Genomic DNA, 54,374 nt, shown 5'->3' on the forward strand with positions numbered 1-54,374 from the left:
CGGCGGTGACCGCCAGCGTAACCCACGGCCGCGCGGCTTGCGCTACGCCGAAGGCTCCGCGCGCGGCCTCCTACACCACGTGCTGGGACACTATCCGGAATCCTGCCCGGCGCGCCTGGTGGAACAGCCCTGCATAGGGACTGGACAGCAAGGCGCGATAGCGGGACTGGTCGCCGATCCACAGCCCGCTTGCCAGGGTGGCATGGGACAGCCAGCTTTGGCCGCCCCGCGTGGGCGCCGCGACGATGCCGGACCGCATGGCAAGCCCCGCCGCGGACAGCCGGGCCTGGGCACGCCGCAAGGTCGCCCGGTGGGTTTCGGCGTAAAAGGGCGTGTCGAGGCTGGTGCGGCCATAGCTTTCGACAAACACCACCAGAACATCGCGGTCGATCCTGTCCAGCAGGCCTTGCGCCCCTGCAAAGGGATCGCGGGCGATGGCTGCCGTCAGATCGCGGCGGTCGGCCAGCGTTTGCCTGGCCTGATCGATCCGCTGGAGGGCATAGGCAAGATTGCCCGGACCCGAGGTTCCGGTCGCGACGGGCAGGGCCGCAACGGCGCTCAGCGCAAGGGCGGGGATGATGGCGCGGCGCCGGGGCCGCAGACCGGACCATGCTCCGCAGGCCCGCCACAGGGCCGCCGCCACGCCGAAGGCCAGGGCCAGGATTCCCAGCGCCGCTCCCGTTGCCGTCAGGGGGCCTGCAACGCCCGCCACCATGTCCCACGCCGCACCGGCCAGCGGCAGATCCGCCATGACGCCGAAGGATCGGCCCAGAATCCGGTCCGTGACCAGATCGGCCGATTTCTGGACGGCCAGCAGCCACAGGGCAGGGGCCGCGACCACCTGCGCGGCCCGGCCCAGACCGACAAGAAACAGGACGATGACCGGCAATCCGACCGGAACCGCCAGCGCCGATGTCCAGGACCAGTCCGATGTCGCGGGCATCGCCAGAACCGCTTGGATCGCCAGGGCCGCCAGCACCAGGCGTGGCCAGGCCGACCGGCCTGTCCGCGTCCGAGGGACGCCGGCGGAATCCTGATCCGGGTCGCGGTTGCGCATCGGCAAAGCCTAGGCCAAGCCGGGCCTGCGTCAACAGAAAGCCCGGTCCCCCGGATCGCCGCGGCGGCAATCGGCGATCATAAATCCTTGACCAGCCGCAGCGCGTCATAGATCGCGGCATGGGTGTTGCGCGCGGCGACGGCATCGCCGATGCGGAACAGGCGGAAGGCGCCGTTCGGATGGGTGCGCACGGTCTGCATCCCGCCGGTGGCGAGGGCCTCGTAATCGACCTCTCCGTTGTTCGACGACAGGGGCTTGAGGTCGAAATACAGGCCGTCCAGCGGACGGGTGCCGTGGTTGACGACCACCTGATCGACGATGCGGTCGCGGGTCATGTCGCCATAGTCGCTGCACAGGGTCGCGCGCAGCCGGTTGCCGTCGCGCGCCACCGACAGCAGCCGCCACGTGACGGTAAAGGTCGTGTCGCGGCGTTGCAGGCTGCGCATGTAGGGGACCAGGTTCATCGCCATCACCTCGGGGGCAAAGGCGCGGTCGGGGGTGACGATTTCCACCCGTGCGCCGGTCGCGGCGATCAGGTCGGCGGCTTGCAGGGCCGCGTGATCGCCCGCGTCGTCATAAACCAGCACGTTCTGGCCGGGCTTCACGTCGCCCGACAGGATGTCCCAGGCCGAGCAGACCAGATCGTCGCCCGATACCAGAACCTCGGTATGGGGCAAGCCACCGGTGGCGATGACAACCTCGTCCGGGTCGGTGGCCAGCACGTCGCCCGCGTCGGCAAAGGTGTTGAAGCGGAAGGTGACGCCCTGCTTGTCGCACATCGCCTGACGCCAGGCGATGATCGCCATCATCTCGCGCCGCCGTTCCTGCAACGCGGTCAGGCGGATCTGGCCGCCTGGCCGGTCCGCGGCCTCGAACACCGTCACGGCATGGCCGCGTTCGGACGCGACGCGCGCGGCCTCCATCCCCGCGGGGCCGGCGCCGACGATGGTGATGCGCTTTTTCGCCGGGGCAGGGGGGATGACGTGGGGCATCGTCTCCTCTCGGCCCGTCGCCGCGTTGTGCAGGCAGAAGGCCATCCCGCCCTGATAGATCCGGTCCAGGCAATAGTTGGCGCCGACGCAGGGGCGGATCTCGTCCTCGCGCCCTTCAATCACCTTGCGGACCAGATGCGGGTCGGCCATATGCGCGCGCGTCATGCCCACCATGTCCAGCAGCCCGGCCGCAATGGCGTGGCGCGCGGTCGGCACGTCGGGGATCTTGGCGGCGTGAAAGGTGGGAAAGTTCGTGGCCCGCCGGATCGCGCCCGCAAAGTCCAGATGCGGCGCGTTGCGCATCCCCTGCACGGGGATCACGTCGGTCAGGCCCGCGTCGGTGTCGATGTGCCCCTTGACCACGTTCAGGAAATCGACCAGCCCGCTGTCCTTGAGCTTGCGCGAGATCGCCAGCCCATCGTCCGCCGTGATGCCGCCCGGCAGCCCCTCGTCCCCCGTAGAGCGCAGGCCGACGATGAAATCGTCGCCGCAGCGGTCGCGGATGCCGCGCAGGATGTCGAAGGTGAAGCGCAGCCGGTTGTCCAGGTCGCCGCCATAGGGACCGTCCAGGCCGTTGGTCAGGGGCGACCAGAACTGGTCCATCAGATGGCCATAGGCCTGCAATTCGATCCCGTCCAGGCCCGCGGCCTTCATCCGTTCGGCGGCATCGACGTAATCGCCGATGATCCGGGCGATGTCCCAGTCCTCCATCTTTTTGGGAAAGGACCGATGCGCGGCCTCGCGCTCGTGGCCGGGGGACACCACGGGCAGCCAGTCGGCCTTGTCCCAGCGGGTGCGGCGGCCCAGGTGGGTCAACTGGATCATCACCGCGCAGCCGTGGTCGTGGCATTCGTCGGTCAAGCGGCGCATCCAGCCCACCACCTCCTCCTTCCAGGCCAGGATGTTGTTGAAGACCGGCGGGCTGTCGCGCGACACGGACGCCGACCCGGCGGTCATGGTCAGCGCCACGCCCGCCTTGGCCCGTTCCACATGATAGGCGCGATAGCGGTCCTTGGGCATCCCGTCCTCGGGATAGGCGGGTTCGTGGCTGGTAATCATGATCCGGTTGCGCAGCGTCAGATGCTTCAACTGGAAAGGCTGAAGAAGGGGATCGTTCGACATGGCCTGCCTGCTGGGATTCGGTTCTGGAGCCGACATTCGCCAAAATGTTCACTTGCGTCAATTTTTAAATCACCAATGACCATTTCAAGATCATGCATGAACATTTTACTTGAGGCGGGCGCCGCATCGTCGTATCCACGGGCCATGGATCAGGCGGACGCATCGGAAACCGGGTGGCGCGGGTCGCGCGAGGGCTGGCTGGAGGCCGGATACCAAGCGTTGATCGACGGCGGCATCGATGCGGTGAAGATCCAGCCCCTTGCCAAACGCCTGAACCTGTCGCGCACCAGCTTTTACTGGTTTTTCGACGATCGGGACGCCCTGCTGGCCGCGCTGATCGAAGGGTGGGAGGGCCGAACGACCCGGCCCCTGGTAGATTCGGCGATGCGGTATGCCGAATCGCGGTCCGAGGCGATGCTGAACGTGCTGGCCTGCTTTTTGTCCGGCGCCTTCGACGCGCGGCTGGAATTCGCGGTCCGAAGCTGGGCCTTGCAGGACGACCGGGTCGCGGCGCGTGTCCGGGCGGCGGACGAGGCACGGCTTTCGGGCTTGTCGGAAATGCTGTCCCGCTGGGGCTGCGACGCGTCCGAGGCCGACATTCGCGCGCGAACCGTCTATCTGGTGCAGATCGGCTATATCTCGATGCAGGCCGAGGAGGATATCGAAACCCGCCTGAAGCGGATTCCGATGTATGTGACGATCTATGCGGGCCGCGAACCCGAGCCGAGAGAGATCGCCCGTTTCAACGCCGGGATCCGGCGGCAGGCGGGCTGACCTCTCGCGCCGCCGCGGGGATCACCCCGCCAGCAGCGCCGCGTTGCCGCCCGCCGCCGTGGTGTCCACGCACAGGTGCCGTTCGTGGGCGACGTGGGCCAGGTCGGGCATCGCGGTGACAAGCGGGACGATCTCGCCGTCGCGGGCGGCCAGGGCCTGCGCAAAGGCGCGGCCCTGCGCGTCATCGCCCCACCACAGGGCGGCGGCCATGGGGGGCAGGCGGGTCAGCGCCTCGGGCGACAGGGGGCCATCCACACCGACCGCATCGCCCCCAAGCGCCCCGACCGCCGCCATCTGCGCCGCGACCGTCTGCGCGCCGGGGCCAAGGCACAGGACCGGGGGACGGGTATGGGCCGACAGGCGGTTCAGTTCCCCGGTCGGGCCGGGCATCAGGCGTTCGTCGATCTTGCGCGACACAGGCGCAGTAAGCTGGCTGCGGATGCGGCCCTCATCGGCTTGGCCCTGCCAGTCGCCCCCGGCGGCTGCGGGTGCATCGGGGGCGAAGAACCGCGGGACATAGCGCGGCCCGCCCGCCTTGGGTCCGGTGCCGGACAGCCCCTCGCCGCCGAAGGGCTGGGAACCCACAACCGCGCCGATCTGGTTGCGATTGACATAGATGTTGCCGGCCTGGATGGCGTCGCTGATCTCTTGCACGCGCGAATCGATGCGGGTGTGCAGTCCGAAGGTCAGGCCGAAGCCGCGCGCGTTGATGTCGGCCACCACCTGATCCAGGTCGCTGCCACGGAAGGTGGCGACATGCAGGACCGGCCCGAAGATCTCTCGTTCCAGATCGGCGATGCCGGTCACGCGCAGCAGGGCCGGCGGAACGAAGGTGCCGTGCGCGGGCATGTCCAACCGGTGGATCACGCGGCCGGCGTTGGCGGCGACATAGGCAGCGATGTCGCCCTGCGCCCCGGCGTCGATCACCGGGCCGACATCGGTGGCCAGATCCCAGGGGTCGCCCACGACCAGTTCGTCCATGGCGCCCTGGATCATGGGAATGACATGGGCGGCGATGTCTTCCTGCACATACAGGCAGCGCAGGGCCGAACATCGTTGGCCCGCCGACCGGAACGCGCCGTTCACGATGTCGCGCACGGCCTGTTCGGGCAGCGCGGTCGAATCCACGATCATCGCGTTCAGCCCGCCGGTTTCCGCGATCAGTGGCGTGCCGGGGGCCAGGTTCGTGGCCATGCTGCGCGCGATGGTCCGGGCCGTGTCGGTCGATCCGGTGAAGACCACGCCCTTGACGCGGGGATCCGCCGTCAGGGCCGCGCCGACCACGCTGCCGCGACCGGGCAGAAATTGCAGCGCCGATACCGGAACCCCTGCCTGATGCATCAGCCGGACGCCCATGGACGCGATGATCGGCGTGGCTTCGGCGGGCTTGGCGATGACCGCGTTGCCCGCCATCAGCGCCGCCGCGATCTGGCCGGTAAAGATCGCCAGCGGGAAGTTCCAGGGGCTGATCGCGCCGACGATGCCGCGCGGGGCGCCAGGGTCGGTTTCCCCTTCGGCCGCGTAATAGCGCAGGAAATCCACCGCCTCGCGCAGTTCGGCCACGGCGTCGGCCAGGGTCTTGCCCGCCTCGCGCGCAAGGATGCCGAAGATCGGGCCAAAGTGTTCCTCGTAAAGATCGGCGGCGCGGCGCAGGACGGCGGCGCGTTCGGCGGCCGGCGCGTCCCAGATCCGGGCGTCGTCGATGGCCCTGGCGGCGGTCCCGGCATCGGCCATGGTGACGGCGGCCAGCCTGTCCCCGGTGGCGGGGTTTGTCACATCCCGAATGTCGCCGGTCGGCCGTGTCACCGTCAGCGGCACCACGTCGGCCATGTCCCCATCGCGCGCGGCATGGATCCGCGCCAGCGTCTGTTCGTCCGACAGGTCGAACCCGGCCGAATTGCGCCGCGACGCGCCGTACAGATCCGCGGGCGCCAGCAGCGCGGCCGGGGCCTTGGCCGTGGCAAGCGCGGCAAAGGGATCGCGGGCGACCTCCTCGGGGGTGACGTCCTCATCGACGATCTGGTTCACGAAGCTGCTGTTGGCGCCGTTTTCCAGCAGGCGGCGCACCAGATAGGCCAGCAGGTCGCGATGCGCCCCGACCGGGGCATAGATGCGGCACCGGCCATGGGTGTCGCGCAGCACGATGTCGTGCAGGCGTTCGCCCATGCCGTGCAGCCGCTGGAATTCAAAGGCCGTCTCGCCCGCCATCTCCAGGATCGCGGCGACGGTATGGGCGTTGTGGGTGGCGAACTGCGGATAGATGCGGTCGCCATAGCCAATCAGCTTGCGGGCGTTGGCGATATAGCTGACATCCGTTCCGGTCTTGCTGGTGAACAGCGGAAAGCCCGGATGGCCTTCGACCTGCGCGCGCTTGACCTCGCTGTCCCAATAGGCGCCCTTGACCAGGCGGACCATGATGCGCCGGTCCAGCCGCTGCGCTGTGTCGTGCAGCCAGTCGATCGTCTGGCCCGCGCGCTTGCCATAGGCCTGCACCACCACGCCGAAGCCGTTCCACCCGGCCAGCGAGGGGTCCGACAGCACCGCCTCGATCACTTTCAGCGACAGGACCAGCCGGTCCTGCTCCTCGGCGTCGATGTTCATGCCCATGTTTGCGGCGCGGGCTTGCTGCGCCAGCCGCAGCACCACAGGGACCAGATCGCGCATCACGCGGCCCTCCTGCGCGACCTCGTATCGGGGGTGCAGCGCCGACAGCTTGATCGAAATGCCGGGGTTCTGTTCCACCGACCCCTTGTCGCAGGCCCTGGCGATGGCCGCGATGGCGTCGGCATAGGCGCGGGCATAGCGCGCGGCGTCGGCGCCGGTCATCGCCGCCTCGCCCAGCATGTCATAGCTGTAGGTGAAGCCCTGCTTCTCGCGCGTCCTGGCGCGGTCCAGGGCGTCGCCGATGGTCTGGCCCAGCACGAACTGGCGGCCCATTTCCTTCATCGCGCGGCCGACGGCGGTGCGGATCACGGGTTCCCCCAATCGGCGCACCATGCGGCGCAGCGTCCCCGCCTGGTCGTCGTCCAGAACCTTGCCGGTCAGCATCAAGGCCCAGGTCGAGGCGTTGACCAGCGACGACGACGCCTCGCCCAGGTGGCGCCCCCAGTCGGACGGGGCGATCTTGTCATTTATCAGGGCGTCGATGGTGATCTTGTCGGGCACGCGCAGCATCGCCTCGGCCAGGCACATCAGGGCCACGCCCTCGCGTGTGGACAGGCCGTATTCCGACAGGAAATGCTCCATCAGGCTGGGCCGCGCCCTGGCGCGGATGCGGCGGACCAGATCGGCGGCACGGGCGGAAATGGCGGCGCGACGGTCGGCATCCAGACCCGCCTGGACCGCAAGATCATGCAGCAGCCGGCCTTCGTCCGCGAACTTGGCTTGGGTGGAAAAGACGCGGGGATCGACGCTGGCCATGCCGGGACTCCTTGACTGACAGGACGGGAATAACAAAGATCGGCTAGGCGGTGCGCCTGAAGATGACGCCGATTCTGGTCCGATCGCATATTCTGGGGGCTGATTTCAGGATGACCGCCGCGCTGGATGCCCTGGACCGCAAGATCCTGGCCGAACTGACCCGCAACGCGCGGATTCCGGTCGCCGAACTGGCCCGCAAGGTCGGCCTGTCCAAGACCCCCGTGGCCCTGCGCATCCGGCATCTGGAGGAGATCGGCCTGATTACCGGATACCGCGCGATCCTGTCGCCGCTGAAGCTGGGCCTGACCCATGTCACCTATGTCGAGGTGAGCATGAGCGACACGCGCGAAGCCGCCTTGCAGCACTTCAACGCCGCCGTCCGCGCCATCCCGGAAATCGAGGAATGCTACATGATCGCGGGCGGGTTCGATTATCTGGTCAAGGTCCGATCCCGCAACATGGCCGATTTCCGGCGCATCATGGCCGAGAAGATATCCAGCCTTCCGCACATCAGCAACACGTCCAGCTATGTCGCGATGGAGGCGGTGGTCGAACAGACCTTCACCTTTGGCTAAGGCCGCCGATGATCCAGGACGCGATCATCAGGTCCAGCTTGCCCGTGGGCGTCAGCCTCACGGGCGGCAGGCTGGTTCTGGCGATCAGCTGACGGAACGGCGGCGCTTGCGCAGCAACGCGAGAGCGCCGATCCCCGCAGGCAGCAGCAGAGCACCCGCAGGAAGGGGGACCGGGGCCAGGTCAGAAACTAATGAAAGGGTCGCCCGAATGTCCTTGAACGTCTCATAACTTCCGAATTCGCCGCTGTATTCGACGTAACCTAACGTGCCGTCCCAGGAAAATACGGTGTAATCTATTCCACTAAGGCCTGTGTCACCCCAAAAAACGCCGTTCATGAATCCGACAATGTCACCGAAGATAACGATTCCGGCATTCGTCTTCAGTTCGGCGTAATTGGACGCAGGATAATCGAGGTCGAGCTGGACTTCCGAAACACCGCCGACGGGCAGCCCCCAGACAGTCGTGAAATCCGTGTTCTCGAGATTATCGCCGCCGTGATAGGCATAATCGAATTCCAGTCTCAGCGTCGCCGCATCCGCAGCCGACCCTATCCCCATTGCCACGGCTGCTGCCGCACACATTGCCCTGATACCCATGAAACCCCCTGATGAACTGGGTGACGGTCCGATCGCCGTCTTGCAGATCATGAAGTTCTTCGATCGGAAAAGTCGTGAGGAAAAGTCAATCTGGCGATTAAAGTTTGTTAAAGTCCCTGTCCCGCCCTGTCCGGATTTTCTCTCGACAAGCCTGCTGCCGGACAGCCCTGATGAAAAGTTTTCGTCCAGAAACCGGTGCGCCGCAACGCCTGGTGCGTCGCCGCAACACGGGCATACACCGCACCGGACCAGACCCTGTCTCGTCCTCACCTGGCCCCGACCGGGCCGCCGGACCGCGCCCGGACGACCACCCTTGGGCGGGGTCTGCAAAGCATGGCGATTTCAGGTATTTTTGGCTCCGGCGGTAGGGATCGAACCTACGACCAATTGATTAACAGTAAGTCTAGACGCGCCGCGCAACCTACGGTATAGTCCCGGGGCTGTGCCCAAGTGCCTGTAAAGGCTGGGTTACTGCGGACCACACGGGGCGACACAGAGCCCCCGCCAACTTACCCGACCTCTGACTGACCCGTCTTAGCACCGTCTTAGCCCGAACCGCCACAGGAACATATGATGAACGCGCAGCCCACCAAGCTCTCCAAGGACGTGATGGACAAGCTCCCGCCCGCCGCCTCCGGCCAATACATCGTGCGCGACACGGAGGAGCCCGGCTTCTTCGTCGTGGTCGGTGCCCGGACAAAGACCTTCACCGTGCAGGTGGACGTGGTGTCGCCCTTGGGCAAGCGGTCCACCAAGAAGCGGGCGGTGGGGAAGTGGCCGGAGGTCAGCGTGGCCGATGCGCGCAAGGCGGCGCGGGAGGCGAAGGTTGAGATTGCCCGGGAGGGCGGGGGCCGGGAGGGTGGCGCGCTGACCTTCGGCGCGGCATGGGTGGAGCTGCGCGCGGCGATGGAGCAGGAGGTGGCAGCCGGGCGGCGCAGCGCCGCGACTGTGCGGGGCTATGACTACTGCTACCGCCTGTTGTCAGCATGGGAAAAGACCCCGCTGGCAAAGCTGTCCGACCACACGCCCGAGGTCCGCAAGCGGCACCGGGAGTTGAGCACGGAGAGCGGCCCCTCCTCCGCCAACGGGGCGATGGTGTTCCTGCGCCGCGTCTACAACTATGCCCGCAAGCGGCGGCTGGACCCGAAGCTGCCCCACTTCAACCCGGTTGACTCCATCGACTTCAACCCCCAGCAGCGCCGCGACACGGCCATGGGCGCGTCCGATCTGGCGGGGTGGCACAAGAAGCTGCGCGCCCTGCCCAATCCGGTGCGGCAGGAGTTCCACCTGTTCTGCCTGCTGTCGGGCTCCCGCCCGGGGGCGCTGACCGTCGCGCGGTGGGAACACCTGGACATGAAGCGCCGCGTCCTGCACATCCCCAAGCCCAAGGGGGGTGAGCGGCGGGCCTTCGACATCCCCCTGTCCCGGGCGATGATTGCCTGCCTTGCGCGGGTGCGGCGGGCGGGCCGGATGGTCAACGCGGTGAACGCAGCGGAGTGGATATTCCCGGGGGAGGGCGCGCGGTCCCACCGTGCCGACTTCGCCGGGCACATCGTCGCCTATCAGGAGGACCGGGAGGCCCTGCCCAAGTTCGGCGGGGACCTGCGGCAGACCTACAAGACCCTGTCGCCGGAGGCGGGCCTGTCCAAGACTGACTTGATGATCCTTATGAACCACGCTGATGGGGACGTGAGCGACGGCTACATGACCCGCTCCAAGGTGGCGGAAGCCTACCTGCGCGGGCAGCAGGAGACCATGAGCCGCTACATCATGGAGTGCATCCGGCGGGGATAAGTCACTGGCCCGGCTTGTGAATGTCTTGCGTGACAACAAGCCGGGGCTTTACCGGCCCGGGGCGGTGGGCTATGGTGGCCCATCGACTGCACAAACTGCTCGAGGCCCGCCGGGAAGTGCCAACGAGCAGGGAGCGCCCCCAGCCTGGGGCGCAGGGCAACCCGGTGGACATGCAAATGTCCGCGCCCCCGTCGCCTTCCGACCACCCTTGCCGCAGGTGGTCCGAATCGGTGACGACCATGAACCCAGACATTGACGACATCGTGCGCCGCGTCGTGGCGCGCGTGAAGGATGAGCTTGTCACGCCCGAGTGGCTGACCCCCGACCAAGCGGCGGTCTACTGCGGCCTGACCGCCCGGGGCCTTGAGGACCTCCGCTACCGGCGGCAGGGGCCGGTGGCCTCCAAGGTGGGTGGCCGCATCGTGCGCTACCGCTGTGCCGACCTTGACGCATGGCTCCTTGCGGGGCGCGAAGCATGAGCGGGCCGGAAATGGAAAGCGCCCCCCGCCGGGAAACGGGAGGCGCTGAGAAGAACGGTGGTGACCGCGTCCCTTGCCGGAACACCTCCAATATACCGGGGATTGACGGGCCGGGCGAGGGCGAAGGCTTGTTGCCGTCCAAGGACGCGGTGCGCGCGGCGCTCCGGCTGATCCACCCCGAGGGGCCGTGGCACGTCAGCGCCAAGCAGGCGAAGGGCTTCACCGGGAAGGTGTATGCGCCCGATGCCGAGGGCGGCGCGGCGGGATGGGCGGTGGCCCAGAACCGGACCCTGAACGCCTACGTGTCGATTGCGGCGCTCCGGGAGGGCTGGCAGGGCGACAAGGCCACCAAGGAGGACGTGGGCAGCGTCGGGTGGCTCTGGGTTGACCTTGACCCCCGGGCTGGGGAGGAGCTTGAGCTTGAGCGGGCGCGGCTCTTGGGGCTGCTGACCGACAAGCTGCCCAAGGGGGTCCCGCCGCCGTCCGTCATCATCGACAGCGGGCGCGGTTTCTGGGCGCTCTGGCGCTTGGCGCAGCCGGTGGTGATGCCGCCCGCCGATGACCCTGCATGGGACGCGGCGCGGGCGACGGTGGAGGACCGGAACCGGGGCCTTGAGCTCGCCTTCGGGGCTGACCGCTGCCACAACATGGAGCGGGTGATGCGCCTGCCTGGGACGGTGAACCGCAAGCCCGGCGGGCGGCTGGCGCGCGTCTTGCGGGCAGATGACACGGTGTTCGACCTGACCACCTTCCCCGCCGTCCCTGACCCGAGGGCTGGCGGCGCGGTGGCCATGGCCGGGCGTGGCGCTCCGGTGCTTGCAACCGACCTCCCCGCCGTGCCGTTTGACGCGGATGGACGGCCCGACCTGCCCGTTTCCGACCGGACCAAGATGCTGATCGTGCAGGGGCGCGACCCTGACGACCCGGGGCGCTACAAGAGCCGGTCGGAAGCCTTCTGGGCGGTGATGTGCGACCTGGCCCGGGCGAATGTCTCTGACGACCTGATTGCCGCCGTGGTCCTGAACCCTGACTTTGCGATCAGCGGCCACCCGCTGGACCAGCCCAAGTCCCGCCAGTATGTCGCGCGCCAGATCGAGCGGGCGATTGCGGAGGCTGACGACAGCTTTGACTGTGACAAGGAGGGGCGGCCCCTCTCCACGTCGCAGCGCAACATCCGGCTTGCAATGCGCAAGCTGGGGGTGGTGGTCCGCCACGACCTCTTTGCAGGCCGCGACCGGATTGATGGGCTGGAGGGGTTCGGCCCGCCGCTGGACGATGCAGCCGCAAACCGCCTGTGGCTGCTGACCGATGAGCGCTTCAAGTTCCGGCCCTCGCGCGACCTGTTTCTGACCGTGATCGGTGACGCCGCCCGGCAGAACGCCTTCCACCCTGTTGCGGAGTATCTGGCTGGGCTCCGGTGGGATGGCGTCCCCCGGATCGGTCGGTGGCTTGTCACCTATGGCGGCGCGGGGGAAAGCGACTACACGCGGGCGGTGGGGGAGTTGATCCTTGTCGCTGCCGTGCGGCGGGTGCGCCAGCCGGGCGTGAAGTTCGATGAAATGCTGGTGCTGGAAAGCCCACAGGGCACGAACAAGTCCACGGCCCTGAAGGCGCTGGCCGTGCGGGATGACTGGTTCACCGATGACCTGCCCCTGAACGCTGAGGCCAAGCGCGTGATCGAGGCGCTCTCCGGCAAGTGGATTGTCGAGGCAGGCGAGTTGAAGGGGATGCGACAGGGCGGGGCCAACCACCTGAAGGGCCTGCTGTCTCGCACCCATGACAAGGCCCGGATGGCCTATGACCGCCTTGAAAGGGAGGTCCCCCGCCAGTGCGTGATCGTCGGCACGACGAATGACAGCCGCTACCTGCGCGACACGACCGGCAACCGGCGCTTCTGGCCCGTGGCGGTGACGGGCTTTGATCTTGATGCCCTGCGCCGGGACCGCGACCAGCTTTGGGCAGAGGCCGCAGCGCGTGAAGCCGAGGGCGCACCTATCCGGCTGGACCCGGCGCTCTGGGCCGATGCAGCGGCGGAGCAGGACGCCCGGCGGGTGGAGGACCCATTCTATGAATCCCTGCATGCCGCGCTGGGGGAGGAAGCGGAGGGCAAGCTGCGGGCGTCGGATGCGTGGGCCATCGTCGGCAAGCCGCCGGGCATGCGGACGCAGGACGACAACGAGCGGATGGGCGATGCCATGAAGCGGCTGGGGTTTGAGCGAGGTCAGCGGCGCTTTGGGGCCGGGCCGGAGATTGCCTACATCCGGGGCGACGGCGCACGACAGATCGTGTTCAACCTTGGATCGGGGGCCGAGCCCCCGTTCTAGAGGGGGATTACGCCCAGAAAGGGGGGCTTACGGGTAAGCCTTTGGCCCGCTGGGGGAAATGCCCAGCGTAACCCCCGTAGCCCCCCGTAAGTGCCCTTACCTAGACCCCTGCGGCAGGGTGCAGGAAGCCCAGGGCGAGCGCCTTCCCCGCCTCCGGCCTTCCTTCCCCTTTGTCCCTATAGGGGGTTACGGGGGGTTACGGTGGAATAAGGGCCAGCGGCGACTGGACTTAGGCGTAGTCCCCCGGCGGTTACGGGGGCGGTTACGGGGGCGGTTACGGCGCTGCCCTTGGGCACTGGTGCAGGGGTGTGGAAACCATCGTTTTGCGCGTTCTGCGTCATGCAAAAAGGGCGGCCACCAAGACCCGGCCAATCGGCCTGTGGACCCGGCCACCCCGAAAGTCCCCGCCGCGACTGTGCCGCCGCACCCCACCTCTCTGGGCACTTCGGCACCCCCTCCTGACAACCCCCAATCCGGTCGGTTTAGGACTAGACGGCTGGGTCGTGTTCACGCTATGTTCCGTCACTGGATACAACCTGTGGTTGTGTGCAGCCAACCTCAGAAATGGAGCATCAACATGACCGCATCGTCCTTCACCGCCCCGGAAGCGAAGGCCCCCCGCAAGCGCAAGCCGAAGGCCGCGCCCGCTGCCGCCGCTGTGGCGGAGGTGGCCCCCGCACCGGAGCCCCAGCCCGTCGCCCAGCCCGCCCCCGCGCCCCAGCCGAAGGCCCAGCGCCGCAGCCGGGGGATCAACCTGGCCCCGAAGGCGGTGGCGAAGGCCTGCCGCTACGGGACCAAGCAGGCCATCCTCGTTGACCTGCTGTTCCGCTCCGGCGGCGCATCCATGGCCGAGTTGCGGGAGGCGCTGGCCCCGTGGAAGGACATCACCATCAAGTCCGGTCTGGGCTGGGACATGAACCACCAGAAGGGCTACGGCATCCGCACCACCCACGAGAACGGATACCAGCGCTGGCTTGCGACCGACTACGCCGGGATGGGCACCTTCAAGGGCGACAGCCACCCTGACGACCTGTCCGAGGCGGAGAAGGCCAAGCTCTTGGCCGACAACCTCGCCAACGGCTACAACCCGGGGGAGGTGTTCGCGGTCTACCACCTCGTGCTGCCCGCCGGGATGACGGCCCCGGTCCCGCACACCGGCGGTCCCCACCTCACCGTTGCCGACAAGCTGAACCACCTTGTCTTTGGCGACCCGCTCCCCGGCACCAAGGAGGCCACTGAATGACCCGCCGCGCCGCGATCTACGCCCGCGTCAGCACGTCTGACCAGAACACCGAGAACCAGCTTATCCGCCTCCGGGAGGTGGCGGCGCGGGCGGGCTGGACCGTCGCCCACACCTACACCGAGACGGCCAGCGGGGCCAAGCGCTCCCGCCCGGCGCTGGACGCCATGATGGCAGACGCGGCGCGCCGCCGGTTTGACGTGGTGATGGCGTGGGACGTGTCCCGCCTTGGGCGGTCCCTGCGCGACCTCGTGGACCTGTTCGAGAACCTGCGCGCGCTCAGGGTGGACCTCTACCTTGAGCAGCAGGCGCTGGACACGTCCACCCCGGCGGGCCGGGCGCTGTTGCAGATGTCGGGCGTGTTTGCCGAGTTCGAGCGGGCGATGATCGTGGAGAGGACCAAGGCCGGGCTGGCGCACGCCCGGGCGCGGGGTGTCCACTGTGGCCGCCCGCCCGCGTCCGATGGGCTGGTGGAGGCAATCCGCGCCCTCCGCGAGCAGCGGGTGGGCATGGACCGCATCGCCAAGGAGCTTCGGTGCGGCAAGGGGCTGGTCCAGCGCGTCTGCACCACCATGGCACAGGAGGCCGCCAATGTCGGTTGATGACCTCCCGTCCCGCAAGGTGAGCGGCAAGGTTGGCCGCCCCCACTATGTCGTGGGGGCGCGGGGCATCAAGATCATTGAGGAGCTTTCCGCCCGGGGCTGCCACCTGACCACCATCGCCAAGGCCCTGCGCATGTCTGTTGACGCCTTCAAGGCCTGCCGCGCCCGGCAGCCGGAGGTGGAGGAGGCGTATCAGCGGGGCTTGGGCACCGAGCATGACGCCCTCGTGTCGAACCTCCGCCTTGCCGCCAATGCGGGCAACGTGGTCGCCAACATCTTCCTGTTGAAGGCCCGCCACGCCTACCGGGAGGGGGAGCCGCTTGAGGTCAACGTCAGCGTCAACGCCGGGGGCGTCCTTGTCGTGCCCGCCGACATGACGGTTGAGGAGTATCTCGCCCGCAAGGCCGAGGCCGGGGAGATTGACCCCATGCCGCCGATGCGCGACGTGACGCCCGCCCCGCGCAGCCTCATCCCCGAGCCCATCGAACACCTGCCGGAGGCCCCCATGCCGGACCCGGCCCCCCGCCGCACCCCGTCCGGCACCCGCGTCACGAGGGGGGACTGATGGAGACGCGCCTTGAGGTCTATGCCAATGCCGCCGGGCTCCTGTCCCGCATGGGCTTCGCCGCCCGGGTGGAGCCGTCCTTCACGCCCCTTGGGCAGCCGCGCCCCGTGACAGCCCTCGTCACCGATGCGCCGCCGGTCCTGATCGGCCATGCCATCTCTCAGGTCGCCACCGACCCCGAACCGCACCTGCCGATGGCATCGGCCAAGGTCGCGCGGCCCAAGCATTGGGAGCCCGGCGACCCGCAGTTTGCTTGGTGGGTCTGACCCCGCTTCCGAACGGAACCGGGGTGGCCGTTCCGCGCCCCGCGCGCCGCCAGCCCCTTGGGCAAAGTCGGCCCCAGTCCCCGCCAGACTTTCGGGGTGGCCCCCGGCAACAATGAATACCACGGGCGGCATCACTCAACCCAAGGTATAGTTGGGGCATGAGGGCCACCAATGGCGGTGCGCCCACGGCAGAGGAGCCCGCACCTTGGCACAGACAGCCATCCCCGACCTTCCCCCCACGCCCGCTGACCCCGAGCCCGCGCCGATCACGGCGGGCAAGCTACTGCCCAAGGCGGAGCTGATCGACCTTGCCGCCTTCGCCGCAAAGCGGGCGGAGAAGCTGGGCCAGACCATCGCCACCCTGACCGCAGGCGCAGAGGCGCGGGCGGCTGATGTTGCCAAGAGCCTTGCCGCCGCAGGCTTTGACCCCAAGGCGCAGGCCGATGCTGCCGACAAGGCCCGGGCGAAGGCGCGGGCGGAGATTGTGGCCGCTTCATCCGAGGCCCGTTGGGCTGAGATCAAGCAGCTTGTCGCCGCCGCCGAGGGGCTGGCCCTCACCGAGGCCCTGTATGCCAGCCCGCAGGCAGTGCTGGCCCGGGCCGGTCTGGGCGATGCCCGCCGCACCGACCTCATGGCCCAGGTCGCGGGCGCTGGCCCTGCCGAGGTGCGCCAGCTTGCCATGCTGGCCGTCGCCACCAAGGATGTTGTCCTTGGCGCTGCCATCCAGTCGGTCAACGACCGGCTTCCCCGCCGTGACCGCCCCATCTCAAGCGCAGAGCTTGCCGATGCGCTGGTGGGCGAGGAGGCGCGGGCCGTGTCCACCGCCATCGCCGCCATCAAGAACGCCGCACAGCGGGCGCTGAACGCCAACCGCGAGTTTGAGGCTGGCAAGGTGCGGCCCGTGGACCGCGTGAAGCTCGCCCTCAACAACAAGGAAACCTGACCATGCCGCTCTACCTGATCCGCCGCCCCGCCGGTCTTGCAGCCGAACCGCTGCGCAACAGCGCGGGCCTTCACTCCGCCCTGATCAGCGCGGCCAGCCCCGCCGCTGCCATCACCGCCGCCAATGCCCTTGCCGCAGCGCGTGGTGCTGGGGTTGGCGCCTTCTCCGGCACCGGCTGGGTGACGACCGACATTGCCACCACCCCGGGCGGTCTGCACGTTGACTGCGTGTTCGATGGCGACCCCATCAACATCCGGGGCATGGACCGTGGGGGCAACCCGGCATGACCAGTGAGGAGCTTCTGGACGGGTATGACGTGCTGTTCCCCGCGCCGCTGCGGCTGGCGCATGAGGCGGTGCTGACCCTTGCCGCCGAGACGGAACCGGACGGCTGGCCCAGCCCGGCCATGCTGGTCCGGTTCGCCCGGTGCTATGGCGTCCCGCTCGTGGAGCTTGCGGGCCTGTGCGGCATCCTCGTGTCGCGCATCGGGCGGCGCACCGTGTTCAGCGACGCCCGCCGCTCCCCTGAGCTCGTCAACCGCCTGAACGTCTCCCAGTGGAGCCGCCGGGCGCTTGTCGCATACGGCTTCTACAACACCGCCGCCGCCCTGTCGCTGGGCGAGGGCGCGCGGGTCCACTGACGACACGCCGCCCGGCGTCCCGGGCGGCGCAGTGGGTCAGCGGATGACGAGGCGCTTGGTGCGCCGATCAAGCCAGACCTCCCGCAGAGGGTTGACCTGCATGGCAACACCAAGGGCCTGACCCTTGGCGATCAGCACGTCCGGGCCTTCAAACTCCCATTCGCGCCCGCCCCTGCTGTAGTGCGACACCCGGACGGTATCGCCAAGTTCCGCGACCGTTGCGTTGAAGTCATCCACAGCAACCCGAAGGCCGAGGTCGTTCATGCTCATGTGAAGCATCTTCATCTCCGTTGAATTGGGGGGAGCGCCGCCCGCGCACCGCGCCGGGCGGCGCAGGGGGTCACCTTGCGAAGCCGCGCACGGCGACCCAGTGGCCCTTGTGGTCCTCAAAGAGCTTCAGGCCGGGATCGGCTTCCAGCGCCTTGTTGATCGTCCGCACGGCGCGCCAAGTCACCGTGGTCGCGCTGTTGATCTCGCGGCTGCCGTATCCGAAGAAGCAGAAGTCAACCCGCCCCTCCTTCTTGGTGATCAAGCAGAAATCAGGCCGGAAGGCCTGACGCGCGCCGTTCAGCGCGGCCAGAGCATCATCCAGCTTTTCGACGTTCGTGTAGGCCATAGTGCACGCCCCTCCTACGGGACTAGGGCACTGGCGCGTGGGGGGAGCTTCGCCCGACCAACAGACACCAGCACCGGGTTTCGGTGTTGAGTTCCTTGGTCGGCAGGCCCTGCGTCGCTTTGGAGCGGGCCGTTTACGGCATCTGACATGTGAACCAGACGCAGCCGGTCAACCTCTCGATTGACCCTCACTGTATGCCACACCCGGCCCGGGGCGAGTCAATCCCGATTTGACCCTTTGATGCTGCGCCCGCTCTGGGCAGCCCCGCCCACACCTCCACCACCTTGTCAAGCCCCTGCCGCCGTCAAGGCGCGTTGACGCCTGCCGGGGCCACTTCGGCGCGCGTCAAGCCGTTGTTGTGTAATGGAAAAATCCTCTGGCGGGGCCAGGGATAAGTCTAGACCTGCGCTGGGGCGGCCAGCTAGACCGGGGATAAGTTCACACTTTGTTCACACCCCGGAGCGCCCATGAACGTCACCCCCATCTTCCGGTCTGTCCGTGACCCCATAGGCTCCGCCGCCCGCTGGGCCGTGGTTTCGGTCCCCGCCCACCTGTCGGCCCGGGGGCTGGCCGTGCCCGTCTGGGCCGCGCTGCTGCTCCCGGCCATCGCCCTTCTGCCCCTCGCATCCCCTTGGGCGTCCTACATCCTGGCCCCGGTCTTTGTGCTTGCCGCCGGGCTCCGGCTGGCCGCGCTGGTGGGCCTGTTCCTGCCCAAGCCCGAGGCCCCGCCGCCGTGCGACCTGCCCACCGTCACCGTGCTTGTGCCGCTGTTCCGGGAGGCTGCCATCTTCCCCGAGCTTGCGGCTGCACTGGCACGGCTGGACTACCCCGCGCACCTGCTTGAGGTCATCATCCTGTTGGAGGCCTGCGACACCGCGACCATCGCCGCCGCCCGTGTCCATGCCCCGGCGGGCTGGCGGGTGGTCGTGGTGCCGCCGGGCTCTCCCCAGACCAAGCCCCGGGCCTGCAATGTCGGGCTGGCGCTGGCATCCGGTGCGCTTGTCGTGGTGTTCGATGGGGAGGACCGCCCGGACCCGGGGCAGGCCCGCCTTGCCGCCGCCGCGCTGGCCGCAGACCCGCGCCTTGCCGTGGTTCAGGCGCGGCTGGGGTGCGACCATGCAACGCCGGGCTCCCCCACCATCACCCGCCTGTGGGCGTTGGAGTATGCGGCGCTGTTCGGCGCGGTCCTGCCCGTCCTGTCCCGGCTGGGCCTGCCGTTCCTCTTGGGAGGGACAAGCAACTGGTTCCGGGCGGAGGCTCTGCGCGCCGCCGGGGGCTGGGATGCCCACAACGTCACCGAGGACGCAGACCTTGGGGTGCGGCTGGCCCGGCTGGGGTGGCGGTCTGCCGTGATCGACTCAACCACTTGGGAGGAGGCCCCGCTCAGGGCGGGCGTCTGGCTGCGCCAGCGGGCGCGCTGGTTCAAGGGCTTCGCCGTGACCGCCATCGTGCATGGCAGGACACCGCGCCAGACCATGCGGGAGCTTGGCCCGGCGGGCACCGTCGCGCTGCTGGCGCAGCTTCCCGTCGCGCTGCTGTGCACGGCGGCGCACCCGGTGGGCGTCGGGCTGGCGCTGGGCGGGGACCTGTCCGGGCCTCTGGCCGCGCTCCTCCTGCTGGGCTACGCCACCGCCGTCGCCCTCCATGCCGCCGCTGCACTCCGGGCTGGGCTCCCGGTGTGGCTTGCACTCCTGCTGCCGTTCTACTGGGCGCTGCACTGGGCCGCGCTCCTGCTGGCCCTCTCCGACCTCGTGCGCGACCCCGCCCATTGGCGCAAGACGGATCACGGCGCGGCGGTGCGGGCTCAGGCGGCTTAGAGGTGGCTTTTCAGCGGAGGGAGGTCTAGCTTGTCCAGAAACACAAGATCATGTAGCGTTCACGGAATGTTCGCGGGAGGTATGGGATTGGCAGAGACGGCGCTTGCAGTTGCGGACGGCCACCGCCGGGAGGTTTCCCCCGGCCTTGATGAGGACGGCCGCAAGCGCCTTGGTCAGTTCATGACGCCAACCGGCATCGCCCGGATGCTGGCCGGGCACTTCCTCCACATGCCCAGTGAGGTTCGCCTCCTTGACGCCGGGGCCGGAATGGGTGCGCTCACCGCCGCCTTTGTCGAGGCAGCCTGCAACCATCCCGTGCCGCCCCGGTCCATCGACGTGACGTGCTATGAGGTGGACCCCGACATGGTTGCGATCCTCCGGGAGACGCTGGCCCGGTGCGCCACAGACTGCGCCCGGGCGGGCATCGCCTTCCACCCGGAGGTAGTGGCCGATGACTACATCCTCCGGTCTGCCGAGCCCCTGCTTGCGGCGGCGGGGCGCTTCAACTGCGCCATCCTCAACCCGCCCTATGGCAAGATCAACGCGGGCTCCAAGTGGCGCGCGGCCCTGCGGTCGCAGGGCATCGAGACGGTGAACCTCTACACCGCCTTCGTGGCGCTGGCCTTGCAACAGCTAGAGCTTGGCGGGGAGCTGGTTGCGATCACGCCCCGGTCCTTTTGCAATGGCTCCTACTATGAGCCCTTCCGCCGCCTGATGCTCGACCTTTCGGCATTGCTGGCGATCCACGTCTTTGAGTCGCGGCGCTCCGCCTTCCGCGACGATGACGTGTTGCAGGAGAATGTCATCTTCCACCTCCGGCGCGGGGTGCCGCAGAACGGGGTGGCGCTGTCAACCGACCTGACGCCCGCCCGGGAGGTCCATTTCAGTGAGATTGTGCGCCCCGGGGACCGCCACGCATTCATCCGGTTGCCCGTGGGGGGCGCAACGGCGGCAGACCTGATCCAGTCGCTTCCCTGCACTCTGGCGGACCTCGGGCTGACCGTGTCAACGGGCCGGGTGGTGGACTTCCGGGCGAAGGAACACCTGCGGCGCGACCCCGGCTCTGACACTGTGCCGCTGATCTACCCCGGCCACTTTGACGGCGCGACAGTGCGCTGGCCCCGGGAGGGCTTTAAGAAGCACAACGCCATTTACGACTGCCCACAGACGGACAGCCTCATGGTCCCGGGCGGCACCTATGTCCTGACCAAGCGCTTCACCGCCAAGGAGGAGAAGCGGCGCGTGGTGGCGGCGGTATACACAGGGGAGCGGGCCGGGTTTGAAAACCACATCAACTACTTCCATGCGAAGGGCGCGGGGCTCCCGGAGCGGCTTGCCGTTGGGCTTGCCCGGTTCCTGAACAGTGAGGCGGTTGACACCTACTTCCGCACCTTCTCCGGCCACACTCAGGTCAACGCAACCGACCTCCGCAACCTGCACTACCCGTCGCGGGGGCAGCTTGAGGCGCTGGCCGGGGCGGAGGACGTGGAGGGGGCGATTGCAGGCTTTGCCGGTTAGCCCTCAACCCGGAGGTGCTTGGCGGGGTCTGACTGGATCCAGATGTAGGAGCCAACCGCGACGTTGCCGTGGGCTGACTGGCGCGCCGCTGCATCCTTCCATGTCCTGTAGGTGGTGGTGAACCCGACCCCGGACTTGCCGCAGCGCGCGGCCATCCGCTCCATCTGGGCGACCTTGTGGAAGTCCACCTCACCATCGCTTGTCACGGCTTCGATCACCCAGAGGTGGTCCGTCTCCGGGTTCCACAGGAGGGCGTCGGGCATGGCATCCTCAAGGGTCAGTGTCACCCCCGCCGCCGCCATCTTGGCGCGCTCCTCCTCTGACACCCGGTCCCCGTCGCTGTCGTCAATGTAGAGGAGTTGGTAGCCCGGCAGGAACCGGGCCGCGTAGTGGTCAACGCTTGCCCGAATCAGGTCAGCGTGGCCGCTGTCCACCAGCTTGCGGGAAGCCTCCTCCATCTCAGCCTGAAAGGCCCGCCGGGACCGCGCCGCATCGGCGCTTGCCCAAGCGGCCAGCATCGCCCGCCACTCGGGCTCCGGGGCCTTGAGGATGGCAACAAGTTCCTCATCAAGGCGGTAGCAGGAGTTGGGCGACTTCGCCTTGACGTGGCCGGTGATGAATGCGCCGTCCAGAAGGGTGATCGGGACAAAGCCCCCGAGCTCACGCAGGGGCTTGATCCAGTAGTCGCGCCCCTCCCGGTCCAGCTTGCCGTTGCCGCGCTGGAGGATGCCGATGTGGCAGGCGAGGTGGGCCGTGGTTGCACCGTCAGCGACCTTCGCGCCGTCCGGGGCCTTGGAGAACCAGCTTGGCGTCTCATCATCAAGGAGCGCAAACACGCCGTCCACAATGTCAGCATTGCCGCCAAGCGCGACCTGTCCCAGGACCTCCGCCACCTTTGCCCTCGTGACGCCTTGCAGCGCCTCCGGGACCGGGGGAGAGCCCGCCGCTATCCGCGCGTTGCGCAGTGCCAGAACATCATCGTGAAGCGCCAAACCCAATCCCCCACCAAAACCGGAATGGTCAGGAGATACAGCAGGTTGGAGGGGATGTGAACCCGGGGGCCGCTAAGACGGAAAAGGCGGGCAAAGTGCCCGCCTTCCGTCCTAGAACCCGTCTTAACTCACCGTCTTAGGCGGCTGACAGGGCGTAAGCTCTTGATTTCTTGGCTCCGGCGGTAGGGATCGAACCTACGACCAATTGATTAACAGTCAACTGCTCTACCGCTGAGCTACGCCGGAACACGGGGGCCGTATAGCAATGCTCTTTGGGGGCGTCCAGAGGATCTTGTCGTTTTTTTACGCCAGGGCGAAACGGGCCTGGACGTGCAGGGTGTCCAGCGGGGACACGGCGCCCAGGTCGGTCAGGGCCAGCAGGTGGGCAAGGACGTTTCGGGTTGCGGCGGGCAGCAGGTGGGGGGGCACGTCATAGATCCGGCGGGCCAGGGCCGCTGCATCGCACGGCCCGTCGCGCAGGGCGCCGAGGATCTGGGCGGTGCGCTGGCGGCGGTGTGCGGCCAGCTCTGCCAGCCGCTGCGCCGGGTTCCCGATCGCATCGCCATGGGCGGGCAGCAGGCATTCGGGCCGATGGTGCGCCAGCCGGTCCAGCGTGCGCAGATAATCGGCCAGATCCCCGTCGGGGGGCGAGATGATGGTCGATGACCAACCCATCACCACATCGCCACAAAAGATCCGGTCGCCCCACAGAAAGCTCAGATGCCCGCCGGAATGGCCGGGGGTGTGCAGGGCGGTCAGGCGCCAGTCCGTCGCCTCGATCACGTCGCCGTCGCGCAGGGCGACGTCGGGGGCAAAGGACAGATCCAGCCCTTCGCCGCCCCCGGTCGCGCCCTGGTCCGCAAGGCGGCGCATCATCGGGGACCGGCCGGACAGGGCGTCGCCGAAGGCCAGGACCGGCGCGCCGGTCATCCGTGCCAGCCTGGGCGCGCCCAGGCTGTGGTCGCGGTGCGCATGGGTGACGAGGATATGGCTGATCCGGCCCCGCCCGGCCTGGACGATGGCGGCAAGATGGCCGGGATCGTCGGGTCCGGGATCAATGACCGCGACCCGGTCGCGCCCCAGAAGAAACGTGTTTGTTCCCGGCCCGGTCAGAGGCGACGGGTTCGGGGCCAGGATTCGCAGCAGCTCTTTCGTTGGTCCGTCCATGCCGCTAGCCTTAGCATGTCGAACCGGAGACGCCATGACGAACCATGCCGAAGACGGATGGTTGAAGGGATTTCTGCCGCGCGGGCTGTATGGCCGGGCGGCGCTGATCCTGTTTCTGCCGGTGGTTGTGGTGACGCTGGTGGTCAGCGTCATGTTCCTGCAACGCCATTTCGAAGACGTGACCCGGCAGATGACCGCCAGCATGACCCGCGAGCTTGCCTTTGTCGCCGCCCGGATCGAACAGGCGGACGGACAGCGCGACGCCGGGCGACAGATCGCCGTGCCCCTGGGCATCACCATCGGCGCGCCTGACACCGACGATGTGGGCGATCCGCGCGTGTTCTACGATTTCTCGGGCCGCGTCGTGATCCAGGAATTGCGCAGCAGCCTGCCCGCCATTCGGTCGGTCGATCTGGCCCAGGACGACAAGCGGGTGATCGTGACGCTGGACGGGTCTGCCGGGCCTTATTCGCTGGCCTTCGACCGGCGCCGGGTCAGCGCGTCGAACCCGCACCAGCTGCTGGTGCTGATGGTGTTCACCTCGTTCCTGATGACGGGCATCGCCACGGTGTTCCTGCGCAACCAGCTGCGTCCGATCCGGCGCCTGGCCGAGGCGGCCGAGGATTACGGCAAGGGGCGGATGGTGCCCTATCGACCGTCCGGCGCGACCGAGGTGCGCAGCGCGGGCACGGCCTTCCTGGACATGCGCAACCGCCTGGAACGCCAGAACGAACAGCGCAAGATGATGCTGTCGGGGATCAGCCACGACCTGCGCACGCCCCTGACGCGGCTGCGCCTGGGCCTGTCGATGATGTCGCCCGACCTGCCCCCCGATGACGAGGATCTGCGCGCGATGGAGGCCGACATCGCCGAGATGAACCGGATGGTGGATGCCTTTCTGGACTATTCCCGCGACGAGGCGCAGGACAGTGCCCCCGAAACGACGGCGGTGGCCGATTTTGTCGACAGCGTGATTGCGGACGCGCAGCGCGCCGGGCAGCGGGTGATCCTGCGGGGCCTGGACGGCGACCGGGGCGGGCGGGCCACCTTTCGCCGCGACATGCTGCGCCGCGCCCTGGAAAACCTGCTGGGCAACGCCGCCCGCTATGGCACCCGCGCCGAACTGGATGCGACGCTGGGGCCGCGCAGCCTGCGCATCGGGATCGAGGATGACGGCCCCGGCATCCCCGACGACAGCCTTGACGCGGCCATGCGGCCCTTTACCCGTCTGGATGCCGCGCGCGGCCGCAACAGCGGCCAGGGCGCGGGGCTGGGCCTTGCGATCGCCGCCGACGTGGCCCGCGCCCATGGCGGGCAGTTGCGGCTGGGGCGGGGTCAGCGGCTGGGCGGCTTGCGGGCGGAAATCGTCATTCCGCGATAGGGGTCCAGCCCAAGATAGGCGGCATTTTGTGCGTCATATTGAATGCCGCCCCGCTCAGCCCTAGATTGACGCAACGCAGGGGCCGTGTGTCGCCATGACGGGGCCACGGCTTCGGGCAGAAAGGAACGCATAATGAACGAATTCGCTGCTTCGACCTATCCGGTGCTGCCTTTGCGCGACATCGTGGTCTTTCCGCACATGATCGTTCCGCTGTTCGTGGGCCGCGAAAAATCGGTCCGCGCCCTGGAAACGGTCATGGAATCGGACAGCCCGATCCTGCTGGCCGCCCAAAAGGACGCCTCGGTCGACGAACCGACGGAAGACGGCATCTATCGCGCCGGTGTTCTGGCCAATGTGCTGCAACTGCTGAAGCTGCCGGACGGCACCGTCAAGGTGCTGGTCGAGGGGCGCGAGCGCGTGCAGATCACCGGCTTTGTCCCGAACGACGATCATTTCGAGGCCACCGCCATCACCCTGGCCGAAACCGACGGCGACGCGGCGACCGTGACCGCGCTGGTGCGCACCGTGGCCGAGGAGTTCGAGCGTTACGTCAAGGTGCGCAAGAACATCCCCGAGGAGGTCGTGACCGCTGTGGCCGAGGCCAAGCAGCCCGGCAAGCTGGCCGATCTGGTCGCAGGCCACATGGGCATCGCCCTGGACCGCAAGCAGGATCTGCTGGACACGCTGGACGTGGCCGAACGCCTGGAAAAGGTCTATTCCCTGATGCAGGGCGAGATGTCGGTCTTGCAGGTCGAAAAGAAGATCAAGTCCCGCGTCAAGACCCAGATGGAGAAGACGCAGCGCGAATATTACCTGAATGAGCAGATGAAGGCCATTCAGAAGGAACTGGGCGACGGCGAGGACGGCCAGAACGAGATCGCCGAGCTTGAGGAAAAGATCGCCCGGACCAAGTTCAGCAAGGAGGCCCGCGACAAGGCCGAGGCCGAGCTGAAGAAACTGAAATCGATGTCGCCCATGTCGGCCGAGGCCACCGTCAGCCGCAACTATCTGGACTGGCTGCTGTCCCTGCCCTGGGGCGTCAAGTCGCGCACCCGCAAGGATCTGGTGGGCGCCGAACGGATCCTGAACGCCGATCACTACGGCCTGGAAAAGGTCAAGGAACGGATCGTCGAATACCTGGCCGTCCAGACCCGCAGCCAGAAGCTGAAAGGCCCGATCCTGTGCCTCGTCGGCCCTCCGGGCGTCGGCAAGACCTCTCTGGGCCGGTCGGTCGCCAAGGCTACCGGGCGCGAGTTCATCCGCATTTCGCTGGGCGGTGTGCGTGACGAATCCGAAATCCGCGGCCACCGCCGGACCTATATCGGGTCGATGCCGGGCAAGATCATCCAGGCCCTGAAAAAGGCCAAGACCACCAACCCGCTGATCCTGCTGGACGAGATCGACAAGATGGGCCAGGATTTCCGGGGCGATCCGGCGTCCGCGATGCTCGAGGTGCTGGATCCCGAACAGAACGCGACCTTCGTGGACCACTATCTCGAGGTGGAATACGATCTGTCGAACGTGATGTTCGTGACCACGGCCAACAGCTACAACATGCCGGGGCCGCTGCTGGACCGGATGGAGATCATTCCGCTGTCGGGTTACACCGAGGACGAAAAGCGCGAGATCGCCCGCCAGCACCTGCTGCCCAAGCAGATCGCGGCCAACGGATTGCGCAAGACCGAGTTCGAGGTGACGGACGAGGCGCTGACCCATGTGATCCGCTATTACACGCGGGAAGCCGGGGTGCGGTCGCTGGAACGTGAGATCGCCAAACTGGCGCGCAAGGCCGTGACCGAGATCCTCAAGGGCCGGGTCAAGGCCGTCGTGGTGGATTCAGCCAAGGCCGAGGAATACCTGGGCGTGCGCCGCCACCGCTATGGCCTGGCCGAGAAAGAGGATCAGGTCGGCGTGGTGACGGGTCTGGCCTGGACGCAGGTCGGCGGCGATCTTTTGCAGATCGAGGCGCTGCGCCTGCCCGGCAAGGGCCGCATGAAGACGACCGGGAAGCTGGGCGAGGTGATGAAGGAATCGATCGACGCGGCCTCCAGCTTCGTGCGGTCCATCAGCCCGGAAATCGGGGTCAAGCCGCCGGAATTCGACCGCCGCGACATCCACGTCCACGTCCCGGAAGGCGCGACCCCCAAGGACGGCCCGTCGGCGGGCATCGCCATGGTGACGTCGGTGGTGTCGGTGATGACCGGCATCCCGGTCCGCAAGGACGTGGCGATGACCGGAGAGGTGACGCTGCGCGGCAACGTGCTGGCCATCGGGGGCCTGAAGGAAAAGCTGCTGGCGGCCCTGCGCGGGGGCATCAAGACGGTGATGATTCCGGCCGACAACGAAAAGGATCTGGCCGAGATTCCGGACAACGTGAAGACCGGCCTGACCATCATTCCGGTCAGCAATGTCCGCGAGGTGCTGAAGCACGCTCTGGTGCGGATGCCCGAATCCGTGGAATGGGACGAAGCCGCCGAGGAAGCCGCCGAAGCCGCCAGGGTCGCCGCGACGCGCGACGAGCGGTCCGCGGGAAACCCCGTGGCGCATTGACGCGACCCAGCGACCATCGACCAGGGCCGGTGAAAACCGGCCCTTTTTCATGCGCGGCGATTGCCGGTCAGCAGCCGACAGGGCGGCACCGTCAAACGGCCCTCATGCTACGGATGACTGGGCGGACTGGTGGAGCCGAGGGGAATCGAACCCCTGGCCTCGTCATTGCGAACGACGCGCTCTACCAACTGAGCTACGGCCCCACTGGCGCCTTTCTTGTCGGCGCGGCAGGCATTGTCAAGCGGTCGGCCGGTCCCGGCCGCAAATTTGGCGCGAGGGTTCGCGGCGCAAGGTGGATCATGATGCCATCGCGGCCGCGCACGGTCAGGCGGGCGACAGGGACCGGGGCCACGGTGCCGGTGCGCAGGTGGAACGCCCCGACAATGCGCGCCAGCATCGCCACGCCCTCGATCATGGCAAAGCCCGCGCCCGGACAGGCCCGAGGACCGGACGAGAACGGCATGAACGCATCGCGCCCGCCGGGCCTGCCGCCGGAACCAAGCCAGCGGCCGGGATCGAACACGTCGGGCTGGTCCCACAGGCGGCTGTGACGGTGCAGATGCCAGGGCGACAGGATCAGCTGCGCGCCTTTGGGAACGGACCGCCCCCGCATGGTGACGGGCTGGGCCGCCTCGCGCACCATCATCGGCACGGGGGGATACAGGCGCAGCGTCTCTCGGAAGACGGCGCGGGTGATGCGCAGGGCGGCGATCGATTCCATGTCGGGGGTAAGGGCCGCAGCCTCGGTTGCGACGCGATCCTGCCAGTCGGGATGAGCAGCCAGAAGCCACAGCGCCCAGCCGAGGGCCGAGGCGCTTGTCTCGTGCCCGGCCAGAAAGAAGATTGCCACTTGGTCCACCATCTCGGACGCGGTAAAGCGGCGGCTCGTCTGGGGGTCGGGGGTGGTCATGATCCGGGTCGCCAGATCATCGGGCGCGCAGCCGTCGCGGATGGCCTGCATCCGGGTGGCGACCATGGCCGCGATCAGCCCGCGGATGGTCGCGGCCGTTCGGCGGGTGCGGCGCGAATGCGGCCGGGGCAGCCGGCGCGGCCAGGGGATCAGCGCGGCAAGGTTGACCAGAGGCTGCGCATCCTGGTGGGCGCGGAACGCCCGGAACACCTGTGCCGCGATGTCCTGTTCGATGGGCATGGAGAACAGGGCGCGGACGATCACGTCGGCGGCGGCATGGCTGCATTCCGGTTCGATGTCCTGTTCGCCGGGTTTCAGGCGGCCGACGGCGGCATCGGCAGCGGCAAGGATCGCGGGCAGGATGTCGCGCAGGCGGCCCCCCTCGAAGGCGGGGTCGATGATGCGGCGCTGCGCGGCCCATTGATCGCCATTGGTGACAAAGACGGATTCCCCCAGCAAGGGCGCCAGCCCGGCCCGCAAGCGGTTCGATTTCGGAAAATCCTGGGGGCGGTCCTTCAGGATCAGGCGGACCAGGGCCGGGTCGTTGCAGACGAAACTGTGGATCATCGGGCTGCGGAATTCCGCCATCCAGGCGCGGTACAGCCGTTCCGGCAGGGCCGACAGCAGATCGCGCCGGAACGCTCGGGCAAAGCGCAGGACGGTGCCGCGACCCTCGGTCGTTTTCGGACGCGGCGGGATCACGGCAGCCCCGGTCCGATCGGGGCGGCGATGCGGCCGGGCGAATGGGTGCGGCCCGCGAACCGGTCGGCCAGCCGGCGCGGCCCGGCGGTGATCGCGAAATAATCGTAATCGCCCGGTTGCTCGAACGCGCACAGGTATTGCAGATGCAGCCGGAACCACCGCCACCGCAAGGCGCGCCGTTGGCCGGGCGACAGGGTTCGGCTGAACGCTGCCGATAGGACCAGCGGCCAGCGTTGCCCCGGTCCCGCGACCGCCGTGACCGCGACGGGATCGCACAGGGCAAAGCTGCACGGATCGCCCGGCGCGCTGACATCCAGCCAGAACAGATCCGGGTGTTCCGACAAGCAGGCCAGATCGGCGCGCAGCCGTTGCGCGCGCGGCAGGAAGGACGCCATCGGAACCGCCTGACCCAGGGTCAGCAGCGCCAGCGCGGGGCCGTCCGGCGGCAGGCCCCGGCGGATCAGGTCGGCCACCATGGACACGGCCAGATAGGCGCCCGAGGAATGGCCGACGACCAGAACCTCGTCCAGGTCCGACCTCATCGCATCGGCAAGCCGGTCGGCAAAGCGGATCAGCCGGTCATCCAGGTCCGGCGGATAGGCGCCGTGACGGCTGGCGGTGAAGGCATAGTCGTGCATCAGGTAATGGGCGAACAGGCGGTGGTCCTGCCGTTCTGCAAGAACCAGGACGGCCCAGGCGGCGATCAGGCCCAGGATCGCGCCCAGCCAGGGCATGTCCGTGATCCCGGCCGCGGTCCGGAACGCCAGCAGGCCGATCAGGATCGCGCAAGCCAGTTGCAGCACCAGCATCGCGACCGGATACAGCGCCGCCAGCACCGGACCCCGCCGCAGCCGCATCAGCCGGCCCAGCGCGCCGGACGCCCCGAAAATCCAGGCCGTCCGCAGCATCTGGCCATAGGTCGCAAGGATGCCCCGCCGCATCGACGCCAGCACGATGTCGGACCAGACCAGAACCTCGATCTGCGCCTCGGCCTTGCCATCGGGAAAGCGCGACCGGATGCGCCAGCTAAAGCCGGTGTCCATGGCGGACCGTTCCAGCATCAGGCCATAGCCGCAGATCTGCGCCTGCCGGTGGCCTTCGCGTCGATACAATTCGCGATAGCGGCGCGGGGGCATGGGATCAAAGCCGGGCAGGAACAGAACCCGGCGGCGGAAAGGTCGCGTCATCGTCATGCCCCGTCGTGCCGGTGGCAGCATAGGCCACGGCGCGGGTGCCGCAAGGGGCTTCAACCCTGGCGCCAGCGGGCCTCTTGCGACCGGATGGCGGCGATGCGGCGGGCGACCGGCGGATGCGACAGCAGCCACGCGGGGGCGGCGGCACCACGAGCGCCGGTCAGCCGGTCCAGTTTCTGAAACAACGTGATCTGCGGGGCCGTGCCAAGGCCCGCGCGCATCATCAGGGCGCTGGCGAAACGGTCGGCCTCGAATTCGTCGTCGCGCGACAGGCGGGCGGCGACGGCCGTGGCGATCAGCCCGGCGATCCAGGCCCCAAGGCCGGGGATGACGCGGCCCAGCACGCCCGCCAGGGCCATCCGGATGGCGTTCTGGCCCGCAAAATCGATCATCCGCCGCCGGGCATGGCCATGGGCCACATGGCCCAGTTCATGCGCGATGACGCTGGCCAGTTCCTCGGGCGTGACCTCGTTCGCGTCCAGCTTGCGGATGAATCCGCGCGTCAGGAAGATGCGCCCGTCGGGGGCGGCCAGGCCGTTGACCGGATCGACCTCGTAGACATGGGCGCGGACCGGGGGCAGGTCCATCGCCCGGCCCAGCCGTTCCAGCATGGGGGTCAGGCGGGGGTGGTTCAGGGGCGTCGATCGCCGGTTCAGATCCTGCTTCAGGCGCCACAAGGAAAAGAACCACATGGCGGCGACATACAGGATCAGCAGGATGATCGGCGTAAGCTTCAGCATGGTGCCAATATGGGCGCATCGCGCGGTTCGCGCCAGACCGTCAGCCCAGGATCCGCATCGCCTGCGTCAACCCGTCCAGTGTCAGTGGCATCATCCGGTTTTCAAAGATTTGTCCCACCATGGCGATGGACTGGGCATGTCCCCAATGGGATTGCGGAACGGGGTTCAGCCAGACGTGATCGGGCCATGTTTCGCAGGCGCGCCGCAGCCAGACCTCGCCTGCCTCGGGATTCCAGTGTTCGTTGGCGCCGCCCGGCACGGCGAGCTCGTAGGGCGACATGCTGGCATCGCCCACGAGGATGCATTTGTAGTCGCGGCCGAACCGGTGCAGCAGGTCCCAGGTCGGCGTCTGTTCCGCCCAGCGGCGGCGGTTGTCCGTCCACAGGCCTTCGTAAAGGCAGTTGTGGAAATAGAAATGCTCCATGTGCTTGAATTCCGCGCGGGCGGCCGAGAACAGCTCGTCCACGACGCGGACATGATCGTCCATCGACCCGCCCACGTCCAGAAACAGCAGCACCTTGACCGCGTTGCGTCGTTCGGGCCGGGTCTGCACGTCGATATAACCGTGGTCGGCAGTGGCGCGGATCGTGGCGGGCAGGTCCAGTTCGTCCGCCGCGCCGTGGCGCGCCCATTGGCGAAGGCGCTTCAGCGCGACCTTGATGTTGCGGGTGCCCAGTTCCACGTTGTCGTCGAAGTCGCGGAACTCGCGCTTGTCCCAGACCTTGACCGCGCGGCGGTGGCGGGATTCGTCCTGCCCGATCCTGAGGCCTTCCGGGTTGTAGCCATGGGCGCCGAACGGCGAGGTGCCCCCGGTGCCGATCCACTTGCTGCCGCCCTGGTGGCGGTTCTTCTGCTCGGCCAGCCGTTCGCGCAGCATGCGCATCAGTTCGTCAAAGCTGCCGGCGCCTTGGATTTGGGCCTTTTCCGCGTCGGTCAGCAGCTTTTCGGCCAGCTTTTCCAGCCATTCGCGGGGGATCGCCCGTTCGGTCACAAGCGCCTCGACCGGGATCTGTTCCAGCCCGGAAAACGCCTCGGCAAAGGCGCGGTCGAAGCGGTCGATGTGGCGTTCGTCCTTGACCAGCGCCAGCCGGGCCAGATGGTAAAAGCCGTCCACGGTCCAACCCGCGACCCCGGCCTGCATCCCCGCCATCAGATCCAGCCATTCCCGCAGCGAGACCGGAACCCCTTGCCGGCGCAGGCTGTCCAGGAACGGCGCGAACATCAGATGAACCGGTCCAGGATCACCGTGGCGAACAGGCCCAGAACCGCAAAGGCCATCGCAAAGGCCGCGGCGTATTGCACCCGGTCGCGCCGTCTGCCGCCCAGCTGCCCGGCGCGCCGCCAGCCCAGAACGGCTCCGATGATGAAGGCGGCAATGACGATCATGGCGAAATCCCTGGGTTTGGTTCGGGTATCAGATAGCCCGCGTGCCGTCCCGCCGCAACCGGCGGTCATCGGGCCAGCATCGCCCGGAACGCGTGCCAGCTTGCCTTGGGCGTGCGCGCCATCGTGTCGTAATCGACATGCACCAGCCCGAAGCGCGGGCCAAGCCCCCAGGCCCATTCGAAATTGTCCAAGAGCGACCAGTAGAAGAAGCCCTTCAGGTTGACCCCCTGATCCATCGCGGCCCTGGCGGCACGCAGGTGGTCGCCGATGAAGGCCACGCGGCGGGGATCGTCGGTCACGTCGTCGCCCGCCGCCTCGGCCATGCCGTTTTCGGTCACGATGATCGGCAGGCCGCCCACATGGTCGCGGGACAGGCGGATCAGGAATTCCTCCAGTCCCTCGGGGCGGATTTCCCAGTCCATCTGGGTCTTGGGCAGCGGGCCTTCCGCCGCGTGACCCTGGGGCCACAGGCCCGTTCCGCCCGCATACAGGCGCCGGGTATAGTAATTGACGCCCAGCCAGTCGATGGGCTGCGCGATCAGGTCCATATCGTCTTGCCAGCCCTGCGGCAGATGCGGTTCCAGCCCGTCCAGCGCGGCCTGGGGATAGCCCTGGCCGGCGACGGCCCGGATGAACCACTGGTTGTAGATCGCATCCTGCACCTCGGCCGCGCGCACGGCGGCGGGGCCGTCATCGGCGGGCTGGGCCGTTTCGAAATTCAGGACGATGCCCAGGTTTCGGGCGCCGTTCGCGCGCAAGGCCTGCATGGCGGTGCCATGGGCCAGCAGGGCATGGTGCATGGCGCGGGCGGCGGCGCGGATGTCGCGCAGTCCGGGGGCATGGTGGCCCAGGAAATGCGACAGCCAGGCGATGCACCATGGTTCGTTCAGGGTGGCGGTGCTGGCCACGCGGTCGCCAAGGCGGGTGTGGATCAGGGTACAGTAATCGCCAAAGCGGGCAGCAATGTCGCGGTTCTGCCAGCCGCCCGTGTCCGACAGGGCGGCGGGCAGATCCCAATGATAGCAGGTCAGATAAGGCGCCAGCCCGCGTTCCAGCATCCCGTCCACCAGCCGGTCATAGAAATCCATCGCCTGCGGATTCACGGTCGCCCCGTCCGGCATGACCCGCGCCCACGAGGTCGAGAACCGATAGGCCCCGAATCCTCCGTCGCGGATCAGGTCCAGATCCTGCGGCCACAGGTGGTAATGGTCGCAGGCCAGCCCGGCGTTGCTGCCGTCGGCGATGGTGCCGGGGGTCGCGGCCAGGGTGTCCCAATGCGACGGCCCTGCGCCGCCGTGGCGCGATCCCTCGATCTGATAGGCCGAGGTGGCGACGCCGAAGACGAAATCGGGCGGAAAGGCGGAACGGTCGGGCAGCATCGCAGTCTCCTTGCAGGGCGGCGGTTCGCGGTCGCGGCAGTCTGCACCGGAAAGGGGCCGGCGTGAACAGCGGCGTCGCCGCGTCCATCGGGATCGGCGCGGGGCCTTTCGGCGTGGAACGGTCCCGAATGCCGCAGCCGGGCCAGGGCCGCGCGGTCGCGATGGCCCAAACCTGCGAACGCGTTGCAATGGGGTGGGGATTGCGGCATGAAGCCGTTATGACACGGCTGCGCGCGACACAGTTGGAACAGGCCCTGCGGGATGCCGGGGTGCGCGTCACACGGCAGCGCGCGGCCCTTTTGCGGGTGATTGCGGGCAGCGAAGATCACCCCGACGCCACCGAACTGCACCGCCGGGCCGAGGCGGCGGGGGCGGGGGTGTCGCTGGCGACCGTGTATCGCACGCTGACGACGTTGCAGACCCAGGGCGTGATCGACAAGCTGGAATTCCGGGGCGAACCCGCCCGGTGGGAGGCTGCGGACCAGCGGCACCACGACCACATGATCGACGTGGATACCGGCGAGGTGATGGAGTTCACGAACGACCGAATCGAACGGTTGCAGGCCGAGATCGCGGCCGAGATGGGATACGAGATCGTCCATCACCGGCTGGAACTGTATGTACGGCGGCGGGGCGCCCGGTCTGCCGATGCGGACTTTTGACAGGATCATTTCCGACCGCGGGTCGCGCTATGCGGTATCGGGCGGGGCGGCGGCCAGCCGGGCCGAGATCGATGCCGCATTGTCCGATCTGCGGCGCGACAAGCGGTTCGCCAGGGCCACGCACAACAGCTGGGCCGCGATCCTGGCGGACGGGCCGGTCAGGGACGATGACGGGGAAGCCGGCGCGGGGGCGCTGATCCTGCAAATGCTGGACCGCGCCGGGCTGCGGGATCATGTGGTGATCGTGACCCGCTGGTATGGCGGCAAGCACCTGGGCGGCGACCGCTTCCGCCATGTGGCGGATGCGGTGCGGTTGTATCTGCGCGAAACGGGCGGGGGCTAGCGCCAGCCCAGCGCCGGGGCGACGTGGCGCAGGATGCTGTCGATCACATGGACGTTGTAATCCACGCCCAGTATGTTCGGCACGGTCAGCAGCAGGGTATCGGCCTCGGCGATCGCTTCGTCCTCGCGCAACTGGTCGATCAGGCGGTCGGGTTCGTCGGCATAGCCGCGGCCAAAGACCGCGCGATAGGTGTCGATGGTGCCGATCTGGTCGCTGTCCTTGCCGCCGCGTCCAAAGTATCGGCGGTCCATGTCGTTCATCAGGGCAAAGATCGACCGGCTGACCGACACGCGGGGGGTCCGCGCATGGCCCGCCCCCGCCCAGGCGTCGCGATAGGTGCGGATCTGGCGGGCCTGCTGGATGTGGAACGGTTCGCCCGTCTCGTCGACCTTGAGGGTCGAGCTTTGCAGGTTCATGCCCATCCGCGCGGCCCATTCCGCCGTGGCGTCCGACGCCGATCCCCACCAGATGCGGTCGCGCAGGCCCGGCGAATGGGGTTCCAGACGCAGCAGGCCCGGCGGGTTCGGAAACATCGGGCGCGGGTTCGGCCGGGCAAAGCCCTGGCCTTCCAGTTGTTGCAGGAACACCTCGGTATGGCGGCGGGCCATGTCCTGATCGCTCTCGCCCTCGGCCGGTTGATAACCGAAATACCGCCAACCATCGACCACCTGTTCGGGGCTGCCCCGGCTGATCCCCAGTTGCAGCCGCCCGCCGGAAATCAGATCCGCCGCGCCCGCGTCCTCGACCATGTACAGCGGGTTTTCATAGCGCATGTCGATCACGCCGGTGCCGATCTCGATCCGGCGGGTCCGCGCGCCGACAGCCGCCAGCAGCGGAAAGGGCGAGGCAAGCTGTTGCGCGAAATGATGGACGCGGAAATAGGCGCCGTCCGCGCCCAGTTCCTCGGCGGCGATGGCAAGGTCGATCGATTGCAGCAGCACGTCCTGGGCCGTGCGGACCTGGGATCCGTGTTCGGGCGACCAGTGGCCAAAGGACAGAAAGCCGATCTTCTTCATGGTTTTTCCCCTGTTGCGCCAAGCGCGTTGCAGGGGATGTAGGCGCTTGCCGCCCGGTCAGGCAAGGTTTCCAGGCGCGCAGGCCCTGTGCGTTCCTGCCTATTTCCAGCGGCGGTGGACCCAGAACCACTGATCCATGTGGCGGCGCACCAGCATTTCCAGGTCGTCGTTCAGCGCCTGCATCATCGCCGCCGGTTCGCCATGCCGGACAGGCTCGCCCACATGGACGCGAAAGCGCAGGCCATCGGGGCCGCGGATGCCGTGGACCGGGATCAGAAGCGCGTCATAGCGGCGGGCCAGTTCGGCGGGCGTCAGGACGGTGCGGCTGGGCAGGTCGAAGAACCGCAGTTCCGGCGCGTGGCGGTCGTATTGGTCGAACCCGAGCGCCAGCCAGCCGCCGCCCTTGAGAAAGCGCAGCATGGATGCAAGTCCCGACCGCCCGCGTGGAAACAGGGGTTCGGCGATGGCGGTGATCGCGGGGACGTAGTGGCGGTTGAACGCCTCGTTGTTCATGGGGCGGTACAACGCCCCGACCGGCCAGCCCCGCCCGGCAAGGGCGGCGCGCATCGCGTCGTAATTGCCGAAATGGGCGCAGGCGACGATGACCGGGCGATGCGCGTCGAACGCGGCCTCCAGCGCGGGCAGGCCGGGGCCTTCCAGCGGGTCGGCGTCGCGGATGCGGGCCGTGAATTCCTCGCCCGAATAGATCTCGGCCACGGACCGGCCCGCGTTGTTCGGGACGGCGCGGGTCAGCGCCTTGACCTCATCGGCGGACAGGTCGGGGCGGGCCAAGGACAGGTTTTCGCGAATGCGGCGCCGCCATCCCGCCAGCGGGGCCAGAACATGCGCGAACAGCCAGCCCACGGCGGGGATGCGCTTTTCATAAGGAAGCAGCCGGGCAAGCCCGATCACCGACAGGAAGGCCGCGTTGGCGATGCGGTCGGACAGGGGCGGGGCGTCGGGCCGGCTCATGGCGACCTCTGCGCCGCGCGCGCCTCGCGGGACCAGACGTACAGGCCCGCCGCCACGATGATCGTGGCGCCGGTCACGGTCCACAGATCGGGCAACTGCCCGAACAGCAGCCAGCCCCACAGGCCGGCCCAGACCAGTCCGGTATAGCCGAAGGGCGCCAGCACCCCGGCCTCGGCCGCGGCAAAGGCCCGGACCAGCAGATACTGGCTGAGCGTGCCGAAGATGCCCAGCAACGCAAAGGCCCACAGATCCGACAGGGCGATGGGCTGCCAGACGAACGGCACGGCAAGCGAGGTCAGCACGCTGCCCACGACCGCCGACCACATCACGGACGTGGCGACCGAATCCGTGCGCGCCATCCGCGTCAGCAGCGCCCCGGTGGCATAGGTGAATGCGCCCGCCAGCGGCAGCAGCGCGGCGGGCTGGAACACCCCCATGCCGGGGCGGATGATAATCAGCGCGCCCAACAGCGCCGCCCCGATCCCGGCCAGCCGGCGGGGGCCGATCCTCTCGCCCAGGAACAGGGCCGCGCCCAGGGTGATGAGGACCGGGTTCAGGTCCATGATCGCCGTCGCCTCGGCCAGGCCGATCACCTGCAACGACGAAAAGAACAGCCCGACCGAGGCCAACTGCATCAACGCGCGCGAAAATTGCAGGCCGGGGCGGCGGGTGCGCAGCAGCGTCAGGGCGGCCCCGCGAAAGATGACGGCAAAGATCAGAAGGTTGCCGATGAACCGCGCCCAGACGACCTGGGCGGGGTGATAGGCCTGGGTCAGATGCTTGGCCGTCGCATCCATCATCGTGAATCCCAGGATCGCCGCCAGCAGCAGGGCGATGCCCGCGGTCTGCGCGTTCGCGGGACGCCGTGCCGCGGCGCTTTTCCGTCCCATCAGGGCAAAGGCCCGTGCCAGAACCTGCATCGCTAGTCCCGGCCTGCGGCTTGGGCCAAGGGATGGCGGGTAAGCACCAGGTCGCGCATCCGTTCGTCCAGGACATGGGTATAGATCTCGGTCGTGCCCAGATCGGCATGGCCCAGCAGGGTCTGGATGGATCGCAGATCGGCGCCGCCTTCCAGCAGATGCGTGGCAAAGGCGTGGCGGATCACATGGGGCGTGACGCGCGACGGCGACACGCCCGCCTGCACGGCCATGTCGTTCAGAAGCCGCCCGAAGGTCTGGCGCGGCATGTGGCCGGCCGCGCCCGGCGCCGGAAACAGCCACCGCGCGCCCTTGGCCGCGACCAGGCGGCCCAGCGCGCTGTCCCTGGGCGCGTTGTCGCGGATCGCCAGCCAGGCCGACAGCGCCGCGCGGGCGGGCGGGGTCAGCGGCACCATGCGTTCCTTGTCGCCCTTGCCCCGGATCAGCAGCGCGCGCGGATCGCCCCGGCAGGCCGCGACCGGCAGGGACACCAGTTCGCTGACCCGCATCCCGGTGGCGTACAGCAGTTCGATCAGGCACAGATTGCGGACGCGTTCGCTGTCGGTCCGCCCCAGCAGCGGGGCGGCGGCCAGCAGGGCGTCGATCTCGGCGCGCGTCAGCGTCTTGGGCAGGCGCTTGGCGCGGCCGGGACCGCTGATGCGGATGGCGGGGTCGTCGTCGCGCCAGCCTTCCTCCAGCGCAAAGCGCGTGAACTGGCGGATGGACGACAACCGCCGCGCCCGCGTCGCGCGCGACAGGCCCTGGGCGTCGCAATGGGTCAGGTAATCCTCGGCCCGTTCGCGCGTCAGGTCGGCCAGGGCCAGCTTGCGCGCGGCCAGCCAGTCCGACAGGTCGCGCAGATCGCGGCCATAGGCCAGAACGGTGTTGCGCGCCGATCCGGATTCGGCGGCCTTGGCGTCCAGGAACGCCGATATGGCGCGGTGATCGGCAATCATTGGCCGGTCTGCCGCATGACGGGCAGCAACGACAGCTGCGCCGCCGCCAGATCGGCCTCGGCCGTCAGGCCAAGGGCGCGCAGCATGGCAAGGCCGCGGCCCGCGCGGGGCAGGTCGCCGTCCAGGCCCGCGTCGATGTCGGCCATCGCATTCAGCAGCGATTCGCCCTGCCGGGTTTCCGGCGCGACAACCGGATCGGCCTTCAGCGCGGGATCCAGGATCAGGGGAACCGGCGTCGGCAGACCCTGCCACTGGCGCAGCCATGTGGCGATCTCGGCCGACCGCCCCCCGCCCCCCTGCGGAAGGTCGGCGGCGATCATGGCGGCCAGCACATCGGCCATGTCCGCCGCACGGAACTGGTCGAACGCCTGGGGCAGGGCGGGCGATGGGTCGCCCGTCGCCAACGCCGCCTCGAGCGTGCGCATCGCACCGGCCCGTTCCCACACGCCGCCGGACGCGGCGGGCTTTTGTTCGCTGTACAGCGCGCGCAGCGCGCCGGGGGGCATGGCGCCCGCGCGGGCCAGACGCTCGGCCGACTCCAGCCGGGCCTTCCAGCCGTTGTTGGGGCGCAGGTCGGAATGCGCGAAGGCCAGCGGCAGGGACGTTGTGGGCAGCGGCTGGCCGATCGCCTCGTGGATGCGGAAATCCAGGGGCGTCACCCGATCGGGCATGGGCAGCGCCTCGGCGCTGTCCACATAGGCGTCGTCCAGGAAATGGGTCAGCAACTCGGCCTGGCGCGCGTCCAGCAGGCCCAGCGTTTCCGCCCCGTTCAGGCTGATGGCGGCGGCGGCCCAATCGCCCGTCTGCGCAAGGCAGAAGATGCGCGCGGCAAAGCTGGGCGCGATGCCGGGGGTGGTGTTCATGATCCCGCAGGCCCGGCTTTCGTCGCCCTTGAGCAGGGCGATGTCGAACAGCCGGCGAAAGATTTCCGGATTGCTTGGCCCGGCGGCGATCAACAGCGCCTGTGCCCGGTCCAACGCGCCCATGTCCAGCAGACGGTCGGCGCGGGCCAGAAACAGCGCGCCTTGCGCCGCGCCCGGACCTGCGGGCGGGGGAACGAACTGGGTGGCCAGGATGCGATCCAGAAGGGCGTTCATCGCGGGCAAGCGCGCGGGCGTGCGCAGGACCAGGGCCGAAAGGGTTGCGGTGTCGCTGCCCTCCCACAGGCGGGGGGGAAGCCCTGCCTTGCGCGGCGTCACCAGCCCGGCCGCGTCGGGATTGCCGTTGCCCAGGCGCGTCACCTGGATCGATCCCACCGCGCCCGTCCTGGCGACCGGCCTGGGTCCGGGGGCGCCGGGAACGCCGGGGGGCGGCGCGTCGCCGGGCCGCCAGGCCGAGCTTTCGCGATCCGGCCCGCGCACGCTGCCCGACAGCCAGTCGCTGGCCGACAGCGGCTGCTGCGCCTGGGCCGCCCCGGCCAACGCCAGGATGACCGTCATTGCAGGCACGGGGAACGGGCGCCGGATCACTCGCCTTCCGCCCGGACGTCGGTGGCGGCGGGGGCAGGCGCAGCCGGGGAGCCGCCGATGGGGCTGCGCACCTCGGTTCGGAGGGGCTGCATGTCGCCGAAATAGGCGTAACCTGCCAGCCCGACCACCGCCGCCAGAATCAGCACCACCAGAACCTTGAGCAGCCGCATCGAATTTCGCCTCGTTCTTCGTTGTTTTCGTATGTCCGGCCCGGTCTTTCGCCGGTTCGCCCCGAATATATATGGCATTTTCCGAAAGATCACGCCATTCAGTCGGGCCAGGAAACCGGGCCAGAAAGCAGGAAACGGACATGCGCCAGCGCCTGAGGCGCCATATCGTGCTGATCGGGATGATGGGGGCGGGCAAGACCGCGCTGGGGTCGGAACTGGCCCGGCGCCTGCATGTGCCGTTCACCGATTCGGATGTCGAGATCGAGACCGCCGCGGCCATGTCCATATCCGAGATCTTCGCCCGCGACGGAGAGGCGTTCTTTCGCGACCGCGAGGCGCAGGTGATCGCCCGCATCCTCAGGGATTCGCCCCGCGTGATTTCCACGGGCGGGGGTGCCTGGATGCAGGACCGCAACCGCGCGGCCATCAAGGCGGCGGCCTTGTCGGTCTGGCTGTCCTGCGATCTGGACACGCTGTGGCACAGGGTGCGCCAGCGCAGCACGCGGCCCCTGTTGCAGACCGCCGATCCCAAAGGCACGCTGGCCCGCCTGCTGGCCGAACGCGATCCGGTCTATGCCTTGGCCGAACTGACATTTCCGGCCCGTTCCGGCGACAGCGTCGATGCCGCCACGACGCGGCTGATGGACGTCATCCGCACCGCCGATTCCACCCTTCTGACCGAGACGCCATGACCAGCCATCCCGAACACGTCACCGTCCATGTCCCCCTGGGCGACCGCGCCTATGACGTGCGCATCGGCGCGGGTCTGATCGACCGGGCCGGGGCCGAGATCGCGCCCCTGCTGCGGCGCTCTCGGGTCGCCATCGTCACCGACGACACGGTCGGCCCCCTGCATCTGAAGCATCTGAAAGGGGCGCTGGCCGCGGACGGCATCGTGTCCGAGACGCTGGTCCTGCCGTCGGGCGAAGCCACGAAAAGCTGGCCGCACCTGACGGCCTGCGTCGAATGGCTGCTGGAACAGCGCGTCGAACGCCGCGATGTGGTGGTGGCCCTGGGCGGCGGGGTGATCGGCGACCTGGTGGGCTTTGCCGCGGCCATCCTGCGCCGGGGCGTGCGCTTCGTGCAGATTCCCACCTCGCTTCTGGCGCAAGTGGACAGCAGCGTCGGCGGCAAGACCGGCATCAACAGCCAGCATGGCAAGAACCTGATCGGCGCGTTCCACCAGCCGTCGCTGGTGCTGGCCGACATCGCGGTGCTGGACACCCTGTCGCCCCGCGATTTCCTGGCGGGCTATGGCGAGGTCGCGAAATACGGATTGCTGGGCGACGCGGATTTCTTCGAATGGCTGGAAGATGCCGGCCCCCGCCTGCGTGGCGACATGGCGCTGCGCCAGCACGCCGTCGCCCATTCCGTCGCGATGAAAGCGGGCATCGTGACGCGGGACGAGACCGAACAGGGCGAACGCGCGCTGCTGAACCTGGGCCACACCTTCGGCCATGCGCTTGAATCGGCGACCGGCTATTCCAACCGGCTGCTGCACGGCGAAGGGGTTGCGATCGGCTGCGCGCTGGCCTTCGATCTGTCCGCCCGCATGGGCCTGTGCAGCCAAGAGGCGCCGTCCCGCGTGCTGGCGCATCTGCGCGACATGGGAATGCCCGCCGCCATCCGCGACATTCCGGGACGATTGCCGGACGACGCCGCGCTGATCGCGCTGATGGGGCAGGACAAGAAGGTGGTGGACGGCCGGCTGCGCTTTGTCCTGGCGCGCGGCATAGGCGAGGCGTTCGTCAGCGACGGCGTGCCGCCCGAAACCCTGAAAGCCGTCCTGCGGGATGCGCGCTAGGGGGCGGCATCCCGCCCGGATATCAGAACGGAATCTCGTCGTCGTAATCGCTGCGGCTGCCGCCCGGGCCGCCCCGGCCTGCGCTGTCGCCCGACGCGCCGCCCCGGTCGTATTCGTCATAGCCGCCGCTGTCGCGACCGCCGCCGCCGCCTGAACCGCTGCGGCCGTCCAGCATCGTCAGCTCGCTCCGGAACGGACGCAGCGCCACCTCGGTCGAATAGCGGTCGGCCCCGGACTGGTCCTGCCATTTGCGGGTTTCCAGTTGGCCTTCGACGTAAATCTTGCTGCCCTTTTTCAGGTACTGTTCCGCCACCCGGACCAGGGGTTCGGAATGGATGACGACGGAATGCCATTCGGTCCGCTCCTTGCGCTCGCCGGTGTTGCGGTCCTTCCACGTCTCGGACGTGGCGATGCGCAGGTTCGCGATCTTGCCGCCGTTCTGGAACGTGCGGATTTCGGGATCGGCACCCAGGTTGCCGATCAGGATGACCTTGTTGACGCTGCCTGCCATGAATGGGGTTCCTTGAAGTGTCGCTGTGGCGATGGTCTAGCCCAGCGGTCGGGGCGATGCAAATGCGCGCTTTGCCGCCGATCCCGCCGGGGCGCGGTCCGGTCGGAAAGCGATGCTGGCGATGTGGTTTGAAACCTGTATAGTCCCCTCAAAACCCAACAACACCAAGGGGCGGGGGCAATGACATTCTTCCCAACCATCAAGGCTGGCCTGTGCGCGGTCGTCATTGCGGGCCTTGCATTGCCGGCCGCGGCCGAAGGGCTGCGCCTGTCGGGCAGTTCGTCGAAGTCGCGTGCCGAACAGTTCGCCCGGCAGACCCGGCTGATGGATTCGCGTCTGGCCGGCCAGTACCAGCAATCGGCGCGGTTGCAGCCCAGCGGCCGCAATACCAGCTCTGTCGAGATCCAGCTTTCGGCGAACATCCCCGCCTATCGCGGCAAGCGCAGCGATTTCATCCCGCACGCCCGCGCTGCCGCGCGCCGTTACGGCATCCCCGAGGATCTGTTCCTGCGTCTTGTCCAGCAGGAATCGGGTTGGAATCCGGGCGCGCGGTCGAACAAGGGCGCGACCGGCCTGGCCCAGCTGATGCCGGGCACGGCCGCCAAGCTGGGCGTGAACCCGCATGATCCGGTCCAGAACCTGCAAGGCGGCGCGCGCTATCTGCGGATGATGTACAACCAGTTCGGCAACTGGCGCCTTGCCTTGGCCGCATACAATGCCGGGCCGGGCGCGGTCCAGAAATACAACGGCATTCCGCCCTATCGCGAAACCCGCAACTATGTGCGGATCATCGCGGGCAGCTAAGGCCCGTCTTCTTCGCGCAAATATCCTCGGGGGTGAATTGCCTGCAAGGCAAGAGGGGCGCGAGCGCCCCTTTTTCCGTCAGACCTCCTCGATCCGCAGTTCCACCGGCTCGCCGGCCAGAACGCCTGTGCGGGGCAGGGCCTCGATGGCGAAATCGATCGCCTCGGGCGTGGTCTTGTGGGTCACGACCAGGACCGGAACGCTGTCCGGGCTGTGCTGCCCGTATTGCCGCATCCGGTCGATGGAAATGCCCGCATTCCCCAGCACCGTCGCGACCTTGGCCAAGGCGCCCGGCTTGTCCTGCAATTCCAGCCGGATGTAGTAGGCGGCGGGAACCGCGGTCCGGGCGGGCTGCGCCACCCGCAAGGTCGCCGCCGGCTGGCCGAACACCGGCAAGCGCACCCCGCGGGCGATCTCCACGATGTCCGACAGGACCGCGCTTGCGGTCGGCCCTTCGCCCGCGCCCGCCCCCCGCAGCACGATCTGGCCCACGCTGTCGCCTTCGACGACGACCATGTTCGTGCCGCCGGTCAGTTGGCCCAGCGGGCTGTCCGCGGGCACAAGACAGGGCGACATGCGCTGTTCCAGCCCGCGCGGCGTCATCTGGGCCACGCCCAAGAGCTTGATCCGGTATCCCATGTCGGCGGCGCGGCGGATGTCGTCGATGCTGACCCGCTCGATTCCCTCGATCTCGACCGCGTCGAAATTGACCTGCGTGCCAAAGGCGATGGACGACAGGATCGCCAGCTTGTGTCCCGCGTCGATGCCGCCCACGTCCAGCGTCGGATCGGCCTCCAGATAACCTAACTGGCGGGCTTCCTCGAACACGGCGTCATAGGGCATGCCCGCGCTGTCCATGCGCGTCAGGATATAGTTGCAGGTGCCGTTCATCACGCCCATGACGCGGCGGATCTCGTTGCCGGCCAGCGATTCCGTCATGGCCTTGATGACGGGAATGCCGCCCGCCACCGCCGCCTCGAACCGCAGGGTGCGGCCCAGGCCCTCGGCCAGTTCGGCCAGCGCCTGGCCGTGGACGGCAAGCAGCGCCTTGTTGGCCGTCACCACGTCCTTGCCCGACCGCAAGGCCGCCTCGATGCTGTCCTTGGCAATGCCGCTGTCGCCGCCCACCAGTTCGACGAACAGATCCACGTCTTCGGCCGTGGCCACGGCCACGGCGTCGTCTTCCCAACGATAGGCCGACAGGTCGGCGTCGCGGTTCTTCATCCGGTCCCGCGCGCAGATGGCGGTGATCGCCACGGGGCGGCCGGTGCGCCGAGACAGCAGGTCGGCATGCTTCTGGACGATCTTGACGACACCGATCCCGACGGTGCCAAGCCCGGCGATGCCAAGTCTCAGGGGGTCGGGGCGAAGGGGGGACGACATGGGGGCCTCTTGCGTAAGGTTGGCCCGCTGTTATCGCGCCGCGCGTCGTCATGCAACGCGTCAGTCAGTCGCCGTCATGCCCCGCCCATTCGCCGTCGATCCCGGTGCCGCGCATGATCGACACGACGCGGCGGGCGGCGCGCAGCGTTTCGGCATGGATGGCGTGAACGGCGGCCGGATCCATGTCGTCGGGATAACGCTCGCCGCGGGTGTTGATGAAGGTGGGGTGCCACTGGCCGGGCCTTGCGCCCGGACGCCAGGACGCATGGCACAGCAGATTGCGTTGCAGACGGATGGCGCGCAGGTCGTCGGCCAGGGTTTGACGCCCCTCGATATCGGCCTGCTTCATGGCCGCCGCGAAACTGTCGATCAATGTGCCCAGGGTGTCGTCGGCGATCTCCTCCATCCGGCGCAGCCATTGCCGCAACGCCTTGTCGTTGACCTCCTGGCCCAGGCCGGCGCGCGTCAGCGAAAAGATCGCGCGCTTCAAAGCCTCCTCCAGGAATCCGAAGGCGGATACCGCATGGCCGATGGCGGCCGCCATCTCGTCGGACAGGCGATCGGGGGCGCGCGGCAGGCTCATGTCATTCGCGCCACAGCTCTTTGACCCAGGTCGCGGGCAGCAGGTAATGGCGCAGGTGCCGGGACAGGCTCTCGCGGCGTTTCCCCGAAAAGGCGTCGCGCAGATGGTCCATCGGCGGGCGGTGGACCTCGCCCTCGTGCCAGCGGCCCGCGATGGCGTCGGGCGGGTTCAGGTTGCCCGCAAAGATCACGACCCGGCTGTTCCGGGGCACTTTCGGTTGGCGCAGGTAATTCAGCGGAAAGGGCGGGACCGAATGCATCCTGAAATGCGCCAGCCAGCCGCGCGGCCAGAATCTGACGCCGCCCGGCGCGTTGCGGGTCACGAACCGCTGTTCGTATTTGTATCGGTCCGCCACCCCCTGCGGATCGGCGCGAAAGATGCCCTGCAACGGCGCCAGCCTGCCCACCCGCATCCGATAGACCGAGGTCTGGCCCAGCTTCTCGAAAGGCGTGTTCGGGTTGCGCCCCAGGATCGTGTCGTCGGGATCGCCAAAGGTGAAGAACGGATCCAGATCGCCGGTGACGATGACGTCCAGATCCAGGAACAGCACCACCCCGGTCACGTCGCCCAGATCGCCCCACAGCCGCGACTTGGGCCATTTGCCCCGCGTGTTGACGGGCGCCTGGTATTCAAAGACCGGCAGGGGCCTGACGGCGATGTCGGGATGCAGGTCTGTCCCGTCGTCGGTAAAGCAGAACAGCCGAAAGGGCGGGGTGATGTTGCGGCCGATCATCCCGTGCAGGCGGTTGACGTATTCCGGCCCGAACTTCGTGCCCCATTTGATGCAGATGATCTGCTTGATGTCCGGCGCGTCCATCCGCTGCCCCCCGTTTTGCCGGCAAGGGTTTCACAGCCATCACGCCGTGGCAATGTCTTTGCCTTGGTCAAAATATCCCGCAGGGGGTCCGGGGGACGCGAAGTCCCCCGGCCATCGCGGGACGCAGGGATCACGCCGCGCGGCTTTCCCGGATCAGCCGCAGGATATCGGCGGCGGCACTGGGAATGTTGGTGCCCGGCCCGAAGATCGCTTTGACCCCCGCCTGGCGCAGGTAATCATAGTCCTGCTGCGGGATCACGCCGCCGCAGATGACCAGGATCTCGCCCGCGCCCTGGGCCTTCAGCGCCTCGATCAGCTTGGGGGCCAGCGTCTTGTGGCCCGCCGCCTGCGAACTGATGCCCACCACATGCACGTCGTTGTCCACCGCGTCCTGGGCGGCTTCCTCGGGCGTCTGGAACAGGGGGCCGACATCCACGTCGAAACCGATGTCGGCGAATGCCGTGGCGATGACCTTGGCGCCCCGGTCGTGGCCGTCCTGGCCCATCTTGACCACCAGCATCCGGGGACGGCGGCCCTCCTGTTCCGCAAAAGCCTCCACGTCGCGCTGGATCTGCGCGAACCCCTCGTCGCCTTCATAGGCCGCGCCATAGACGCCCGCCAGGGTCTTCACCTCGGCCCGGTGGCGGCCCCATTCCTTTTCCATCGCCATGCTGATCTCTCCGACGGTTGCGCGGGCGCGGGCGGCCTCGACGGCGGCCTCCAGCAGGTTGCCGCCCTCGCGGGCGCGGCGGCTGATCTCGTCAAGCGCGCCTTGGCAGGCGCTTTCGTTCCGCGTCTGGCGGATGCGGTCCAGGCGCGCGATCTGGGCGTCGCGGACCTTCATGTTGTCGATGTCCAGGATGTCGATCGGATCTTCCTTGTCCTTGCGGTACTTGTTGACGCCGACGATCACCTCCTCGCCCCGGTCGATCTGGGCCTGGCGGCGGGCGGCGGTTTCCTCGATCCGCAGCTTGGGCATGCCGCTGGCGACGGCCTTGGTCATGCCGCCCATTTCCTCGACCTCCTCGATCAAGGCCCAGGCCTTGTCGGCCAGCTGGGCCGTCAGGCTCTCGATGTAATAGGATCCCGCCAGCGGATCGACGACATGGGTGATGCCCGTCTCCTCTTGCAGGATCAGCTGGGTGTTCCGGGCGATCCGCGCCGAAAATTCGGTCGGCAGGGCGATGGCCTCGTCCAGGGCGTTGGTATGCAGCGACTGCGTGCCGCCCAGCGCCGCCGACATCGCCTCATAGGCGGTGCGGATCACGTTGTTGTAGGGATCCTGTTCCTGCAAGGACACGCCCGAGGTCTGGCAATGAGTCCGCAGCATCAGCGACGACGCCTTCTTCGGCGCGAAATCCGACATGATCCGGTGCCACAGCAGACGCGCGGCCCGCAGCTTGGCGATCTCCATGAAGAAGTTCATGCCGATGGCGAAGAAGAACGACAACCGCCCGGCAAAGGCGTCCACGTCCATCCCGGCGGCGATCGCCGCGCGGACGTATTCGCGCCCGTCGGCCAGCGTATAGGCCAGTTCCTGCACCAGGTTCGCGCCCGCTTCCTGCATGTGATAGCCGGAAATCGAGATCGAGTTGAATTTCGGCATCTCGTGGGACGTGTATTCGATGATGTCCGCGATGATCCGCATGCTGGGTTCGGGCGGATAGATATAGGTGTTGCGGACCATGAACTCCTTGAGGATGTCGTTCTGGATGGTCCCCGACAGCACCGCGCGGGAATGGCCCTGTTCTTCCCCTGTGACGATGAAGCTGGCCAGGATCGGGATGACCGCGCCGTTCATGGTCATCGACACCGACACGCGGTCCAGCGGAATCCCGTCGAACAGGATCTTCATGTCCTCGACCGAATCGATGGCGACGCCCGCCTTGCCCACGTCGCCCACCACGCGCGGATGGTCGCTGTCATAGCCCCGGTGCGTGGCCAGGTCGAAGGCCACCGACACGCCCTGCTGACCGGCGGCCAGGGCCTTGCGGTAAAAGGCGTTCGATTCCTCGGCCGTCGAAAAGCCCGCGTATTGGCGGATGGTCCAGGGGCGGCCCGCATACATCGTGGCGCGCGGCCCGCGGGTAAAGGGCGCGATGCCGGGCAGGCTGCCCAGGTGGTCCAGGCCCTCCAGATCGGCCTCGGTGTACAGCGGCTTGACCGGAATGCCTTCCAGGGTGCTCCAGGTCAGGCTGTCGGGGCTGCTGCCCCTCAGATCCCTTGCCGCCAGCTTTTGCCAGTCGTCCAGCGTGGGTTTCGTCATGGTCGATCCTTTCGCACGGCGCGGCCCGCCCTATATTCACAAACAGGAAGGGGTGCCGATGAAGTTGAAATTGCTGATAGCCGCGATGCTGACAGCCGCCATGGGCCCGGCGCGCGAAGCGCCGCCGCCCGAGATCCCGTCCCAAACCGAGGCAAGGCCCGTCAGCCCCGAGGAACTGGCCCCCCCCCAACCCCAGCCCGCGCGTCCCGAACTGCGCATCCTGTCCGCGACGGATACCCGGCCCGAGGATTTCCTGTGGAACGCCCGTCCCGTCGTCGTCTTTGCCGACACCCCCGATGATCCGGCCTTTCGCGAACAGCTGAGGGCGCTGGCGGGACGCAACGGTGCCTTGGTGGAACGCGATGTCGTGGTCATCACCGACAGCGACCCGCAGTCCCGCAGTCCCTGGCGGCAGGAACTGCATCCGCGCGGCTTTTCGCTGGTCATCATCGACAAGGACGGCCAGGTGAAACAGCGCCGCCCACTGCCCTGGGACGTGCGCGAAATCAGCCGTGCCATCGACAAGCTGCCCCTGCGGCGCCAGGAAATCGGCCGGGCCGGGCTGTTGCCATGATCGTTGATAATCCGCGCGGCCCCGCCTATATTGCGTTCACAGGACGGAAAGGTTCGCCATGAGCACGACATCCTATAACCCGCCCCCCATCACCGGCCGGACCGGCCCGAAGCCGGGCTATTGATCGTCTTTCGATACGCCGCGCCCCGGCCATCCAGATTGGCGCGGATCGCCTCCAGCGCCTGTTCGCCCAGTTCCAGGGCCTCGATCTTCATCGAGATGTAGTCGTGATACATCCCGGCCGCGCGTTCGGCGCCGATCCGGGCGACGTCCAGCACCCGCAGGTCGCTTATCATTGCCGAAATGGCATTCAATTGGCTGTAATACAACACGACCGGATCCACCGTGTCGCGCGGCAGGACGTGAATATCGCCGATGATGGCCCGAAACACCGCATCGTTGTGTTCGGTCGGGATGACCGGAAAGAAATCCGGTTCGGTCAGGATGCGGTGCTTGATCCCCGCGCCGTATTCTCCTACGTTGTCGCGCGTCAGCACGGCCAGATAGGCGCGGATTTCCGCAAACACGGCGCGCTGCACGTCCCGCACCCGTTCGGCCCGCAGGGTCGCGTCCCGCCTGCGGTTCTGAAGCGCCACCACCCACCAGCCGATCGCCAGGAACAGCCCGGCAATGACCGCCTGTTGCGCCTGGGGGCTGAGATAGGCGTCAAAGAGCGGCATTGCGCCACACCCCGGAACCGGATCGACGGACCCTGCGTCCTGATTCCGGAAACGAGCCTGCCATGCGTCTGCCGCTGATTTCCCTGACCGCCCTTGCCCTTGCAGGCTGGCCTGTTCTGGCGGCGGCCGATTCAGGCCGGGGAACGGGCGACGCCCGACCCCAGCCGATCCGGCAGGACAGCCTGGAATCCCTGCGTTGGAAAGCCCGGCTGGTGGTTGTCCTGGGCAACGGCGCCCAGGTCGAGGCGCAAACGGCGGCGCTGCAAGCCGATCGGCAGGCGCTGATCGACCGCGACATGGTCATCCTGATCGACGGGCCGGGCGCCGGGCCGCTGCGGGACCGGGCAGGGAACGGGTTTGCGATCCTGCTGATCGGCAAGGACGGCGGGATAAAGCGGGTCTGGACCGAACCCGTCGCGGCGCAAGAGATCTTCGACCTTATCGACACCATGCCGATGCGCCGACGCGAAGCCGCGCAGGACGGCTGATCGGCACGGCACGCCAGGATCGCGGCGATGCGGATCATTGGAATTCCAGGATCACGTCATCGACACGCAGGCTCTGGCCCGCCTGGGCGTTCACCGACCGGACCACGCCCTTGCGTTCGGCGCGCAGGATGTTTTCCATCTTCATCGCCTCGACCGTGGCAAGGGCCTGGCCTTCCTGCACCTCGTCGCCGGGCGCCACGGCGATCTTCACCACCAGGCCCGGCATCGGGCACAGCAGGAATTTCGATGTGTCGGGGGGCAGTTTTTCGGGCATCAGGCGGGCCAGTTCGGCGGTGCGGGGGCGGCGGACCTGGACGCGCAGGTCGGCGCCTCGGGTGCGCAGCCGGAAACCGGCGGGGATCTTGTCGACCTTCAGCACCAGCGGGCGGCCATCGACCACCAGCCGGGCCAGGGTCCGGCCGGGCTTCCAGTCGCTTTCGACGCGAAGGTCGCGGCCATCCACGGCCACGGTCGCGCCGTCGCGGTCGGCGCGGATGCGAACCGGGATTTCGCGGCCGTCGATGAAGACCACCCAGTTCTCGCCCACGCGGCGTTCATGGTTGTCCAGCCGCCCGCTGATCCGGGTGCGCCGGATTTCGGCCACGCGGTGCATGGCCGATGCTGCCGCCGCCACGCGGGCCAGTTCGTCGTCGGGCAGGACCGCGCCCTCGAAGCCTTCGGGGTATTCCTCGGCGATGAACGCGGTGGTGATGTCGCCCGCGACGAATTTCGGATGGTCCATGACGGCGGACAGGAAGGGCAGGTTGTGGCCGATGCCCTCGACCTCGAATTCGTCCAGGGCCACCCGCATCGCCTGGATGGCCTTGTCCCGCGTGGGCGCCCAGGTGCACAGCTTGGCGATCATCGGGTCATAGAACATGCTGATCTCGCCCCCCTCGAAAACGCCGGTGTCGTTCCTCACGACATGGCTTTCGTCTGCCACCTCGGCCGGGGGACGATAGCGGGTCAGCCGCCCGATCGAGGGCAGGAAGTTGCGATACGGATCCTCGGCATACAGGCGGCTTTCCATGGCCCAGCCGTTGATGGCCAAGTCGGACTGGACAAAGGGCAGGGGTTCGCCCGCCGCCACGCGGATCATCTGTTCCACCAGATCGATGCCGGCGATCAGTTCCGTCACCGGGTGTTCCACCTGCAACCGGGTGTTCATTTCCAGGAAATAGAAGTTCTTCTGCCCGTCCACGATGAATTCCACCGTGCCCGCACTGGTGTAACCCACGGCCTTGGCCAGCGCGACCGCCTGTTCGCCCATGGCGCGGCGGGTTTCCGGGTCCAGAAAGGGCGAGGGCGCTTCCTCGATGACCTTCTGGTTGCGCCGCTGGATCGAACATTCACGTTCGTGCAGATAGACCGCGTTGCCGTGCGTGTCGGCCAGCACCTGGATTTCGATGTGGCGGGGCTGGGTCACGAATTTCTCGATGAAGATGCGGTCGTCGCCAAAGCTGCTGGCGGCTTCGCTGCGCGAGCTGTCGAACCCCTCGCGGGCCTCCTGGTTGGTCCAGGCGATGCGCATTCCCTTGCCGCCGCCGCCCGCCGATGCCTTTATCATCACCGGATAGCCGATCTGGCCGCTGATCCGCACCGCGTCCTCGGCATCCGCGATCAGGCCCATGTGGCCGGGAACGGTGGACACGCCCGCTTCCTGGGCGATCTTCTTCGAGGTGATCTTGTCGCCCATGGCCTCGATGGCGGGCGACGGCGGGCCGACGAAGACGATGCCTTCGCGCTCCAGCGCCTCGGCGAACTTCATGTTTTCGGACAGGAAGCCGTAACCGGGGTGGACGGCCTGGGCGCCGGTCTGGCGGATGGCGTCCATGATCCGGTCGATCACGATATAGGACTGGTTTGCGGGGGGAGGGCCGATAGGAACGGCCTCGTCGGCCATCTTCACATGCAGCGCGTTGCGGTCGGCGTCGGAATAGACGGCGACGGTCGCAATGCCCATCCTGCGGGCGGTCTTGATGACGCGGCAGGAGATCTCGCCGCGGTTGGCGATCAGGATTTTCTTGAACATTGGCCCCCCCGGCCGGACATGAAAAAGCCGCCCAGGGGCACGGGGCCTTGGGCGGCGATCAGGATGCGGCGCGGCCAGGGCGCCGCGATCAGGTGATTATTGGCACAACCGCACGTCGTCGCACAGCACGCCGGCCGCGCCGCCGATGGCCGCGCCCTTGACGACATTCTCGCCGCCGACGCTGGCGATGGTCGCGCCGACACCGGCGCCGATAAGGGCGCGGTCGGTGTCGGTGGGGTTGATGCCCTGGGTGCAGCCCGCAACGGCGGTCGCGCCGACCAGGGCGGTGATGGCAAGGAACTTGGACATTCTGGTTTTCCTGTCAGGTGATCGGCTGGACCGGAACGCCGATCTGGCCGATGTGGTTCAGTAGCGGCGCTGGCAGACGCCCGCGTCGTCGCACAGCGCGCCGCCCACGGCGCCGATGGCCGCGCCGGTTGCCAGATCCTCGTCCAGGGCCTTGGCGATGACGGCGCCCGCGACGGCACCGCCGGCCGCGCGCTGCGCATCGGGCGAAATGCCCGCCGTGCCATAGCCCTGCTGGCAGGCCGCCAGGCCCAGAAGAAGGAATGCGCCGCCGGCGACGCGGGTGAACAGCGAAATCTGCATGAGGTCGTGCCTGTATTGAGGGCCGGGTGTGCGGCCGGTGATAAGTCGTCCCGGACTATCGCACAGCCGGCCGGGAGGTCAAACTGACATGGGTGTGAGATCAAGGCCCTAGGCAGCAAGTTGCGCATCAGGACCGATCCGCCGGATCGTCGTCGTCCCAGCCGTCGTCGTTCCAGCCGAAATCGGGCGGATCGTCTGCGGCGAACAGGTCGGGGAACGACGCCTCTGCCACGGCCATGTCCACTTGCAGCATCTGTTCATAGTCGGCGGGATCGAAGGCTCCGACCGCCTTGACCTCTCGTCCGATCAGCCATCCCAGGCGTCCTGCGTCCAGATTGCCGCGAACGAAGGGCTGGTCGCCGAAATGGTCGATCAGCGCCGCCAGAAAGCCCGCATCCGCGCGGCGGTCGGCGGGCTTGCGGTCGCGGAAGCGTTCGCGGCGCAGGATGGGCGTCGCGCCCTTCTTGCGGTTTTCGCGGCGGATGACGAACTGGAAGTCTGTGCCGGGCAGGCGTCCCGGAAAGCCCCGGTGTTTCAGCATGATATGCCCCAATATGGACGGGGGCGGGACCGGGCCGGGCCGGAAGGGCGCGGGCAGCCGGACCGCCCGCGCAATGACAGCCGGTTCGGCTCAGTTGGCGCCGTATTTGCCCTGATAGACCGGCTCGGTCGTGACCGGGTTCGGCGCCGGCACATAGACGTCGGCCTCGGCGGCCGGACGCTGGCAGGCGGCCATGGCGGAAACCAGCACGAGGCCGAGGATGATCTTTTTCGACATATCGTCACGCTCCTGTAAAGCGGGCGCGCCTGCGCCCGTCTGCTCGGGTTCAAGGGGGTGTCTTCATGCACCTCCCCAGGGGGCATGATAACGGTGCCGTGCGCGCGCAGACAGGCGGTCAGGCGGGGCACGGGCAAATGCCTGTCCGCCTGTGGCTGGCCTGCATCATTCACGTCTTTGTGCAACATCCTGGAATTCCGCGTCTTACAGGGGAATGTTGTTGTGCTTCTTCCACGGGTTCGACAGCCGCTTGCCGCGCAGGCTGGCAAAGGCCCGCGCGATCCGCTTGCGGGTCGAATGAGGCTGGATCACCTCGTCGATGAAGCCCTTTTCGGCGGCGACAAAGGGGTTTGCAAAGCGTGCCTCGTAATCCTGTACGCGGGCGGCGATCTTGTCGGCGTCGCCCAACTCGCTGCGATACAGGATTTCCACCGCGCCCTTGGCGCCCATCACCGCGATCTCCGCCGTGGGCCAGGCATAGTTGAAATCGCCGCGCAGGTGCTTGCTGGCCATCACGTCATAGGCCCCGCCATAGGCCTTGCGGGTGATGACCGTGACCTTGGGCACCGTCGCCTCGCCATAGGCGAACAGCAGCTTCGCACCGTGCTTGATGACGCCGCCGTATTCCTGCCCGGTGCCCGGCAGGAAACCCGGCACGTCCACGAAGGTCAGGATCGGGATCTCGAAGGCATCGCAGAACCGCACAAAGCGCGCGGCCTTGCGGCTGCTGTCGATGTCCAGGCACCCCGCCAGCACCATCGGCTGGTTGGCGACGACGCCCACGGTGCGCCCTTCGATG

Annotated in this window: 55 protein-coding genes and 2 tRNA genes (1 of these 57 running past the window's edge); 23 read left to right on the forward strand and 34 right to left on the reverse strand. The window is 67.9% G+C overall.

Features of this window, described 5'->3' with window-relative positions; all coding sequences use genetic code 11:
• Positions 1-70 precede the first annotated feature (70 nt).
• Together CHB77_RS13660 and hpbA are read right to left on the reverse strand one after the other, a co-directional pair.
• On the reverse strand, positions 71-1,057 hold the full coding sequence (locus CHB77_RS13660) for a hypothetical protein (protein WP_089388780.1): 987 nt from the start codon (positions 1,055-1,057) through the stop codon (positions 71-73).
• A 77-nt stretch (positions 1,058-1,134) separates the two neighbouring features.
• Positions 1,135-3,171, reverse strand: a complete 2,037-nt coding sequence (hpbA, locus tag CHB77_RS13665) for an N-methyl-L-proline N-demethylase HpbA (RefSeq protein ID WP_089388781.1) — start codon at positions 3,169-3,171, stop codon at positions 1,135-1,137.
• A gap of 144 nt (positions 3,172-3,315) precedes the next feature.
• Between hpbA and CHB77_RS13670 the strand changes: the two genes are divergently transcribed.
• Positions 3,316-3,945: a TetR/AcrR family transcriptional regulator gene (locus CHB77_RS13670; RefSeq protein ID WP_089388782.1), complete on the forward strand. Its 630-nt coding sequence runs from the start codon at positions 3,316-3,318 to the stop codon at positions 3,943-3,945.
• A gap of 21 nt (positions 3,946-3,966) precedes the next feature.
• On the opposite strand, the gene putA is transcribed toward CHB77_RS13670, so the two are convergent.
• The gene (putA, locus tag CHB77_RS13675; RefSeq protein WP_089388783.1) at positions 3,967-7,365 is read right to left on the reverse strand and encodes a bifunctional proline dehydrogenase/L-glutamate gamma-semialdehyde dehydrogenase PutA; all 3,399 of its coding nucleotides are present in this window, start codon (positions 7,363-7,365) and stop codon (positions 3,967-3,969) included.
• A 110-nt stretch (positions 7,366-7,475) separates the two neighbouring features.
• On the opposite strand from putA, the gene CHB77_RS13680 reads away from it, so the two are divergent.
• Positions 7,476-7,940 (forward strand): Lrp/AsnC family transcriptional regulator, encoded by a 465-nt coding sequence (locus tag CHB77_RS13680; protein WP_089388855.1) that lies wholly within the window; start codon positions 7,476-7,478, stop codon positions 7,938-7,940.
• An 84-nt stretch (positions 7,941-8,024) separates the two neighbouring features.
• Here the strand turns inward: CHB77_RS13680 and CHB77_RS13685 are convergent, their stop codons facing one another.
• Positions 8,025-8,588 (reverse strand): VPLPA-CTERM sorting domain-containing protein, encoded by a 564-nt coding sequence (locus CHB77_RS13685; RefSeq protein ID WP_131023371.1) that lies wholly within the window; start codon positions 8,586-8,588, stop codon positions 8,025-8,027.
• 519 nt (positions 8,589-9,107) lie between these two features.
• Between CHB77_RS13685 and CHB77_RS13690 the strand changes: the two genes are divergently transcribed.
• The 10 genes from CHB77_RS13690 to CHB77_RS13735 all read left to right on the forward strand — a co-directional run bounded on the left by CHB77_RS13690 (position 9,108) and on the right by CHB77_RS13735 (position 17,390).
• Entirely contained in the window at positions 9,108-10,331 is a 1,224-nt protein-coding gene (locus CHB77_RS13690) for a tyrosine-type recombinase/integrase (RefSeq protein WP_089388785.1), read from the forward strand.
• A gap of 239 nt (positions 10,332-10,570) precedes the next feature.
• Positions 10,571-10,810: a helix-turn-helix transcriptional regulator gene (locus tag CHB77_RS13695; RefSeq protein ID WP_089388856.1), complete on the forward strand. Its 240-nt coding sequence runs from the start codon at positions 10,571-10,573 to the stop codon at positions 10,808-10,810.
• Positions 10,807-13,134 (forward strand): virulence-associated E family protein, encoded by a 2,328-nt coding sequence (locus CHB77_RS13700; protein ID WP_165456283.1) that lies wholly within the window; start codon positions 10,807-10,809, stop codon positions 13,132-13,134. Before CHB77_RS13695 ends, CHB77_RS13700 begins: the two co-directional genes overlap by 4 nt.
• Before the next feature lie 577 nt (positions 13,135-13,711).
• The gene (locus CHB77_RS13705) at positions 13,712-14,377 is read left to right on the forward strand and encodes a hypothetical protein (RefSeq protein ID WP_089388787.1); all 666 of its coding nucleotides are present in this window, start codon (positions 13,712-13,714) and stop codon (positions 14,375-14,377) included.
• Entirely contained in the window at positions 14,374-14,976 is a 603-nt protein-coding gene (locus CHB77_RS13710; RefSeq protein ID WP_089388788.1) for a recombinase family protein, read from the forward strand. Before CHB77_RS13705 ends, CHB77_RS13710 begins: the two co-directional genes overlap by 4 nt.
• Entirely contained in the window at positions 14,966-15,541 is a 576-nt protein-coding gene (locus CHB77_RS13715) for a hypothetical protein (protein ID WP_089388789.1), read from the forward strand. Before CHB77_RS13710 ends, CHB77_RS13715 begins: the two co-directional genes overlap by 11 nt.
• Complete coding sequence (locus CHB77_RS13720) at positions 15,541-15,807, forward strand: hypothetical protein (RefSeq protein WP_089388790.1); 267 nt, start codon at positions 15,541-15,543, stop codon at positions 15,805-15,807. The genes CHB77_RS13715 and CHB77_RS13720 overlap by 1 nt, the downstream gene beginning before the upstream one ends.
• Positions 15,808-16,012: 205 nt before the next feature.
• On the forward strand, positions 16,013-16,750 hold the full coding sequence (locus CHB77_RS13725; RefSeq protein WP_089388791.1) for a hypothetical protein: 738 nt from the start codon (positions 16,013-16,015) through the stop codon (positions 16,748-16,750).
• Between the two features lie 2 nt (positions 16,751-16,752).
• Entirely contained in the window at positions 16,753-17,037 is a 285-nt protein-coding gene (locus CHB77_RS13730) for a hypothetical protein (protein WP_089388792.1), read from the forward strand.
• Positions 17,034-17,390, forward strand: coding sequence for a hypothetical protein (locus CHB77_RS13735; protein WP_089388793.1), 357 nt, complete (start codon positions 17,034-17,036; stop codon positions 17,388-17,390). Before CHB77_RS13730 ends, CHB77_RS13735 begins: the two co-directional genes overlap by 4 nt.
• A gap of 36 nt (positions 17,391-17,426) precedes the next feature.
• On the opposite strand, the gene CHB77_RS13740 is transcribed toward CHB77_RS13735, so the two are convergent.
• Complete coding sequence (locus CHB77_RS13740; RefSeq protein ID WP_131023372.1) at positions 17,427-17,660, reverse strand: hypothetical protein; 234 nt, start codon at positions 17,658-17,660, stop codon at positions 17,427-17,429.
• A gap of 70 nt (positions 17,661-17,730) precedes the next feature.
• Positions 17,731-18,006, reverse strand: coding sequence for a hypothetical protein (locus CHB77_RS13745; protein WP_089388795.1), 276 nt, complete (start codon positions 18,004-18,006; stop codon positions 17,731-17,733).
• Between the two features lie 467 nt (positions 18,007-18,473).
• Here CHB77_RS13745 and CHB77_RS13750 point away from each other — a divergent pair, with 467 nt between their 5' ends.
• Together CHB77_RS13750 and CHB77_RS13755 are read left to right on the forward strand one after the other, a co-directional pair.
• Complete coding sequence (locus tag CHB77_RS13750) at positions 18,474-19,823, forward strand: glycosyltransferase family 2 protein (protein WP_089388796.1); 1,350 nt, start codon at positions 18,474-18,476, stop codon at positions 19,821-19,823.
• An 87-nt stretch (positions 19,824-19,910) separates the two neighbouring features.
• Positions 19,911-21,341, forward strand: coding sequence for an Eco57I restriction-modification methylase domain-containing protein (locus tag CHB77_RS13755; protein ID WP_165456284.1), 1,431 nt, complete (start codon positions 19,911-19,913; stop codon positions 21,339-21,341).
• Here CHB77_RS13755 and CHB77_RS13760 read toward each other — a convergent pair.
• From CHB77_RS13760 to CHB77_RS13770, 3 genes are all read right to left on the reverse strand, one after another.
• A complete protein-coding gene (locus CHB77_RS13760; protein ID WP_089388798.1) occupies positions 21,338-22,333 on the reverse strand; it encodes a BsuBI/PstI family type II restriction endonuclease in 996 nt (331 codons plus the stop codon). The two genes, CHB77_RS13755 and CHB77_RS13760, sit on opposite strands and share 4 nt — an antisense overlap.
• A gap of 171 nt (positions 22,334-22,504) precedes the next feature.
• A tRNA-Asn gene (locus CHB77_RS13765) sits at positions 22,505-22,579 on the reverse strand.
• A gap of 57 nt (positions 22,580-22,636) precedes the next feature.
• The gene (locus tag CHB77_RS13770) at positions 22,637-23,500 is read right to left on the reverse strand and encodes an MBL fold metallo-hydrolase (RefSeq protein ID WP_089388799.1); all 864 of its coding nucleotides are present in this window, start codon (positions 23,498-23,500) and stop codon (positions 22,637-22,639) included.
• Between the two features lie 34 nt (positions 23,501-23,534).
• On the opposite strand from CHB77_RS13770, the gene CHB77_RS13775 reads away from it, so the two are divergent.
• Together CHB77_RS13775 and lon are read left to right on the forward strand one after the other, a co-directional pair.
• Positions 23,535-24,881, forward strand: a complete 1,347-nt coding sequence (locus tag CHB77_RS13775; RefSeq protein WP_089388800.1) for an ATP-binding protein — start codon at positions 23,535-23,537, stop codon at positions 24,879-24,881.
• Positions 24,882-25,013: 132 nt separating this feature from the next.
• Positions 25,014-27,431, forward strand: a complete 2,418-nt coding sequence (gene lon, locus CHB77_RS13780; protein ID WP_089388801.1) for an endopeptidase La — start codon at positions 25,014-25,016, stop codon at positions 27,429-27,431.
• A 127-nt stretch (positions 27,432-27,558) separates the two neighbouring features.
• On the opposite strand, the gene CHB77_RS13785 is transcribed toward lon, so the two are convergent.
• The 7 genes from CHB77_RS13785 to CHB77_RS13810 all read right to left on the reverse strand — a co-directional run bounded on the left by CHB77_RS13785 (position 27,559) and on the right by CHB77_RS13810 (position 33,741).
• Positions 27,559-27,634: transfer RNA gene (locus tag CHB77_RS13785), tRNA-Ala, on the reverse strand.
• Positions 27,625-29,043 (reverse strand): cytochrome P450, encoded by a 1,419-nt coding sequence (locus tag CHB77_RS13790; RefSeq protein ID WP_089388802.1) that lies wholly within the window; start codon positions 29,041-29,043, stop codon positions 27,625-27,627. Before CHB77_RS13790 ends, CHB77_RS13785 begins: the two co-directional genes overlap by 10 nt.
• Positions 29,040-30,230 (reverse strand): hypothetical protein, encoded by a 1,191-nt coding sequence (locus CHB77_RS13795; protein WP_089388857.1) that lies wholly within the window; start codon positions 30,228-30,230, stop codon positions 29,040-29,042. Before CHB77_RS13795 ends, CHB77_RS13790 begins: the two co-directional genes overlap by 4 nt.
• A gap of 59 nt (positions 30,231-30,289) precedes the next feature.
• On the reverse strand, positions 30,290-30,976 hold the full coding sequence (locus CHB77_RS13800; protein WP_089388803.1) for a M48 family metallopeptidase: 687 nt from the start codon (positions 30,974-30,976) through the stop codon (positions 30,290-30,292).
• A gap of 40 nt (positions 30,977-31,016) precedes the next feature.
• Positions 31,017-32,198 carry a vWA domain-containing protein gene (locus CHB77_RS13805; protein WP_089388804.1) on the reverse strand — a complete coding sequence of 394 codons (1,182 nt, stop codon included), beginning with the start codon at positions 32,196-32,198 and terminating at the stop codon, positions 31,017-31,019.
• Complete coding sequence (locus CHB77_RS18370; RefSeq protein ID WP_165456285.1) at positions 32,198-32,362, reverse strand: hypothetical protein; 165 nt, start codon at positions 32,360-32,362, stop codon at positions 32,198-32,200. Before CHB77_RS18370 ends, CHB77_RS13805 begins: the two co-directional genes overlap by 1 nt.
• A gap of 65 nt (positions 32,363-32,427) precedes the next feature.
• Positions 32,428-33,741 (reverse strand): GH1 family beta-glucosidase, encoded by a 1,314-nt coding sequence (locus CHB77_RS13810; RefSeq protein ID WP_089388805.1) that lies wholly within the window; start codon positions 33,739-33,741, stop codon positions 32,428-32,430.
• A 218-nt stretch (positions 33,742-33,959) separates the two neighbouring features.
• Here CHB77_RS13810 and CHB77_RS13815 point away from each other — a divergent pair, with 218 nt between their 5' ends.
• Both CHB77_RS13815 and CHB77_RS13820 read left to right on the forward strand, forming a co-directional pair.
• Complete coding sequence (locus CHB77_RS13815; protein WP_089388858.1) at positions 33,960-34,403, forward strand: Fur family transcriptional regulator; 444 nt, start codon at positions 33,960-33,962, stop codon at positions 34,401-34,403.
• Positions 34,390-34,746 (forward strand): YigZ family protein, encoded by a 357-nt coding sequence (locus tag CHB77_RS13820; RefSeq protein ID WP_089388859.1) that lies wholly within the window; start codon positions 34,390-34,392, stop codon positions 34,744-34,746. The genes CHB77_RS13815 and CHB77_RS13820 overlap by 14 nt, the downstream gene beginning before the upstream one ends.
• Here CHB77_RS13820 and CHB77_RS13825 read toward each other — a convergent pair.
• The 6 genes from CHB77_RS13825 to CHB77_RS18375 form a co-directional block, all read right to left on the reverse strand.
• Positions 34,743-35,762, reverse strand: coding sequence for an LLM class flavin-dependent oxidoreductase (locus tag CHB77_RS13825; RefSeq protein WP_089388806.1), 1,020 nt, complete (start codon positions 35,760-35,762; stop codon positions 34,743-34,745). The genes CHB77_RS13820 and CHB77_RS13825 overlap by 4 nt on opposite strands.
• Positions 35,763-35,861: 99 nt before the next feature.
• A complete protein-coding gene (locus tag CHB77_RS13830; RefSeq protein ID WP_089388807.1) occupies positions 35,862-36,734 on the reverse strand; it encodes a lysophospholipid acyltransferase family protein in 873 nt (290 codons plus the stop codon).
• The gene (locus CHB77_RS13835) at positions 36,731-37,654 is read right to left on the reverse strand and encodes a DMT family transporter (protein ID WP_242626659.1); all 924 of its coding nucleotides are present in this window, start codon (positions 37,652-37,654) and stop codon (positions 36,731-36,733) included. The genes CHB77_RS13830 and CHB77_RS13835 overlap by 4 nt, the downstream gene beginning before the upstream one ends.
• 2 nt (positions 37,655-37,656) lie before the next feature.
• Positions 37,657-38,607: a tyrosine recombinase gene (locus CHB77_RS13840; protein ID WP_089388808.1), complete on the reverse strand. Its 951-nt coding sequence runs from the start codon at positions 38,605-38,607 to the stop codon at positions 37,657-37,659.
• Positions 38,604-40,076 (reverse strand): hypothetical protein, encoded by a 1,473-nt coding sequence (locus CHB77_RS13845; RefSeq protein WP_242626660.1) that lies wholly within the window; start codon positions 40,074-40,076, stop codon positions 38,604-38,606. The genes CHB77_RS13840 and CHB77_RS13845 overlap by 4 nt, the downstream gene beginning before the upstream one ends.
• Entirely contained in the window at positions 40,073-40,246 is a 174-nt protein-coding gene (locus CHB77_RS18375) for a hypothetical protein (RefSeq protein WP_165456286.1), read from the reverse strand. Before CHB77_RS18375 ends, CHB77_RS13845 begins: the two co-directional genes overlap by 4 nt.
• Before the next feature lie 71 nt (positions 40,247-40,317).
• On the opposite strand from CHB77_RS18375, the gene CHB77_RS13850 reads away from it, so the two are divergent.
• Positions 40,318-40,938, forward strand: a complete 621-nt coding sequence (locus CHB77_RS13850; RefSeq protein ID WP_089388810.1) for a shikimate kinase — start codon at positions 40,318-40,320, stop codon at positions 40,936-40,938.
• Positions 40,935-42,050, forward strand: coding sequence for a 3-dehydroquinate synthase (gene aroB / locus CHB77_RS13855; protein WP_089388811.1), 1,116 nt, complete (start codon positions 40,935-40,937; stop codon positions 42,048-42,050). The genes CHB77_RS13850 and aroB overlap by 4 nt, the downstream gene beginning before the upstream one ends.
• Positions 42,051-42,072: 22 nt before the next feature.
• Here the strand turns inward: aroB and ssb are convergent, their stop codons facing one another.
• Positions 42,073-42,561, reverse strand: coding sequence for a single-stranded DNA-binding protein (gene ssb / locus CHB77_RS13860; RefSeq protein WP_089388812.1), 489 nt, complete (start codon positions 42,559-42,561; stop codon positions 42,073-42,075).
• 180 nt (positions 42,562-42,741) lie between these two features.
• Here ssb and CHB77_RS13865 point away from each other — a divergent pair, with 180 nt between their 5' ends.
• Positions 42,742-43,365 (forward strand): lytic transglycosylase domain-containing protein, encoded by a 624-nt coding sequence (locus CHB77_RS13865; RefSeq protein WP_089388813.1) that lies wholly within the window; start codon positions 42,742-42,744, stop codon positions 43,363-43,365.
• A gap of 78 nt (positions 43,366-43,443) precedes the next feature.
• Here the strand turns inward: CHB77_RS13865 and CHB77_RS13870 are convergent, their stop codons facing one another.
• The 4 genes from CHB77_RS13870 to scpA form a co-directional block, all read right to left on the reverse strand.
• Complete coding sequence (locus CHB77_RS13870; protein WP_089388814.1) at positions 43,444-44,748, reverse strand: homoserine dehydrogenase; 1,305 nt, start codon at positions 44,746-44,748, stop codon at positions 43,444-43,446.
• Between the two features lie 64 nt (positions 44,749-44,812).
• Complete coding sequence (locus CHB77_RS13875) at positions 44,813-45,331, reverse strand: hypothetical protein (protein ID WP_089388815.1); 519 nt, start codon at positions 45,329-45,331, stop codon at positions 44,813-44,815.
• 1 nt (position 45,332) lies between these two features.
• Positions 45,333-46,148 carry a glycosyl transferase gene (locus CHB77_RS13880; protein WP_089388816.1) on the reverse strand — a complete coding sequence of 272 codons (816 nt, stop codon included), beginning with the start codon at positions 46,146-46,148 and terminating at the stop codon, positions 45,333-45,335.
• A 130-nt stretch (positions 46,149-46,278) separates the two neighbouring features.
• A complete protein-coding gene (gene scpA, locus CHB77_RS13885) occupies positions 46,279-48,414 on the reverse strand; it encodes a methylmalonyl-CoA mutase (protein ID WP_089388817.1) in 2,136 nt (711 codons plus the stop codon).
• 58 nt (positions 48,415-48,472) lie between these two features.
• Here scpA and CHB77_RS13890 point away from each other — a divergent pair, with 58 nt between their 5' ends.
• Complete coding sequence (locus CHB77_RS13890; RefSeq protein WP_089388818.1) at positions 48,473-48,988, forward strand: DUF4174 domain-containing protein; 516 nt, start codon at positions 48,473-48,475, stop codon at positions 48,986-48,988.
• A gap of 89 nt (positions 48,989-49,077) precedes the next feature.
• On the opposite strand, the gene CHB77_RS13895 is transcribed toward CHB77_RS13890, so the two are convergent.
• Entirely contained in the window at positions 49,078-49,668 is a 591-nt protein-coding gene (locus CHB77_RS13895; RefSeq protein WP_089388819.1) for a hypothetical protein, read from the reverse strand.
• A 62-nt stretch (positions 49,669-49,730) separates the two neighbouring features.
• Here CHB77_RS13895 and CHB77_RS13900 point away from each other — a divergent pair, with 62 nt between their 5' ends.
• Positions 49,731-50,156 (forward strand): DUF4174 domain-containing protein, encoded by a 426-nt coding sequence (locus CHB77_RS13900; protein WP_089388820.1) that lies wholly within the window; start codon positions 49,731-49,733, stop codon positions 50,154-50,156.
• Between the two features lie 34 nt (positions 50,157-50,190).
• Here CHB77_RS13900 and CHB77_RS13905 read toward each other — a convergent pair whose 3' ends face one another.
• The 6 genes from CHB77_RS13905 to CHB77_RS13925 form a co-directional block, all read right to left on the reverse strand.
• A complete protein-coding gene (locus CHB77_RS13905; protein WP_089388821.1) occupies positions 50,191-52,188 on the reverse strand; it encodes an acetyl-CoA carboxylase biotin carboxylase subunit in 1,998 nt (665 codons plus the stop codon).
• A gap of 96 nt (positions 52,189-52,284) precedes the next feature.
• Positions 52,285-52,497 (reverse strand): hypothetical protein, encoded by a 213-nt coding sequence (locus tag CHB77_RS13910; RefSeq protein ID WP_089388822.1) that lies wholly within the window; start codon positions 52,495-52,497, stop codon positions 52,285-52,287.
• 57 nt (positions 52,498-52,554) lie between these two features.
• Positions 52,555-52,797, reverse strand: coding sequence for a hypothetical protein (locus CHB77_RS13915; protein WP_089388823.1), 243 nt, complete (start codon positions 52,795-52,797; stop codon positions 52,555-52,557).
• Positions 52,798-52,924: 127 nt separating this feature from the next.
• Complete coding sequence (locus CHB77_RS13920; RefSeq protein WP_089388824.1) at positions 52,925-53,338, reverse strand: hypothetical protein; 414 nt, start codon at positions 53,336-53,338, stop codon at positions 52,925-52,927.
• 90 nt (positions 53,339-53,428) lie between these two features.
• Positions 53,429-53,575 carry a hypothetical protein gene (locus tag CHB77_RS18380; RefSeq protein ID WP_165456287.1) on the reverse strand — a complete coding sequence of 49 codons (147 nt, stop codon included), beginning with the start codon at positions 53,573-53,575 and terminating at the stop codon, positions 53,429-53,431.
• A 204-nt stretch (positions 53,576-53,779) separates the two neighbouring features.
• On the reverse strand, positions 53,780-54,374 hold the 3' portion of the coding sequence (locus CHB77_RS13925; protein WP_089388825.1) for an acyl-CoA carboxylase subunit beta. The gene runs 938 nt beyond the window's last position; the window shows 595 of its 1,533 coding nt (coding positions 939-1,533); its start codon lies beyond the right edge, outside the window; the stop codon is at positions 53,780-53,782.

The organism is Paracoccus sediminis (assembly GCF_900188295.1).
Classification (GTDB): Bacteria; Pseudomonadota; Alphaproteobacteria; order Rhodobacterales; family Rhodobacteraceae; genus Paracoccus; species Paracoccus sediminis.

What these genes read in the sequence shown, in the direction of transcription:
- CHB77_RS13850 (WP_089388810.1), top strand. Translation starts at nt 40,318, where the DNA reads ATGGCATTTTCCGAAAGATCACGCCATTCAGTCGGGCCAGGAAACCGG.
- CHB77_RS13805 (WP_089388804.1), bottom strand. Translation starts at nt 32,198, where the DNA reads ATGTTCGCGCCGTTCCTGGACAGCCTGCGCCGGCAAGGGGTTCCGGTC.
- CHB77_RS13745 (WP_089388795.1), bottom strand. Translation starts at nt 18,006, where the DNA reads ATGGCCTACACGAACGTCGAAAAGCTGGATGATGCTCTGGCCGCGCTG.
- CHB77_RS13915 (WP_089388823.1), bottom strand. Translation starts at nt 52,797, where the DNA reads ATGCAGATTTCGCTGTTCACCCGCGTCGCCGGCGGCGCATTCCTTCTT.
- aroB (WP_089388811.1), top strand. Translation starts at nt 40,935, where the DNA reads ATGACCAGCCATCCCGAACACGTCACCGTCCATGTCCCCCTGGGCGAC.
- CHB77_RS13880 (WP_089388816.1), bottom strand. Translation starts at nt 46,148, where the DNA reads ATGGACGCGCCGGACATCAAGCAGATCATCTGCATCAAATGGGGCACG.
- CHB77_RS13815 (WP_089388858.1), top strand. Translation starts at nt 33,960, where the DNA reads ATGACACGGCTGCGCGCGACACAGTTGGAACAGGCCCTGCGGGATGCC.
- CHB77_RS13695 (WP_089388856.1), top strand. Translation starts at nt 10,571, where the DNA reads ATGAACCCAGACATTGACGACATCGTGCGCCGCGTCGTGGCGCGCGTG.
- CHB77_RS18380 (WP_165456287.1), bottom strand. Translation starts at nt 53,575, where the DNA reads ATGTCGAAAAAGATCATCCTCGGCCTCGTGCTGGTTTCCGCCATGGCC.
- CHB77_RS13895 (WP_089388819.1), bottom strand. Translation starts at nt 49,668, where the DNA reads ATGCCGCTCTTTGACGCCTATCTCAGCCCCCAGGCGCAACAGGCGGTC.
- CHB77_RS13830 (WP_089388807.1), bottom strand. Translation starts at nt 36,734, where the DNA reads ATGAGCCGGCCCGACGCCCCGCCCCTGTCCGACCGCATCGCCAACGCG.
- CHB77_RS13910 (WP_089388822.1), bottom strand. Translation starts at nt 52,497, where the DNA reads ATGTCCAAGTTCCTTGCCATCACCGCCCTGGTCGGCGCGACCGCCGTT.
- CHB77_RS13730 (WP_089388792.1), top strand. Translation starts at nt 16,753, where the DNA reads ATGCCGCTCTACCTGATCCGCCGCCCCGCCGGTCTTGCAGCCGAACCG.
- CHB77_RS13685 (WP_131023371.1), bottom strand. Translation starts at nt 8,588, where the DNA reads ATGATCTGCAAGACGGCGATCGGACCGTCACCCAGTTCATCAGGGGGT.
- CHB77_RS13740 (WP_131023372.1), bottom strand. Translation starts at nt 17,660, where the DNA reads ATGAGCATGAACGACCTCGGCCTTCGGGTTGCTGTGGATGACTTCAAC.
- CHB77_RS13905 (WP_089388821.1), bottom strand. Translation starts at nt 52,188, where the DNA reads ATGTTCAAGAAAATCCTGATCGCCAACCGCGGCGAGATCTCCTGCCGC.
- CHB77_RS13875 (WP_089388815.1), bottom strand. Translation starts at nt 45,331, where the DNA reads ATGAGCCTGCCGCGCGCCCCCGATCGCCTGTCCGACGAGATGGCGGCC.
- CHB77_RS13795 (WP_089388857.1), bottom strand. Translation starts at nt 30,230, where the DNA reads ATGACGCGACCTTTCCGCCGCCGGGTTCTGTTCCTGCCCGGCTTTGAT.
- CHB77_RS13715 (WP_089388789.1), top strand. Translation starts at nt 14,966, where the DNA reads ATGTCGGTTGATGACCTCCCGTCCCGCAAGGTGAGCGGCAAGGTTGGC.
- CHB77_RS13840 (WP_089388808.1), bottom strand. Translation starts at nt 38,607, where the DNA reads ATGATTGCCGATCACCGCGCCATATCGGCGTTCCTGGACGCCAAGGCC.
- CHB77_RS13680 (WP_089388855.1), top strand. Translation starts at nt 7,476, where the DNA reads ATGACCGCCGCGCTGGATGCCCTGGACCGCAAGATCCTGGCCGAACTG.
- CHB77_RS18370 (WP_165456285.1), bottom strand. Translation starts at nt 32,362, where the DNA reads ATGATCGTCATTGCCGCCTTCATCATCGGAGCCGTTCTGGGCTGGCGG.
- CHB77_RS13900 (WP_089388820.1), top strand. Translation starts at nt 49,731, where the DNA reads ATGCGTCTGCCGCTGATTTCCCTGACCGCCCTTGCCCTTGCAGGCTGG.
- hpbA (WP_089388781.1), bottom strand. Translation starts at nt 3,171, where the DNA reads ATGTCGAACGATCCCCTTCTTCAGCCTTTCCAGTTGAAGCATCTGACG.
- CHB77_RS13735 (WP_089388793.1), top strand. Translation starts at nt 17,034, where the DNA reads ATGACCAGTGAGGAGCTTCTGGACGGGTATGACGTGCTGTTCCCCGCG.
- CHB77_RS13720 (WP_089388790.1), top strand. Translation starts at nt 15,541, where the DNA reads ATGGAGACGCGCCTTGAGGTCTATGCCAATGCCGCCGGGCTCCTGTCC.
- CHB77_RS13800 (WP_089388803.1), bottom strand. Translation starts at nt 30,976, where the DNA reads ATGCTGAAGCTTACGCCGATCATCCTGCTGATCCTGTATGTCGCCGCC.
- CHB77_RS13810 (WP_089388805.1), bottom strand. Translation starts at nt 33,741, where the DNA reads ATGCTGCCCGACCGTTCCGCCTTTCCGCCCGATTTCGTCTTCGGCGTC.
- CHB77_RS13690 (WP_089388785.1), top strand. Translation starts at nt 9,108, where the DNA reads ATGATGAACGCGCAGCCCACCAAGCTCTCCAAGGACGTGATGGACAAG.
- CHB77_RS13775 (WP_089388800.1), top strand. Translation starts at nt 23,535, where the DNA reads ATGACGAACCATGCCGAAGACGGATGGTTGAAGGGATTTCTGCCGCGC.
- CHB77_RS13750 (WP_089388796.1), top strand. Translation starts at nt 18,474, where the DNA reads ATGAACGTCACCCCCATCTTCCGGTCTGTCCGTGACCCCATAGGCTCC.
- CHB77_RS13710 (WP_089388788.1), top strand. Translation starts at nt 14,374, where the DNA reads ATGACCCGCCGCGCCGCGATCTACGCCCGCGTCAGCACGTCTGACCAG.
- putA (WP_089388783.1), bottom strand. Translation starts at nt 7,365, where the DNA reads ATGGCCAGCGTCGATCCCCGCGTCTTTTCCACCCAAGCCAAGTTCGCG.
- CHB77_RS13825 (WP_089388806.1), bottom strand. Translation starts at nt 35,762, where the DNA reads ATGAAGAAGATCGGCTTTCTGTCCTTTGGCCACTGGTCGCCCGAACAC.
- CHB77_RS18375 (WP_165456286.1), bottom strand. Translation starts at nt 40,246, where the DNA reads ATGCGGCTGCTCAAGGTTCTGGTGGTGCTGATTCTGGCGGCGGTGGTC.
- CHB77_RS13865 (WP_089388813.1), top strand. Translation starts at nt 42,742, where the DNA reads ATGACATTCTTCCCAACCATCAAGGCTGGCCTGTGCGCGGTCGTCATT.
- CHB77_RS13660 (WP_089388780.1), bottom strand. Translation starts at nt 1,057, where the DNA reads ATGCGCAACCGCGACCCGGATCAGGATTCCGCCGGCGTCCCTCGGACG.
- CHB77_RS13820 (WP_089388859.1), top strand. Translation starts at nt 34,390, where the DNA reads ATGCGGACTTTTGACAGGATCATTTCCGACCGCGGGTCGCGCTATGCG.
- CHB77_RS13670 (WP_089388782.1), top strand. Translation starts at nt 3,316, where the DNA reads ATGGATCAGGCGGACGCATCGGAAACCGGGTGGCGCGGGTCGCGCGAG.
- CHB77_RS13770 (WP_089388799.1), bottom strand. Translation starts at nt 23,500, where the DNA reads ATGGACGGACCAACGAAAGAGCTGCTGCGAATCCTGGCCCCGAACCCG.
- CHB77_RS13705 (WP_089388787.1), top strand. Translation starts at nt 13,712, where the DNA reads ATGACCGCATCGTCCTTCACCGCCCCGGAAGCGAAGGCCCCCCGCAAG.
- CHB77_RS13835 (WP_242626659.1), bottom strand. Translation starts at nt 37,654, where the DNA reads ATGCAGGTTCTGGCACGGGCCTTTGCCCTGATGGGACGGAAAAGCGCC.
- lon (WP_089388801.1), top strand. Translation starts at nt 25,014, where the DNA reads ATGAACGAATTCGCTGCTTCGACCTATCCGGTGCTGCCTTTGCGCGAC.
- CHB77_RS13870 (WP_089388814.1), bottom strand. Translation starts at nt 44,748, where the DNA reads ATGTCGTCCCCCCTTCGCCCCGACCCCCTGAGACTTGGCATCGCCGGG.
- scpA (WP_089388817.1), bottom strand. Translation starts at nt 48,414, where the DNA reads ATGACGAAACCCACGCTGGACGACTGGCAAAAGCTGGCGGCAAGGGAT.
- CHB77_RS13890 (WP_089388818.1), top strand. Translation starts at nt 48,473, where the DNA reads ATGAAGTTGAAATTGCTGATAGCCGCGATGCTGACAGCCGCCATGGGC.
- CHB77_RS13920 (WP_089388824.1), bottom strand. Translation starts at nt 53,338, where the DNA reads ATGCTGAAACACCGGGGCTTTCCGGGACGCCTGCCCGGCACAGACTTC.
- ssb (WP_089388812.1), bottom strand. Translation starts at nt 42,561, where the DNA reads ATGGCAGGCAGCGTCAACAAGGTCATCCTGATCGGCAACCTGGGTGCC.
- CHB77_RS13700 (WP_165456283.1), top strand. Translation starts at nt 10,807, where the DNA reads ATGAGCGGGCCGGAAATGGAAAGCGCCCCCCGCCGGGAAACGGGAGGC.